Consider the following 57,671-nt stretch of genomic DNA (forward strand, 5'->3'; position numbering starts at 1 on the left):
GATAGCCAGTTCATTCAGGCTGCTTTTCCAGTTGTTCATGCGTGGAGTGGTCCAGTCGCCATACACTCTTCGTATGGTTACCTTGCCATATTTGGAAGCTTCTGCCAGTACCAGCGAAAGTAATTTAGCCGAAGCATTATCGCCATCAATCAATAAAGCAATCTTATGCGTTCTTGTATCCATTCAATAACTTATAAGCACTAAAGTTACCTCAATTAATATTAGACTCCTGAAATTGGAAGAATGAAAATCATTGGTCAGGCTAAATCTATTTTAGCCGTTACAGCCTCATTCCGAAGATAATACACCATCGGACAGGGCAGCAAATCAGCGGGTTGTCCCACACGCCAAAATAGGAAGTAAAACTGCCTCCAAGTTTATTTATCTCCCCGTTGCTTTCATCCTAACTTTGATCTTCTATACCTTTATCTATTACGTTTAAACAGATCTAACCGAAACACCGCTCTATGGAAAATGTGTATATCGAATACATCTATCTTATATTAATTATCCTTGGTTTGGTAATGCTGGCACAGCGGCTAAAAGTGTCGTATCCCATTGTGCTGGTGCTGGGTGGACTTGTCCTTAGTTTTACCGATGGCTTTTCCTCTATTACCATTAATCCGGGTATGATTTTCTTCATTTTCCTTCCGCCCCTGTTATATGAGGCAGCCTGGCAAACTTCGTGGAAAGAGTTTTGGCGATGGCGCCGCGTAATTACCAGCTTTGCTTTTCCTATTGTGATTGTTACTTCCTTTGTTGTAGCACTTATTTCACAGGCGTTCATTCCCGGGTTTACCCTGGCACTTGGTTTTTTATTGGGTGGCATTATCTCTCCGCCCGATGCTATTTCAGCTACTTCCATTATGCGAAGCGTAAAAGCGCCCAAATCGCTGGTAAGCATTGTGGAAGGCGAGAGTTTGATGAATGATGCATCCAGCCTTATTGTATTCCGGTTTGCGCTAATAGCTATTACAACAGGACAATTTGTTTTTCAGGAAGCTGTCGCCAATTTTTTCGTAGTCATTATTATGGGTATTGCGGTTGGGCTTGCTGTAGCGTTTGGATTTTACAATATCCATCGCCGGCTGCCAACAACACCCAGTATAGATATTGTGCTAAGCTTTGTAACACCTTATTGCATGTATTATTTTGCAGAGCGGTTTCATTTTTCGGGCGTATTGGCAGTAGTAAGCGGTGGACTTTTTCTTTCTATCCGGCGGGAAAAGATGCTCAGCCATCTGAGCCGTGTACAAAGTACAAATGTGTGGTCAACAGTAGGTTTTGTGCTGAATGGTCTTATTTTCCTGTTAATAGGGCTGCAATTGCCCGGTATTGTTAAGCAATTGGGAGGCCTTAGTTTAAGCACAGCTATCGGGTATGGGCTGCTTATTTCCGGTGTGCTTATTGTTACCCGGCTGTTATGTACGTTTGGAGCGGTACTGTTCACCCGGTTCATGAGTCATTTTATTACAGTTGCCGATCGCAATCCTGGCTGGAAGGCCCCGATCTTGTTTGGCTGGGCGGGCATGAGAGGCGTTGTTTCTCTGGCTGCTGCACTCTCTATCCCTGTTTATATTGATAACGATCAGACCGTGCTTTTTCCGCAGCGCAATCTTATACTTTTTATTACATTTATCGTCATCCTCGTTACGCTGGTTTTTCAGGGATTGACTTTACCCTGGTTAATCAGAAAGCTAAAAATGGAAGACCGGTTTAGCCCCATATCACCAGAGAAGCAGGAGATGATTATTCAGAAAAAGATAGCCCACCAATCACTGCTCTTTCTTGAAGAACGGTACAAAGAGGAAGTAATGACGAATGAACATGTAGGCAATCTTAAGGCAAGGTTGAGCAGCAGCCTGTCGTATTTTACCAGCAGTTTTGAAAATGAGCCTGCCTATGATGATAGTAACCCAATGAAGCGATATCAGCACATATCATTGGAGATGCTGGATAAGCAGCGGGAACTCCTGCACCAAATGAACCATCGATCAGAGTTTGATGAAGAGATCATAAGAAAGCATCTTTCGCTGCTGGACCTGGAAGAGACGAAGTTGCGGGAGAAGCTGCCCCAAGATGCGCATGTGAAATAATCTTGTTTATGCACAAACCGCGTGTATTTCAATAGCCAGTATTTCGCCTGCCATTCTTATGTTTAATCCTGTATTATTTATTGCTATCCGGCATAAATAATGGTGTAAAATCCATTGATGAAGCAAAAAACAGGTTTCGACTGGCATACTTAAACATATATAAGTGTAAATCTGACAATTAATTTTGCGTTACTCTTTAATCTATTTTTTCAGCATTTTATTGCAAGCAGCCAGTAGGACACCTTTTTATCTGCTCTTTCAGCTAATCTTCTAAAAGCTGCAATACTTAACTATACAAATTGCAACTTTTAATAAGTACAAAGCATGGAATAAAAGATAAATGCCGTTCTTTAGTTGCAACAGACAACTTATGGGTAAAACAGGTTAAAATACGTTTATGTGATATAGCGTTTTTTGTATCTCTTTACAAGCGCGGTTTTTATCGATTAAATTAACTTCTTTCTACATTGAACAGGATCTGAAATATGAAACTACTATCATTTTTATTTTTGACGGGCTGTTGTGCCATGCAATTCACGGGCTATTCGCAATCGTACCTGCCCGAAAAAAACAATGCTAAAATGAAGGTGAAGCCTGCCATTGGGCTACAAGCGTATGCCTTCAACTTGAAAGATGTACAACTGCTGGATGGCAGTCCCTTTAAAAAAGCAATGGATGCTGATGCAGGTTATATGCTGGCATTGCAACCTGACAGGCTGCTCAACCGTTTTTATAAAAATGCTGCATTGCCACCTAAAGACAGCGCTTATGGCGGCTGGGAAAGCGAAGGATTATCTGGTCACACACTGGGACATTACCTTTCTGCCTGCGCTATGATGTATGCCTCCACCGGCAACAAAGCGTTTAAAGACCGAGTAGATTATATTGTAGGTGAATTAGCCAAATGCCAGGCTGCCCGCAAAACAGGTTATGTAGGGGCTATCCCCAACGAAGATTCGCTTTGGTACAAAGTACAGCATGGCATTATAAAGTCGGGTGGCTTTGATTTAAATGGTGCCTGGAGTCCCTGGTACACCGTGCACAAAGTAATGGCAGGACTGGTAGATGCTTACCTGTATTGCGATAATAGTGAAGCATTAACCGTAGTAAAAAAAATGGCGGACTGGACCGGCGATATTGTTAATCCTTTAACTGATGAACAACGCCAAAAAATGCTGAAATGTGAATATGGCGGCATGAATGATGTGCTGGCAAATATCTACAGCATTACCGACGATAAAAAGTATCTGGATTTATCTTATAAATTTTACGACGACTTTGTAATGCAGCCACTTGCCGAAGGAAAAGAAGATCCGCTGGCAGGCAAGCATTCCAACACCAATATTCCCAAACTCATTGGCAGTGCAAGGCAATATGAACTGACATCCAACAAAAGTGATGCAACCATTGCCTCCAGAGGCTGGAATATTTTGGTAAACGATCACACGTATGTAAATGGTGGCAATGGTAATTATGAATATTTGGGCGCACCTGATAAACTGAACGATGCTTTAAGCGACAACACTACCGAAAGTTGCTGCGCATACAATATGCTGAAGCTGACTGGGCACCTCTTTAGCTGGCAGCCCAACAGCAATCTCGCTGATTATTACGAGCGGGCATTGTATAATGATATTTTGGCTTCTCAAAACCCCAACACTGCCATGATGCTCTATTTTGAGCCGCTGCGCATGGGTGGTAAAAAAGATTTTAGTGATTCCTTCAATACCTTCACCTGTTGCGTAGGCAGCGGTATGGAAAACCACTCCAAATACACCGAAGATATTTACTTTGAAGGGGCCGATGGTAGTTTGTATGTAAACCTTTTTATTCCTTCTAAATTAAACTGGAAAGACAAAAAAGCAACTATTACACAACAAACGGCTTATCCTGAAAGCGGCACTACCACTCTAACAATAAACACCACTTCACCTGCTACTTTTGCTATAAAAATACGCCAGCCCTGGTGGGCAACAAAAGGCGCAACTGTAAAAGTAAATGGCAAGGATATCAATGTGCAAAAAGATGCGGAAGGCTATCTTGTTGTCAGCCGCAAATGGAGTAACAACAATAAGATAGAAGTCAATTTTCCCATGAGTTTATATAGTGAGCGCATGCCTGATAACAAAGACCGTGTAGCACTGCTGTATGGACCTTTGGTATTGGCTGGCAACCTGGGCGATACGATGCCCGATCCTATCTATGGCACGCCCGTATTGCTTACTGATAACCGCAATGTAAACGACTGGGCAGTGCAGGATAATACGCAACCCTTAGTATTTCACATGCAAGGCGTGGGTAAACCTTTTGATGTAAGCCTCTCTCCTTTTTATAAAAACCTCCATAATTATTACAGTGTGTATTGGGACTTTTTTACTAATGCAGACTGGAACGCGCGCCAGGCAGAATATGAAGCAGAAAAGAAACGGCAGAAAGAGATAGACGAACAAACCATTGATGTAATGCGCTTAGGACAAATGCAGCCTGAGCGCGACCACAACCTGCAATCCAGCGAGCAGTCGTATGCAAGCGACGCATTTGGCAGAACAGGCAGGGAAGCACGTAATAATGGGTTCTTTTCTTTTGATATGAAAGTAGTGCCTAACCAGCCCACCGCTCTGCTCTGCACCTATATTGGCGACGATAAAAACAGAATGTTTATTATACTGGTAGATGGGGTAAAAATTGCTTCTGTAGAACTGAAAGGTAGCACACCGGGCAAGTTCTTTGATGAGGAATATCCTATACCTGCGGAACTGATAAAGGATAAAGATAAAATAGTAGTGCGCGTGCAGGCTACGAATGGTAAAACTGCTGGTAGAATGTTTGGATGTAGAACAATTAGAAAATAGATTAAAGTTGCTATTCTTAAAATTATGATTCACACTAAACCGCTACCAGGTTGAGGAATTCATGAGTCATTATTAGTCTATTGATAAAAGCACCGGATTTTTAAAGCTTTGTTATCACAGTCCTAACCAGGTGGCGCCGTCAACCTGATAGCAGTTTGGTATCATTCAATATAACCTAAACAGGAATGTTTTTAGAAGTAGTTTTAATAAAGTCACGGTTTAAGCTTTACTATAAACTATAATCCACTTCATTATTTGCCAACACAGTTCGTTTGCGTTTTTTCTTAATGCGGTTCAGCCACATAATAGTACCGGTTACCGGAAAGCTGCAACCGAATACACATACAACAAAAGCAATAATTTTAGAGGGCGTACCCCATATACTACCGGTATGCACGGGCTTAAAAGTGGAGCGAACCCTTGAACCGAGACTTCTTTCGTTATAGGACAGTTTGCCTAATATAGTTGCATTATATTGATCAACATAAACCGCATCGGAAGCGCTTTCGTGTATGGCATTATTTGATACGGAAGATACAACAACCGCTCCGGTGGAATCTTTTGGCAAACTGATATTGTATGAAACCGCCTGAGGATAAACCGTTTTTGCAGCAGCCAGTGCTTTATCCAAAGAAACGGTCTTTGCGTCTTTATCATAAACCGATTTTGGTGGCGCTGGCGGCTGTAGCGGCGAATTAGTTACCTGGTAAATGCCCTTATTAAACCACTCAAACGACCATGCCAAACCGGTAAAAGCAAGTATGAAAAGGATAATAGCACTGTAAAAGCCAAGTACAATATGCAGATCGTGGTTGAAGCGCTTCCAACCGGCATTGCTTTTTATTTTTAACCGCTGCACCAGTATTTTTTGTGTTTTGGGCCACCATAATATAATGCCGGTAATAAGTATAAAAAGAAAGATAAGCGTGGCGATGCCTACAATATATTTTCCAACGCCATCTGAACTGCCCAGCAACCAGCGATGCAGCGCAAATACCTGGTAAAAAAATGTTTCCCGGTAGCTATACACATCCAAAACTTCACCGGTATATGGATTCATAAAAACCGTAACATTCTGGCGGGGATCGCCTTTCGCTTCTCCCTTCATACTCACACTCACTTCTGTCGAACGGGTTTTATCCGCATATAATTTTAAACTACTAATTTTACTTTCGGGAAAGTTTTGGTTAACATTCGTTGTTAATTGCTCCAGCGACAATGGCTGTTCTACCGGCGCTACATAATACCGGTTCTTATTCAGCGCCATTTGTATATCTTTTTCAAAAACAAGTATGGCGCCGGTGAGGCAGCAGGTAAATATTACCAATCCCGCGGCAAGGCTTAAGTAAAGATGAATCCGTCGGAAGAATATTTTCATGTAATCAGATTATTCGGAATGATGAAACTAAAGAGGTACAGAGACACAGCAGGCACGGGTTAACACAATATATTTCTGTCAACCTCGCGCCTCCTGTGTCTCTGTTAGTTCAACAATTCAATTAAAATTTATAAGAAACCATTGCAACAAACTGGCGCGGCGGAATAGGATTGATGCTGTAATTTTCGTGCACATAATAATTAAGCGTATTGGTTACGTTGGAAACCTTAGCCAATAAAGCAATGTTTTTGAAGGAATAGCCTGCGGTAATATCCACTGTTGTGTAACCTTTCACCGCAATCAGGCGGGAAGCAGTTGGCTCGCTGGGGTCCAGCACCTTCTTATTATTCCATCCGCCAAAACGGTCGCCAATATAAAATGCAGCCGCACCAATTTTAAATCCTTTCAACCCTGTATTTTGAAATGTATAAAAAATACTGGCATTCGCAGTATGCGCCGGATTATTCACCAGCCGTTCGCCTTCCACATAATTACCATCTGCATCGGGCGTTTTGGTGTAGCGCATATAGTTATAGCTATAACCTGCCATAACGGAAAGTCCGTTTACCGGCTGCCCGGCAATATCTACTTCCACCCCATCGCTGGTGGTTTCACCGGCAAGCATTTTTAAGTTGGGATCACTATTAGGCGTTCCATCAGCTTTAAACTCGGCAATCTGCGCCAGGTTATTGTTTTTAATACGATACAGCGTAACGTTGGCAGAAAGATTTCCATTGAAGAAGTCATTTTTTACACCTATTTCATACTGGTCTATAATAGAGGGCGTTAAAGAATTACCATAAATATCGCTGCCGCTGTTGGTTTGGAATGAATTAGAATAGCTTGCGAACACCGAAGTCGTGGTAAGCGGCTTATATACCAAACCGAAGCGTGGAGAAAAAGCCTGGTCGCTTTTTGCATTGCCCTTGGTTTGTTTGTTGGTTAAAAGGTCGGTGGAATCTATTCCCAAAGTTTGTACATACGACCAGCGTACACCTGCCAGCACATTAAATTTAGGCGAGATTTTTACCAGATCCTGCACATACGCCCCAAAACGGTTTACAGGCGCTTCCCTTTTTCTTATTCTGTCTGCATCGGGAATATCGGTGCGTTGCACATATTTACCCGGTTCAAGAATATTAATTTTATCATAGCTTTTAGCAGGTAATCCGGCTACCTCTGCAAAATTAAAATCATAATTACCAATAATATCCCTGTCGGCATCGGCACCGGTTAATAATGTATGTTGCAGCTTGCCTGTTTTGAACTGACCGATGAAATTCACCTGAGTGGCATAATAATCTTCTTTGGTATCTATTCTGCCCAAAGGTCTAACCCACTCACCATCGGCATCAGCCTGAATTCTTTCGGTAGAAAAATAATCGCGGCTGTACCGCTGATACGATATTGCAGCTTCCATCCGCCAATTATCGCTGAATAAATGTTTCAAAGATGCAGTACCCGTAGCTTGCTGTGTGTGGCTATAAGACCAGGCTGTACCCATAAAACGGGAACGTGGTACATGGGGTATCAGCGTATCATCCAGTGAGCCGATGCCAAAATCGGGTGTAAAATCGTGCTTCAGATAATCGCCTTCTACCAACAACTCGGTGCGTTTGCCCAGTTTAAATAATAAAGACGGATTTACATAGTAACGCTCCGAATGAATTACATCGCGATAACTATCGGCCGATTCAAAAGTACCGTTGATGCGATAAGCAATGGCTGAACTGGCAGGACCATACACATCAAAAGAAGGTTTATACAAATCGTAGCTGCCTGCCTGCATCGCTACTTCGCCACCAAATTTGAATTTAGGTTGTTTCGTTACCATGTTCACGATACCTCCCGGCGCTACTTGTCCGTATAAAATGGCGGCGCTGCCTTTTAATACTTCCACTTTCTCCAACCCGCTTACTTCGGGCATTACACCCGAGTTAACACGAAAACCGTTTTTAAACATATTGGTACTGGAAAAACCATATCCGCGGGCAGCAAAACTTTCCTGTACGGCGCCACGGGTGCTGGTTACATATACGCCATTGACGTTTTTAATAATGTCGCCCATGCGCAGTGCCTGCTGGTCGCGAATAACACCCTGACCAATAACGCTAAAGCTTTGAGGCAAGTCTTTAGCGGCGACCGGTATTTTACCAATTTCGGTTATCTTTTCATTCTGGCTTTTCCGGGCAGTTACAATCACATCAGATAGTTTTTTGATATCTTCCGTTAATGTAAGATTTGCTAACGTAGGATCATCAACTTGTACAGTAACAGGCTTTTGCTGCATTTGCAACCCAATCATGGATACTTCCAATATATAATTGCCTGGCCTTACATTTTTCAAAATAAAATGCCCATTTACATCGGTTAAGGTGGCTTTACTGGTACCTTGTAAAATGACCGTTACATCTGCAGCCGGTTGATTATCAGCCGTGCGAACATATCCTTCTACACTTCCTGATGGCGCTTCGGGAGTAGTAGTTTCTAGTTTATTTACAAATTGCTGTTGATTATTATTTACCCCTTGTTGTTGCGCATAAGCAGCGATAAAAGTTCCTGAAAAAAAGACTAATGCTAAAAGTTTCTTCACCTGTTCTGATTTTGGGTGCAAAATCATTGAAAAACAGGTGAATTATATGCCGCTTTGGGAAAAACAGTTTACGCAAGCGGGAAAAATGAGTCCGGATCAGGCTTTTCTTCAACAAAGAAATACCTATTTTGAAAAATATTAAAACATTATCTATTCATATTTTATCCCCTCAAGGCTTCTATTTCATCTGCTGTTTTTACAAGATGCTTACCCAGCTTTTTACTGCCGTTTGGTGTAATTAAAAAATTATCTTCTATACGAATACCACCAAAGTGGCGATAATTTTCCAGTTCATTATAATTAATAAAATTACTCAGCCTGTTTTCAGTTTGCCAGCGATCAATTAATTCAGGAATGAAATAAATACCGGGCTCAACAGTTAATACAAAACCCGCTTTCAATTCCTTGCCTAAACGCAAGGACTTCCAGCCAAATTCTGCACTCTTTTTTAAGGTATCGGTATAGCCAACATACTGCTCACCCAGGTCTTCCATATCGTGTACATCCAGTCCCATCATGTGCCCTAATCCACACTGGAAAAATAACGTATGCGCACCGGCGGCTACCGCTTCTATAGCATCACCTTTCACCAGGTTAATCGCTTTCAAACCTTCCATTAGTTTAATACAAGCCTGCGTATGCACTTCTTTAAAAGGAATGCCGGGCTGCAGCAAGCCTATCGCGTGGTTCAACGCATTCAATACGATATTGTACACTTCTTTTTGCTTTGAATTAAATGCTTTACCAACAGGAAACGTGCGTGTTAAATCACCTGCATAATGCATACTATTTTCTGCACCGGCATCCATCAGAATCATCTGCCCTTCTTCTATTTTATTACCATGATAATGATTGTGCAAAGTTTGACCATTAATGGTAAGAATGGTTGGATAGGAAAGCCTGCCGTTTGCTGCCAGTGCCACTTCTTCCACTTTAGCAGCTACCTCATATTCCATCATGCCGGGCTTTGCATATTGCATGGCGGTAAGGTGCATATCAGCGCTGATAGAAACGGCTTCTTCCATTACTGCTATTTCTTCCGGTGCTTTAATTTCTCTTTGTGAAATAATTGCTTTAATCAGGGGCAAGGATACTTCCTGCTGTAAAGCTGCAAATGGAATTTGCAGCCATTCAGTTAGTTTTATCTTGTTTTCAGGACGATAAGGGGGAAGAAAATGAATGACTTGTCCTTTACTTTTTGCGGATGCTAATGTACTCTCTAACTGCATATAAGGACGAGTGCTCTCGACACCAACTAAGGAAGCTAAATCCTGCAAAGAAGGCAATGGCCCGGTCCAGATAATATCATCCATACTGGGCTTTCTGCCAAAGAGTATTTCGTCATTATTATCTACATTAATGATAGCTGCCAGCCCAGGCATATCCAGTCCAAAGTAATATAAGAATGTACTGTCTTGTCTGAAAGGATAACAATTATCTGCATAGTTCATGCTGCTGTCTTCATTGCCTAACAGCAGTATCAATCCGTTATCTATATTTTCTTTGAGTTCCTTTCTACGGTTGATATATACTTCTTTATCAAACAGGTTATAGTTCATCATAGCAAGAACAAAGTTGCATAATAATTTTATTGCTTACCTGTTGGCACACGTATAACGTTGATGGAGTAAGGCTCTAATGTAAGGGATAAATGATTGTTATTCGCTGAAAGAGTTGTACTTACCGGCACGTACTGCATTGGATGTTCAAAAGAATTTTCAGCAGTTAAAGTACGTGCAGATAAGGTTATCAAATTAGCCTTTAGCGATGTTGCCACTGCATGTTGCAAATCAATATCTACCGGTACTTCATTGCCATAAGCATTTACAACTTTTACAATTATATCACCGTTGGCGTTGTCTTTTCCTGCAATTGCAAACAGTTTATCCGGCTCGGTGTAAGTCATTAATAATTTGCTATCCAGATAACATTTTACTGTATCTATTCCAACTTCCAACGCGATATCGTACCAGCGGTTGGCAACAATGGTATCGGGCAAATCAACGGCGGAAGAAATATTACTTACATCATATCCATTGCTTACTTTTTCGAACACCCCAATTTTATTTATCCATGCACCAATATGAGCGCGATAAAACGTGTTGCTGTCCTTTACTGCAAACGGAATTATAAAAGCGTTATAACCTTCTAATTTCTTCCCTTTCAGCTTCAATGTATAAGTATCAAAGCTTTTATCTTTCAGCATGGCAAATTGTTGTGCACCTGCTGCTGTTTGCGCCAATGCACTGTCCTTTACGCCCCATGTACCACGAAGTAAAGCCCAATTACTTATATCATTAATGAAATCGCTTTTATAAACTGTTTTGCCGTTTCGTATCACTTCAATGTCTTTGTAGGCCGTTTTTGTATCCCAGGTTGCCAAACCAATGCCACCGCTGAATGCAGGTTTTTTAACAGCAGGTTGCGTTATTTCAACATCGGTTGCTACATTCACATCCGCCCTGTTTTCACTCAGCATTTTAATGGCATAATAAGAAATGCGGGCAAAGCTGTTAGCGTTATCGAAGTTGATTAAATTTACCGGCCAGTCCACATCATTTGTATCCACTAATAACGGGGCGTAGCTGCTCATCTTTACCAGGTCTCCATTCTTTTCCATACTCATAATGTACACCGCATCACTTAAGGAAGCTTCCATATTACCGGCGCCTACACCTGCATTGGTAGCGTATTCGCCCACGTATAAATCCCAGTTGCCACGCTTGTATTTGTCAAAATGATCAAAGTGCGTCATTGCCCAACCTGCCGCTTTGTAAGCATGTTCATCAGCATAATCCACATGTTTCATCCCCTTTAATGTGTATTCATTCACATCGCCAATGCCCATACTGGCAATCGTTTCTAAGTGCGGATATTTTGACTTAATAGCATCATAGAAAACATTGTACCGTTCTGCATATCGCGGACCAACCTGCTCGTTACCTATCTCTACATACTTTAACGGAAAAGGCTTTGGATGCCCTGCGGCTGCACGTACTTTACCCCACTTGCTGGTAACTGGTCCAATAGCATACTCAATAGCATCCAATGCACTTTGAATATAAGGTTGCAAACTATCGTCCGGCGCGAAAGTGCCGCTGCGAAAATCGCACGATACACCGGCGTTAAATACATACAGCGCAGCCGCGCCAATATCTTCGCAATACTGTAAATATTCGTGGTAGCCAAAACCGTTGCTTGTCCAATAACCCCAGGGGCTGTAAGTGCCGGTACGCTGCTCTACCGGGCCAATGGTTTGCTTCCAATCCGGCGCACTTTGTATAGTGATGCCTTCTACAAAACAGCCACCCGGCCAGCGTATAAAAGCGGGTTTTAAATCGGCAATGTATTGCGCTAAATCCTGCCGTAAACCATTGGGACGGTTCTTAAATGTCTTGGATGGAAACAATGAAACATGATCCAGCCACACCGTACCGGGTGCATTAAAAAGGAGTACAAATGTTGCCTTTTTATCACCTTTGTTTGCTTTTAAGGTGGCACTGTATCTTTTCCAATTTGTATTATTTGCCGATGTAAAAGTATGAGAGGCTAAAGTACTCCCGTCTTCACTTTGCAGCATCGCGGTTATACTGCCATTGTATTCATTACTTCGTACATAAAAATTCAGTTTATAGCTATCTCCGGCAACTACATTAATTCCCCAAAAACCTTCATTAATAATGGATGCTGTATTGTTGTTATCTGCATTGGAAATATCCACTTGTAGCGAATGCGGCGTTGCATTATTTAAGGGATTGATAGCTGTACGTGAAACCTGCAAAGCCGCACTGCCGGCCGCTTTATAACTCCATGCCGGATAATCACTTTTTATTGGCCACTCCATTTTCCAGTCGCTCACTCCGTTGTTGGGCATAGAAAAATGGGGTGTTCGCGGTGGCACAATAAACCCATCGGTTAGCGTCATTCCTGGTGGAATATTGGCTTCTTCAAAACCCCTGTTTTGTATCAGTTCTGCATACAAGCCACCTTCGCCTCCATGGCTGATTTCTTCAAAAAACACTCCATGCAAAGTGGGCGAAACAGGATTGCCCGGTTTGCTGGCATCAATAGTTATGGTTGCTTTTTGCTGCGCAAAAAGAGAAGAAGTAGTAACCAATAAAAGTCCTGCAAAAAGAGGTTGTATGATGCTTTTCAAGTTCATCGTTTTAATAAAACTATTACGGTGATGAGAAGCTGATTAAATTAAAATAATGCATTAAAACCACGAACCAGCCTGTAGGCAGACAGGGACGCGAAGATGTAAAGAAATACTTACGCAATGCTATAAAAGCATACTTTGTGCTACTTCATCATTTGTGTCCTAGCGGCTCAAACACTTCACAGGAGAATGCTTACTTCACTATCCATTCGTGTATGCCGGAGGCATCATTCTTTGGCAACTGCACCACCAGGCGTAAAGCAGTAGTCGTTACCGGCTCAAACTGAACGCTATCGTATTTATCTTTTGCAATCTCGTAATCCGTTGTATTTTTTACAGGCACCCATTCATCGCCTTTTTTATACAACAATTGCCATGATGCAGGCAAATCGCAACCGCCCCAGGGTTTATCATCATACCAATACACTTTACTTTCCGAAATAGTATAGGCTTTATCAAAATCATACTGCACCCATTCGGTAGTATCTTTTGCGGGCCACCAATGTAAATAATTAGTGCTTTGATCTTTGCTGTCTGCCGGCTCAAACTGATCGTTTACTGCTTTTGTCATTAGCTTGCCACGCGCAGAAGAAGTTACCTTAGCTTTAGATGCGATTGTAGGCTGAGGCTTAGGGCGGGCAGCATCGGCAGTATAAGGTATCCATACTTCCATTTCGCCGCTGCCACGGTTGTTCCAGCTATAATAGGGGATAGCGGTAATGGTATGCTTAGCAGTGAGTGCATTATCACTTTTGGGCTCTCTGGTAGCAATATATCCCTGAGTGGTAAGCGTTGTTATACCGTTCAGCATATCCGGTTTATATACTGCATTAATAACTGCATTGGTATCAATTACAATACTTTGCACCGTGCTGTCCTGCTGGTCGGCACCTTCCAAACAATACACGATAGGACCACGTTGTAAAGCAAACCTGCCTTTGTCTGCCTTCACAGAATCAATAGTCGTTACCTTTTCCACTTCCATCGGAAAATCAATGGTTATTTTATCTCCCTTTTTCCAGGTGCGGTCAATAACAGCATAGCCTTTATCGGTTATATAATCTATTTTTTTACCATTTACATACACGGGTACAGCCGGCTTGGTTGTACTGATGAAGGAATATAAATCGCTGGGTATAGGCTTATCTACCGCCCAGCCGGGAATGCGGATATGCAAGGCAAAAGCGGCGCTCTTAACAGGATCAACAGTAATACTTACTTTACCCTGCCAGGGATAATCTGTTTGCTGCGTAAGCTTTACTTCGGTAGCAGGCAACTTGATAGTTGCGTTGTTGCTCACAAATAAATTAACGAATACATCATCCTCATCCTGTGCATAAATATAGCCGGGCATAGAAGGTAAAAAGCGTGTCATATTGGTAATGCAACAGGCGCAGCTAAACCAGGCACTACGCTGGTGCTGCCCTACGGAAGCTAAAGGATTAGGGTAGAAAAAACGATTGCCACTTAATGATATGCCACTTAGCAAACCGTTGTACAGCGTGCGTTCCAGTACATCCATGTATTTAGCATCACCATGCAATAAAAACATGCGCAGATTCCAATACACATTAGCAATAGACGCGCAGGTTTCGGCATATGCACTCATGTTGGGCAAATCATAATCGGGACCAAAAGCCTCGCCATTGCCGGTTGCGCCAATACCACCAGTGATGTATAATTTCTTATCTGCTACATTGTTCCAAATAGTATCAATAGCATGGAGATAACTTTTATCACCGGTGAGTGCAGCCACATCTGCCATGCCGGTGTACATATAAGTGGCACGCACGGCATGACCTTCGGCTTCTGTTTGGTCAACTACTTTTTTATCTGCCTGGTTGTACACATCACCGCCGGGTCCACGCACATCTAAGAAGAATTTTGCTAAATCAAGGTATTCTTTTTTGCCGGTCACACGGTACATTTTTACCAAGCCTAATTCCACGATCTGATGTCCTGGATAGATATGCAGTTTATCAGGACCGAACGTTTTAACCAGCAGATCTGCATTTTTAATAGCAATGTTTAAGAATGCTTTTTTTCCGGTTGCTGCATAATGCGCTACCGCTGCTTCGTACAGGTGTCCGCAATTATATAATTCATGGCTCAGTTCTTCGTCTTTTTCCCAACGCCTGGTACCAATCCATTCGTGCGGATGTGCCAGATGTGCCGTACGAAAAGTGTAGAGATAACCATCGGGTTCCTGTGCATCGCCAATGATCTGTATCAGCGTATCCATTTCTCGGTCCAGCTTTGCATCATACTTTTCCTGCAGGCTGTAAGAAGCGCCTTCCAACAGTTTATACAAATCGGTATCATCAAAGGGAAAATCGGTAAGCTTGGTAGCTTTCTTCTTACCAGCAGCTACCAAAAAGTTGTTGATCCTGCCTTCTTCACGGCACTTTTGTAAGATGTAGGGAATGGTTACTTTGGCATTGGTATCTAAACGCGGACGCCAAAAATTATCTGTCAAATGCACCTGCGTAAAAGCTACCGGCTGTATAGGATAATCTCCTGTTAGCTGCTGTGCCATCAGTAAGCCGGAAGTACTCAACATAAGGCTCGATAAACCACTGATGACTGCTGCTTTATAACCTCTTTTCTGCATGATTGTTATTTGTATGTCTTATTCTGATATATACCTTGTGATAAAATATGCCGAATATATTAAAAGGATCTGTTGTAAAATCCCTAATAAATGTTATTTATACGCTTATTATTCTTCGTTATTAATAATCCATCGTTATTCAGCTATACATTTTGTTGTATTTATTGCTTTGATAATGTTTTCAAATGTATGGTGAGGTGTTAGCGTATCCCTTTGGTCAACTGTATAACGCATATAATCCCGGGCATTAATCTTAGGCTAAAATAATGCTCTCTTAGTATCATTGTACACTTAAAAACAATACCTGTTTATTATTCCTAACAAAGCAATCTACAACACCTGAAAGCCATAAGCATACGGATCATCGTCCGGATCTATGGAAATGGTGTTGTAACCATAAATACGTGCCCAGCCTTCAATACCCGGGCGAATAGCCGGTTTTCCGCCAACAGTTAACTCTTCTTCAATCGTTCCAATAAACTTGGAGCCAATGATGCTTTCATGTATAAATTTATCACCTTTCTTCAGCTTGCCCTTCGCATACCATTGCGCCATACGCGCCGATGTACCGGTGCCGCAAGGTGAACGATCTATTGCTTTATCGCCATAAAATACTGCATTACGTGCCGTAGATGTTTTATCTATTACTTCACCGGTCCAGAGTATGTGCGAACAGCCATTAATAGTTGCATCATCGGGATGCACAAAAGTTTGCCCTTCATTAATGCGCCGGCGTAGCGCACGGCTCCAGTTAATCAGCTTATCGGCACTATAAAACTGCAAACCTTTAAAATTTTCCTGTACATCTACAATCGCATAAAAATTTCCACCATAGCTCACATCTACATGCAGCATACCCAATTCAGGACATTCTACTTCAATGTTTTCTGCTGCTAAGAAAGAGGGCACATTGGTGAGCTTTACCGATTTTACTTTATCTCCTTCCTGCTTATAATTAATCAGCACCAAACCGGCAGGTGCTTCCATACGCACTATGCCGGGTGTTTTAGGCTCAATCAATCCTTCTTCAATGGCGATGGTAATCGTGCCGATGGTACCATGTCCGCACATGGGCAGGCAGCCACTTGTTTCTATGAACAAGACCGCTACATCGTTCTCCGGATTGTGCGGTGGATACAAAATACTACCGCTCATCATATCGTGGCCACGTGGCTCAAACATTAATCCTTTGCGTATCCAGTCGTATTCTTTTAAAAAATGTTGTCGTTTTTCACTCATGGTATTGCCTTGCAGCACAGGACCACCTCCGGCCACCAGTCGCACCGGATTACCACAAGTATGTGCATCAACGCAAAAAAAATTCTTCTTCATCAATCGTTGTTTGCGCGGAGTAAGATGGTTACAGAAACTGAAAGTAAAAAACTAAAATGGCTATTACACATCCGTATGCAATTTCATAAGTTAATTTTATTTTTAGCAGTGGAATGTCTATGGTGTTGTAAGGACAACTTCTCACAGTAAATTTATATTTGTCACTTTTTGCTTGATCAAAAAGTAACCAAAAAATCAACGACGGCATAATCGCTCCGCGCATATGCCCAGGCCTGCACCGCCACTTAGCCTAAGACCGATTATAGCCATTATGTGAACGTTTTGGATGACAATAATTTAACGTTTATCGGTAGTAGCGAGGTAAGGACCGCCATGCACCATACTGACACAAACTTCCACGCCGGTGGGTGACTATTTAATAAAATTCTGCCTGCTAATGTGTGCTGCACTTCTATCACATCAGCGTACTCCTCTATATCTTTGTTTGTAGCAATGATAGTAGAAGTAAGACACCTTAAATAGCAAAAGCTTTTTCTTCCAACGTATGATATTCGGGTAAAGCGGGGCGCACTGCCAAAGCATCGTTGATGAGCTTTAATATCTGTTCCCTTTCTTTACCCACCAGGGTAAGCCGTGGTGCACGAACATATTCTGTTCCAATACCAGCCTGTGTTTCAGCCAGCTTTATATATTGCACCAGCTTTGCATGAATATCAAGCTCGAGCAGCGGCATAAACCAACGGTATACTGTAACGGCTTCCTCTATTTTGCCTCCTTTTACCAGTTTATAAATGGCTACTGTTTCGGCAGGAAAAGCACAAACGAGACCGGCTACCCAACCCTGAGCACCTAATAATAATTCTTCTAATGCTAATGTATCTACACCGCACAATAGTTTGAAACGGTCACCAAAGCGATTAATCATACGGGTTACGTTGGTTACGTCGCGGGTAGATTCTTTCACCGCCTGAATGGTGGGTACATCCACCAGCTCATCGAACATTGCAAGCGTGATTTCTGTTTTATAATCAACCGGATTGTTATATAAAATAATGGGCAGATCGGTAGCTGATGCCACAGCTTTAAAGTATTCCACTGTTTCGCGGTGATCGCTTTTATAACGCATAGGCGGCAACAGCATCAAACCTCTGGTACCCCATTCTTTAGCCAGCTTTGCCTGGGTTACTGCCTCGCGGGTAGAGCCCTCTGCAATATTCATTACAACAGGCACCGCGCCTGCTACTTTTTCAACACAAAATTTTACCAGTATTTCTTTTTCTTCCAATGTTAATACACTGCTTTCGCCAAGCGTGCCACCTAAAATAATGCCATCCACCCCGGCTTCTAACTGTGCACTAAGGTTGTTTTCAAATGCAGGCAGATCAAGCTGATCGTTGCTGTCAAATTTTGTTGTGAGTGCGGGAAAGACACCTTTCCAATCTATAGCCATGTTACTAATTTTCTTCAAAGCTATCTGTAGTATAAGCACGTGAATTAATGATTTTTAATAAATCATCACCCGATATTAACCATTCGCAACAGCGTGTGTGATACCATATAAAGGTTGGCGTCACAGATGTTACTAATCATTTGATTTTGATAAATTATTACCGGATTTTAACCCGATTCATTAATAATTTGCTCAAATGCGGATAATATCTGTATATTTAGCATGCTAAAATAAAGGTAAAAAATACACTTATTAACAATATGGCTATGAAAATCCTTCAGTTCACATTGCCGGTACCTGATAATAAAACGATTATCACCAAAGAAGAATCGCTGCCACATTTTTATCCGCATTTGCACCGGCATCATGAAGTGCAGTTAACGTGGATAATAAAAGGAGAAGGAACCCTGGTAACGGATAATAACATGCATAGCTTCCAGAGCAATGAAATTTACTGGATTGGCGCCAATCAGCCGCATGTATTTAAAAGTGATCCTACCTACTTTGAAAATGGTGCTAAAAAGACACATACCATAGATATATTTTTTAGCATCGACTCTCAATTAAGCTCCTTCTTTTCTATACCTGAAGTAAAAAATTTGAAGAACTTTGTTCAGCAACATCATTCGGGTTTTCGTGTACCTCCAAAAGCAGTAAAGGGAATAGCCGAAAAAATGTTGAAAATCCGCAACAGCAGTGGGGTTGAGCAATTTTTTCAATTCATTGATTTATTAAAACAACTTTCTTCTTTCAATAATCTGGAGCCGCTTTCTGCAAAAACAGAAAGTGTATCGTACAGCGACAATGAAGGCATCCGCATTGCTACTATTTACAACTATGTGATGCAGAACTATAATCAGCCTATTACACTGGAAGAAGTATCAAAGCTGGCGTATATGACACCGCAGGCTTTTTGCCGTTACTTTAAAAAACACACGCATCATACATTGGTGTCTTTTGTAAATCAGGTACGCATTAATGAAGCATGTAAAAAACTGGTAGATAAAAAATACGACAGCATCGCTTCGGTAGCATACAACACCGGCTTCAACAGTATTACCAACTTCAACAGAGTTTTTAAAAGTGTAGTAAAAAAATCACCGAAAGAATATGTAGACAGTTATTTCCACAATGTTAACCAGCCGGCTAATGTGGCTTAATATATTCAATATACCGTCAATTACGATATTTAGAATAAACAACCTCCTTTTGAATAGCGGGATTGCTATGATATACCATAGCTATCCGGATCATTGATTATAGTTCTTATTAACTTTTTCTCTTGAAAGAAAAAGTGACAAGCAATAGATGTAACAACAAATAAAACTTTAGCCCTGTAATTCACACCCAACCCCAATAGTAATGAAATAAATTTATGTAATCATAAATAAAGAACCCCTTTAAATTGTTTGGAAGGGGTTCTTTATTTATTTAAAACCAAACTTTTAATCTATAACTTTTATTGTGCATCCCACCACACCCTATCAGTAAGCTTTGCAGATTGCTGTGATTGTGCATTCGTAATTATTTCACTTTGCGGATACAACAACCGGCGTGGAATAGCTGACAGCGCGCCTTCTACCGGCGTTAATACAGGATAGCCGGTACGACGCCAATCGTTATACGTTTCAAAATTGAAAAGATTAGCAACTGCTTTTTCTTCCATAATCAACTGCAATGCGTTTTCGGCTGTTAACATCCTGCTGTTTACATAAGCAATAGCTGCGGCTGAAGTTGTATCAATTCCCAGTTTAGCCATGTTGGAGTTGATGCCATTTACATAAACGGGCTGTGCAGCGGTTACGCCCTGGGTGCGATAGAGCGCTTCTGCTCTTATAAATGATGCTTCGGAATAAGTAAATATATAGTTGGAAGAGGCTGCACCGCCATAAAAATCATTTGGATAAGAATAACCTTCCAGTTCCGCCGTGGGGGTCCCTATTTTTCTTCCGGTATATACCCCTGTATTTACTGCAGGCTTGGCTATATAAGGAAGCCGCGGATCGTTTCTCGCTTTTAAGGTATCAATTAAGGTTGCGTTGAGCACATAGGTGGTCACCGGCGAAAAGGTGAGATTCCAGATATTTTCGCTTCCGGTATTACCTTCATACGTAAACTTCAAATCATCGCTATTTTCCGTCATGCCATTTTGCAAGGCCACTAAAGCACTATCCGACTGCACCGTAGCTGAGTAGCCCGGCGCTTTGGTAAGATGAATAAAATACCTTGCTTTTAACGACCATGCAGCTTTACGCCATTCAGCCATATCGCCATTATAAAAATAATCATCTGTACCCGGCGTAATACTGCTGTTCTTATCAATATCAGCAATGGCATTGCTTAGCAGGGTTTGTACTGTTTTGTATATCTCTTCCTGGCTGTCGTATGCTACTAAAAAATTAGTTCTGTCAAACGCTTTTGAATAGGGAATATCGCCCCAGAAATCGGTAGCTGTACCCAATGTGTAAGCTGTTAAAATCTTAGCAATAGCCGCGTAATTCCAGCTCTCTTTGCTTTCTGCCTTTTCGTTTAAAATCTTTAAATTATTAAGGCAAACAACATAAAAGTTATACCAGTCACCATCGTAATCTACATTGAAAGACTGGTAATTCCACAAGCCGGGGTTGGGCTGATTAGGTGCTATATTTTGCACAAAATTTTGTACGATAATACTTGCATTACCCCCCTGCACATTATCCGAAATATTCTGCTCGATAGGCGACAACAGCAACGCTTCCTGCACATCAGTAGGGTTGTTCGGATCTTTATTTACATCCAGAAACTTCTGGCATCCGGTGGTGCATAAACCGGCAATGATGAATATAATAAAAATGGATTGTTTCATTGAATTTGAGATGTTTGGCATGAATTAAAAACTGAGTTTCAGCGATACAAAAAAGGAACGTGCAGTGGGTGTAGAGAAAGCATAGATGCCCTGTGCCGCATTACCGCTGCCATAAGAACTTACTTCGGGATCGGCACCTGTAAAATGCGGGCTGTATATCCACAGGTTTCTGCCAGACAAAGTAATAGAAGCAGCTTTAAACGGGGTCTTGTTTAATGCGGAAGGTTTCACATTATAAGACAGGTTAACATTGCGCAGTTTGATGTATGTTCCATCCTGAATAATAGATTCGTACTGCCTGCTTTGCCAATACGCTTGTGCGTCTACCGCCACCGTGTTTTGCTTATTATCTACTTCGCTGATGCCCGGCACTACTATAGGTTCGCGGTTTTCTGTTTGCTTGGAAGAGCCATAGAAAAGACCATAGCTATCCACGCCATTTTCAATATCGCCACCTTGTTTCATATCAAAAAAGAACGAAAGGGTAAACTGCTTATAACGCAGTGTGTTCTCTAAACCTGCCAGCCAATCCGGGGTAGCATTGCCTACAATTCCCTGATCGCCAACCACCGGCAAGCCATTGGCGTCAATCAATAATTGTCCGTCTGCTGTGCGCTGGTATCTGGTACCATAGAAAACATTGTATGGCTGTCCTACTATTATTCTTCCAAGCTGTGTTATGCCGGGATATAAGGCAAGCACTTTATTATTGATTTTAGTAAAATTGAACGTCAGGTTCCAGCTAAAATCTTTTGCTCTTACCGGCTCTGCACTTAGCAATACCTCTACACCTTTGTTTTCAATACTGGCAGTATTTACGGTGGTACCGCTAAAGCCGGTTGCATTGGAAATGCTCACACCCGGAATAATGCCATTGTGCGATTTACGGTAAAAATAGGAGCCTTCAAAAGAGATTCTGTCTTTGAAGAGACGCAGTTCCAGTCCGGCTTCATATTCATCTAAGCGTTCATTTTTCAAATCCAGATTGCCTAATGTTGAACTCAGTAAAAAGCCCGGCTGCCCCTGAAAAGGATATAAGAAATAGCCCGCATTGGTATTCCTGCCTGCCTGCACATAGGGCGTATTTAATGCATACGGACCAACAGCGTCATTACCTACGGTTGCAGCCGAAAATCTTATTTTGCCAAAGCTCAATGTGTGGCCAATGCTACCTTTCAGCAATTCGGAAAAGATAAAGCTGGCAGCGGCTGAACCATACGGATAAAAATTATTCTCTTTTGATAGAACAGAGCTACCATCATACCTGCCGGTTAATGATAAATTCAACAGGCGGTTATAATCAATATTTGCCTGCGCATAAAAGCCAACTTTTCTTTGCAAAGAATGATACTCGGAAGAAGTAATAGTACCACCGGCTGAGGTGTTGTAAAACTCATCAATAGTGAGTCCGTTGCCGGTAAGATTGATGCCCTGGTAATACGTAGAAAGAATATTATTTCCCAACAACAGGTTGACGTTAAAACGACCAAAAGTTTGTTGTGCATTAATAATTACATCGTTGTTGAACTGCCGGAAGGTTGTATTATTATCCACTACCTTTCCATTTAAGCCAATAGCCGGTTGCGGATTTTCGTAATATTTATTTTGTTCTGTGTACATATCAGCACCTAACCTTTCGGTAATAGTGAGCCATTTTGCAGGGGTAATATTTACGGTAAAAACAGGCAAAAACCGGTTTACCACGCCTGTATTTTTCATGTTATCCAATGTCCACAAAGGCGCATTTCTTGAATAACGGTATAGCCGCATGTTGCCATTGGAATCCAGCACCGGATAAGGATTCCAGGATACCGGTTGTCCAAACAAGACAAACAGTGGTCCGTTGCTGGCACCTTCGGGCAAACGGCCTTGTTTGGAATTGCTGTAGCCAAGCTGGAAAGTTGTGTTTACAATCTTACCCATTTTGGTGTTGTATTTTGCAAAAAAGGAATGACGGATAAAATCGTTGCCCGGCATTATGCTTTTCTGATCGTAATAAGAATAGCTTACAAAGTAGCTTGAATTGTTACTGCCGCCAGCCACGGAAATAGTAGAATTGCTGGTAACGCCTGTACGGAAAAAATCATATGGATTGTATTTTTTGGCAGGCTGTCCGTTTATCTTCAATGTATCCATGCGCGGTCCCCACGAAGCGCTTGCTTTCTGATCTTCACCATTAATATAAACGCCTCTATCGCCTTGCGCATATGTAGTTTGACGCTCGGGAAGCAACGGCTTTTCAAAAGATAAATCCGAAGAAACAGTGAACACCGGTTTCTTATCAAGCGCACCGCTTTTAGTAGTAATCAACACCACACCGCGCGCGCCCGAAGAACCATACAAAGCGGTAGCTGCTGCACCTTTCAGCACGTTAATACTTTCAATGGTAGAAGGATCAATATCAATTACCCTATTAACACCAGAGCCGGCCGCATTGCCACCTCCAGTGCCGGTTTCATCGTTATTGATAGGCACCCCATCCACTACAAACAACGCCTGATTATCTCCCGTTGCCGAACTATTGCCACGTATCACTATACGCGACGAAGCACCTGCTGTTCCGGATGAACTCGTGATTTGCACACCCGCCACTTTACCGGCCATAGCATTTACGAGGTTAGGCTCGCGGGTTTTGGTAATTTCTTCGCCACTCAACTGTTGTGTACTGTAGGTAAGATTTCTTTTCTCGCGCCGTACACCCAATGCGGTTACGACTACTTCATTCAGAGAAGCGGTTGAAGCACTTAAGGTAATAACGATGTTTGTTTGGCTTCCAACAAACACCTCTTTATCGGCATAACCAACACTAGAAACAATAATAGTGCTGTTGCTGCGAACTGGCAACGTAAAGGTGCCGTTTGCATCGGTAATAGTCGATGCATTAGCACTCTTGTCTTTTATTGTAACTCCCGACAAGGGATTTCCGAGCGAGTCAACCACTTTACCTTGTAATTGCTGCTGTGCCAAAACAGGTAAAGAAAAAAAGATGAACAGGCATATAGCCAGGAAATAGCGTGTTGCAACAGATTTTGGTGGATACAACATAGATATATTTTAAATTATAAAGGGACTAATAATCCTTAACGAAGCTATCTTTTGTCGTAAAGGATCAGTTAAAGCATATTGATGAATACTTTACAGATATTAGCAGAGGTTTAGCGGGTACAGGCCTAAATCGGCCAATTTATACTTATTACAACAACCCTATGGGTAAGCAAAAGTGATAACGACGCAAAAAAATGTTCAGAAGTCTCTCCCATAGCTTATACTGTGCGCCACAGTAAAGCCCCCAAAAGTGGCGGAAGAGCTTATGTAAAGTCCAGTATCCTTTATGTTAGGTCCGGGGTTGATTTGTACTATATATAATTCAGGCAAATGAGAAAGGGAATAAACAGAATCATTAAAGCATAGCAAGAATGTACGCGTATATGCAGATCTACATATAACCACTTTATCCAAACCGTTCTACTTCAAAAGCTTTCAGATCCACACTTGGCTTTTGTTCATTCACCAACTCACTCACCAGCTTGCCGGTGCCGGCACCAAGACTTAAGCCCAGCATAGCATGCCCCGTGGCAACCGTTACATTTTTATACTTTTTAATGCGCCCGATGTAAGGCACTCCATCCGCCGATGTGGGACGGAAGCCATACCAGATTTTATCATGAGGTGGCATTTCAATCTTGAACTCCGGCAGAAAATCTCTAACAGCTTTCACAATACCTTCCACGCGGTGATAACGCGGTGGTGTTTTGGTACTCACTACTTCCATTGTACCGCCATAGCGCATCTTATTTCGATCCATAGGCGCAATAGCTACTCTGCCTTCGGTAAGTATAGCCGGCCGGTTTAATGTATAAGGAGAATTCTCTAACGTGAAGGAGTAGCCACGCCCCGGGATCATCGGAATTCTGGTATCGAGCAATGCAGCTATTTCGCGGCTCCACGAACCGGTGGCGATAACTATTTCGTCTCCTTCATACACGCCATTATCAGTAAATACTTTTGTTACTTTTCCGTTCTTTCGCTCAAAGCCGGTTACTTCTGCTTTTATCATTTGCACACCTTTTTGTTGCAGCACTTTTTTTAGCGAAGCCATGAGCTTATCGGGGTACAAATGCGAATCGCATTTAAAATAAATAGCGCCTTTCGCATTGATAGTGGTTTGTGGTTCTAACGCTTGCAACCCTTTTGCATCTACCAGTTCTACATCCAGTCCAAGCTTTTTGCCGGCTTCTACGGTTTGTGCAGCATGGTGACCAACTTTTTCCGTCTGGAAAATTTCCAGCATTCCCTTGCGCTCAAAAGAGAAATCGAAGCAGGGCAATTTTGCCCATTCGCTGTATTCCTGTTGGCTAAAAACAGCAATGTCTTTCAACGGAACCGCTGCCGCTTCTACATTTTCCTTCGTTGCACTGCGCATAAACTTCAATCCCCAGTCTATCAGGGATATATTGAGTGAAGGCTGTACATAAAAAGGGCTTTTACTATTGAACATCCATTTTAATCCCTGCCAGATAATACCTGGTGCAGCTAAGGGTATAAAATGACTGGGACACACATAGCCCAGGTTGCCATAAGAGCAGTTATCAGTAAACCCTGCTTTATCCAGCACTGTTACTGTATGCCCGGATTGTTGCAGATAATATGCACTGCTTAAACCAATGACACCGCCACCAATTACAATTACATTTTTCATCTTTTATTTTACTTAGCTGTTTGCTTTTATCCTTAACTTATTTAATATAAGTAAGTGGACTCAATTAGTATGAGTTGACAGCTATAACCCAAGGCTTCAGCATTGGGAATAGAAGTGAATGGCCTACAGGCAGCCGCTTGCTTAAGTCCTTGCTTAGGCTAAAGCCAATTTACCTTTTCTATTCACCCCAAGGCTAAAGCCTTGGGTTAATGTAAACTATTGTGTCCAGCTACTTACTTTATAATCTCTAAAACTTATAAAATTTCCAGTTGGTTGTAAAGTCTTTTGAAGGTGGTTTGTTTTCCAGTATGGCTCCTTCCATTTCTATCGGCATCATGTTTTGCTGAATAAAGCTGTCGTGAAATTGCTTATACGTCATCTTACCACTATCCACCAGTTCTCTTTTTAAAGCCATGATCTGCAAGCCGCCAATCATATAAGCAATCTGATATAGAGGATCATAGCCGCCTACAAAGGAGCGGCGCACTTCGCCTTCTGCATTGGCACGCTCGTGCCCTACCCTGTCTACCAAAAAATCTATACATTGTTGCGGCGTCCATTTGCCGGTATGATAGTTTAGAGAGAAAATAATCCTTGCACAACGGTGCATGCGCCAGAACAACATGCCAATGCGGTCTTCCGGCGTTTGCGCAAACCCCTGGTCCCAGAGCAGCATTTCCCAATAGAGCGACCAGCCTTCTATCCAAAACGGCGTTTCAAAATGACGATAAGTTTTATACCGGTTGGTTGAAAACTCCTGTAAAGCATGTCCGGCCAGCAATTCATGATGCACGGTAGCTCTTGAGAAATGCGGATTATTACCACGCATACTCATCAGCTTATCGTCCTGAGTCATAGTATTGGTAGGGTAAGAAATACTAAACTCTTCCCCGCCGGTAAAAAACGGATTTACCAATTGTTGCTCCGGCGTCATCATGCGCATGCGCCAGGTTTCTTCGGCTAATGGCGGCAATGTGATCAGGTCGTGTTGCTTTATAAAATCAACCGATTCATCATATAGTTTAAGCATTGCCGTGGGTTGCTCTCCGGGCAGTACATACGCTGTTTTCACCTTTTCCAAAGCTGCTTTCCAGTTGTCGCCAAAGCCCATTTCCCGGCTTGCTTTCAGCATTTCCTTATCGCACCAGGCAAACTCTTTATTGGCAATTGCCACCAGCTCTTCGGGTGTGTAGGGAATCATCTCATATTTAAGCCGGCGCTCTATTTCTGCCGTACCAATGGGATTGCCAACAATGCCGCTGCCATCCTCTTTTTGCGGCGTAATGCTCTTTTCTTTTGTTTTAATAGAATCGGCATACACCACCAGCATGCTATCTAATGTATGGTATGGCTGAGGCACCCACCAGGTAAATAAAGGATCGTAGCCATTATAAAAATCAAAGGTGCTTTTCAGTGCAGCCCGCAAACCGCCTATCGTGCTTTCGGCGCGTTTGCCCAGTTCAAAAGAAATGGACGTTTCTTTATTAAACTGCTGCTGCAGTGCTTTTACCTTTTTACTGATATCGTTCAACTGATTGGCTATTTGTTGCGCATCCTGCACAGCACCACGGCGGCGCCTTTTTTCTATAGTATAAATCGTATCGGCAAAAGGCACCCATTGCCTGATAGCATTGTATTCTTTTTCTTCTTTTTGCAGGTTATACTCCTCTTCGTGCAGGTCGCGATTGAACAGTACATAATCTACCTTAGTACCGGTATTCAGTTGATCAAAGTCCAGTTCACCCAGTTTGCTGATATATTCATTGACTGTTGAGAGCAGGCGTGCTCTCCGTTCGGGCGAATTTTGAATTGTATAAAAGCGCGACACGTTGCCATAATCTGCGCGGTATTGCACCATGATATTGTTGACCTCACTGGTTTGCTCGTATAAAGGAGCAACTTTTTCGGGCTGTGCTTCTGCCTGGATTAAGCACGTAAACAGAAAAAAACATATTAATAAGATGGTTCTCTGAAAAGCTGTTGTTATTGGCATCATGAAGTGAGTAGTTAAAATAGTTTTCTGAGAAAGTTACCGGTAATTTTATTGATCTGCCTGTTTTGAAAGCTCATCCATGTTGCGTTGCGGCGGTTCCACATGCAATAGGTAGCGCACAAAAAAGTCACGTCTTTTTACTTTGCCATACGTGCCGCCACTGGTATGATCGGAGCCAGGAATTGGAAGAAAATCGAAAGTCTTGTTAGCCTTAATCAGTGCATCGGCAACACGGTAGGTAGATTCAGGCGGAACGTTGTTATCCGCTTCGCCAACCATAAGTAACAAATTACCACAAAGCTTACCGGCATTGGTAACATTGCTTTGCTCGTCGTACCAGGGACCTACCGGATAGGCCATCCATTGTTCATTCCACCATTGTTTATCTATGCGGTTATCATGGCAGCCACAGGAAGCAACGCCGGCTTTATACCACTCAGGATGAAAGAGCAGCCCGCCCAAAGCATTTTGTCCGCCGGCAGATGTTCCATATAGCCCTACCCGCGAAGTATCTACATAAGGGTATTTTGCAGCTAACGCTTTCATCCATAAAATACGATCCGGGAAGCCGGCATCTGCCAGGTTTTTCCAGCACACATCATGAAAAGCTTTACTGCGGTTGGCAGTGCCCATACCATCTATCTGCACTACAATAAACCCAAGATCGGCAAGGCTTTGCATTTCGGTGTAATAAGGCATAAAACTTTTGGGCACAAAAGCATCCTGCGGACCGGCATAAATATTTTCTACAACAGGATAGCGCCTGGTGCTGTCAAATTCGGCAGGCAAACAAACAATACCATAAATATTGGTAACCCCATCTCTGCCTTTGGCTACAAATGGTTGTGGCAAACGCTTTACGATGGAGAGAAAAGTACTGATGTCTGCATGTTCTATATCGCTTATTTTTTTGCCGGTTGCAGTAGCATGCAGTTCAGTAACAGGCGCCGTATTCACTTCTGAATAAGTGTCTACATAATATTTTTTATCCGGTGAATAAGTGATATGGTGATTGGCATGTGCCGGTGTTAAACTAACTAAATTTTTACCATCGAAACCAATGCGGTAGTAGTGTACATAATACGGATCTTCGCCTTCATTTATACCATTGGCCGAAAACCAGATCTCCCGCTTTTTCTCATCTACACTATCAATGTCTTTTACTACATAATTACCCTTAGTAATCTCGTTCTTTATGGTGCCTGTTTGTGCATCCATGAGATAAATGTGCCGCCAGTTATCTTTCTCTGAAGTCCATAAAATTTCAGCAGTTTGTGGCATATAATAAGTATAAATCCTGTTTGTATAGATGAATGTTTTGGCTTGCTCATCCAATATGGTTCTTGTATTACCATTAGTTACATCTACCTCTATAATGCGAAAACGCTGATGCCCGCGATCTACTTTTTCATAATAAAAATGCGAGTTGTCTTTTGTCCAGTGCAGCAGCGGTGCATCAAAGAAATCAATAACGGGCGTGTTTACTTTTACAGGAACTGTTTGCTGTACCGGAAATATGTACATTTCATAGGTAGTGAACGGATCGCCGGGTTGCTTGTACGGATGCGACCGTAGCTGGCCACGCGTGGTACCGGGAACAGATGACAGCACATAATATACCGCAGAATCTTCTACCGGCGTAATACGATAGCCTATCACCCATTTGCTATCGGGGCTCCAGGCAAGGGAGCCATAAGGATGGGCATTACTGCCGTCTTTTGTATATTGAACGGCATCTCCACCCGCAACCGGTCTGATAAATACATTATTGTCTTTGATGTAAGCGATATATTGCTTATTAGGTGATACACTATCCGTCTCAAAGCTTTCCCAGCGGCTGGGTGGCTCGTTAAACTGGTGATTGTCTTTCTCAATGTTGGGCAATGAATCAATCGTTTTCAGCACATTGCTTTTTGAATTGTATTCGTAGTATTTATTATTATAAGCAAATGTTAGCCGGGTAGCTTCTTTATTGAATGTAAGGTTACCAAGTAATAAATGATTTTCCTTTACCGTTTGGTTGCTTATTTTACTTAAAGCATCGGCTAGTGCAGTTTCATTAAACGCTTTATGTTTACTACCGGTTGCCGCATTTACCAACAGATATTCCGTTGTACTGTCGTGCAAAATATTGCGGTACCAGAAAGCATTGCCACCCGGCAGCCAATGCGCATCTACACCGGCTTTGTAAACAGTGTTTTTAACGGCACTGTCTTTTGCTGCCACCGCTCTATAACGTGCTATTACCTCTTTGTGTGAAGGATTGTATGGTAGTAAAGGTTGTGTTTGAGCAGTAACAAGAAATGTATTTCCGATAGTTACCAATAAGACTAATAAACCTGTTCTGAACAGTACTAACATGAATGATAAATATGTTTAAAAACGTGGATGAAAGTAAATCAGAACTAAAAGTAACTGTTAGCGGTTATTAACTGGTTCTTTCCAATAATTAATTGTTTCTGAAGGAAATATTAGCAACTTGTATAGAAAGATTACAGAAAGAGTGTTTTGCTTAAGTACATAGCTATTTAATTATGTTTAGGATGGAACAACGATGTTTTAGATGCTGTTGAGTTTGTAGGTATTTTGAGTATGATTTTTACAATAGTTTTCACTCTTCCTTTTTTCTCCTGAAAGAAAAAAGGAACAAAAAAGTTATAAATGGATTGATGTTTTTCAACGGTATTCATGAGAACGCTTCGCTTAGTTCAAGGACAACCCGATCCGCTCCGCGCGTTTGTCCGGCCAGCGCCACCACTTAGCCTAAGATGGATTCGTGTGGTTGAGTGAATGATTTGGTTGATAAGAAATTTTTGGGCAGCAGTGCGGGGAAAGCAGGTGATGATTGAAAATGGATTAAACAAACTAAAATTTCGCTCTGTTTAAAATTGCCCGTTATAAACATAACAGGCCTTGATTGCTTCCAATAAATATTTGTATTATGTTTCACCACGGCTCACACCTACATTTTTTATTTACTTCACTACAACCTTATCGTGGTAGGTTGCAATCCTGGTGAGATGATTACAACTTCCACATTTTTTGCATTATTGTTTACCTGTATATATGCTATCAGTCTGCCGCGTAATGCCTTTCTTTTATTCGCCTTATAATCTTCGTGACTGGTGTGGCTTCCGCTTTCCAAACCAAGTAAAACTGCATCTCCTTTAAGCATAACTGTTATTTCATCATCAGCATTATACACGGTATTCCCATCTTTATCTGTTACGCTGATAATGATTTGTGCAAGGTTGGTTCTGCCAACTGAATCTTTTTCTGCAACCGCTTTTATGGCATAAGCCGTACCTGTTGTTTGTAAAGAATGGGTTACAGCCTGCGCACCATTGTTATAACCAATTACTTTTACTTCGCCGGGCTCATAATCCACATCCCAGTAAATAATACGATTGGGAAAATCAGCCATCTTTTTTTTACCCAACGATTTGCCATTCACAAACAGCTCTGCTTGGGTGCAGTTGGTAAAACAATTTAGGCGAAGTTTATCGCCTTTATTCCAGTTCCAGGTTGGCTCCGCTTTTAAATGCCGCCAGATGCTTTTATCGTCATTGCCCTGCACGTGGGTTGTACCGATATAAATCATCGGCTTATTACTCCATAAGCTTTGCCTGAAATAATATTCAGGTTTGGGAAAACCACCAAGATCTATCAGCCCGGCACCGTTGCTGCGCGATGGCCAGCGGCCTGCTTCGCCCATATAATCAATACCAGTCCATAAGTATTGTGCAGAAATAAATCGATTGGAATCTACTGCATTCCACGCTTTTAGCTGCATACCATTTTCGCTGCCATAGATAATGCGATTTGGATATAGCTTGTGATCTTCTGCATAGCGATATTCCTGATAGTTATATCCTACCCAATCCAGATTGTCGGGGTAAGAAGTAGTGTTCGACATCACCACACCAGCCAGCGCAGCCGTTACTGGCCTGGTGGTATCATACATTTTTACTACATCAGCCAACTGCTTAGAAAGCACGCCCAAACGGCTTGCCGGCGGATGATCCAGCAAATAACCTTTGCCATAGATCTGCGGGTTATTGCCGGTGTTTAAAACCTCACTGGTATAAGGGTCGTTTGGATAATCTATTTCGTTGCCAATGCTCCATGCAATGATGCTCGGATGATTATAATTGCGCAGTATCATATCGCGCACATCAATGTTCGCCCATTCTTTAAAGTATTCATGATAGCCATCTTTACCTGGCGTGCCCACATTCCAGCCTTTTATCCATTTATTCTTACCAATTTCCCATTCATCAAACGCTTCATCCAGCACCAGAAATCCCATTTCATCACATAGCTTATACATATAATCGGCATGTGGATTATGAGACATACGAATGGAATTGCAACCTACTTCTTTAAGGGTTTGGAGCCTTCTGCGCCACACGGCTTCCGGCACCGCAACACCCAATGCACCTGCATCATCGTGAATGCAAACACCTTTTAATTTCAGGTTCTGATTATTTAAAAAGAAGCCACTATCGGCATCTATACGAATACTCCGGATGCCGGTTTGCTCCGCATAAGTATCTACTGTTTTTCCATTGGATAGGAGCGAAACGGAAAGTTGATATAATGCTGGATTATCTACCGACCACAGTTGGGGATTATTAATGTAAAAAGACACATTAGCCACTCCGCTATCAGCCGCATTTAAGTTTACTTGCTTACTTTCCTTTGCTACAACATTTCCATGGTTATCTTTCAAACTGCATAGCACAGTAACAGTAGCATTTTTATTACCTGCATTCATCACCATTACTTTGGTGTTGGCAAACGCTCCTGTCGGGGATATATTTGAAGTAGAGAATTGCACGCCCCATTTAGCTATGTGTACCGGCTCTTTTACTATCAAATATACATTGCGGTAAATACCCGAGCCGGTGTACCAGCGTGAATCGGCGAACTCGCTGTGATCAACCTTTACGGTAAGCACGTTTTTACCATTGGCGTTCAGATATTTGGTAAGCTCATATTCAAATGGGATAAAACCATTGGGACGGTTGCCGAGGTAATGACCATTCAGCCATACCGTACTGTTTTTATATACACCGTCAAAATAGATAAACACATTTTTAGATTGCCACTCTTTGGGCGCCGTAAATGTCTTTTTATACCAGCCAATCCCACCCGGCAAATAGGCGGTCGCGCTTGCCCATTCTTCACTAAAAGGTCCTTCAATACTCCAGTCGTGCGGCAGGTTTACACTACGCCAGGTTATTGTATCCGATGGATTATTTTCTCCGTTTGCTATATCCCCTTTATGAAATTGCCAGTTCTTATTAAACAGTTGCTGCGCCTGCAATGTGCACTGCAAAAAAATAAGAAGAGCTAAAACAATTAAGCTTTTCATACAAATCTTATTGGTGTGTCTCATATCTATATTTATCGTTAGTGCTTATAAGCTTGGTTTGCTCCGCTATACTTAATTACACTGTTATATTAGTTTTTCCATGTATGAACGGGTGTAAACATTCAAATTGCTGTAAGTATAGCTTATTACAGTAAGTCTTTATTTGTCACTTTTTGCTTGATCAAAAAGTGACCAAAAAATCAAAGACAACCCGATCCGCTCCGTGCGTTTGTCCAGCCAACGCCTCCACTTACTCTATAATGAATTATAGCTTTTAGGAGAAATGGTTCGGCAGACAAATACTGGACGAGCACTTGTAATATTTTTTCCAATCAAAATTGAAACTAACTTACGTAACAATGTACTTAACCTGCCAATTAATTAACAGTACAATACATCATTCACTGTTATCTTACGCAAAAGATTGCTTTATCTGTTGCACAAGTTTTTAGGTTAATAAAGCACACAGCGAACATACAATCAGCCTCACATTTTTATATTTTTTACTGCATGGTTACAGTTATAACACTTTGCGCCGGAAGTTGTAATTGTGTTGCAACAGTTGCATGTTTCCCAAGATTTTCACTACTGTCAGTTTTATACAACACCATGCGCCTATGTTGATGAGAAACATCAGCATCATCAAAAGAAACAGTTTGTGCTGTATTGCCGGCATTTACCAATACCCATACTAATTGTTTTTTATCCTTACTGATAAAGCCGGATACATATACCTCTTTTACAGGCGTAAAATCGGCCGCTATTCTTTTCATACCGGGACGGATAAAACGACTGTAATTACCCATCGCCCACAGCATTTTACTATCAGAAAAATTGCCACCGGTTTTACTTTTATCAATATAAATTAAACCATCTTTATAATCATACGCAGAGATAGCTGTCCACCATTGCCATGCCGATGCATTGGCAGCAACCAGGTCTTCATATATTACCTTTGCTACATACAAAGCGGCATTCATCCCGAGGTCTTTTTTATTACCATTTATCTCTCCGGCATTATCTCCTAAAATGCAGTATTCCGACTGCCAGAAGTCCAGCTTTTTTATTTGTGCAACGCTGTCTTTTACCTGCATTCTCAATGCTATTGCTTCGGCAAAAGGAGAAGTTGTAAAATAGCTGTGCGAGGCAATGGTGCGACTTACATTTGGCAGGTTTCCAATATAAGCTGGGGCTATCGGATTGAAGAAATCATGCACCTGGTTGTCTTTATCTTTTTTATCATCAGCCGGCAATAAATACTTCAACTGTCCTGATTCGGTTATCAGCAATTTTGTGTTGAGTTTATGCTGCTGAAATGCCTTGCTGAATGCTTTTACTACATTGCTGATTTCTACATTGGTATAAGGGCAACCTTCCTGCCCACCATCGCTCCAATCCCACTGCGGCTCATTAACCGGACTAATATAATTGAATGTAATGCCGGTTGATTTTTTTACCGCCTGTATTGCTTTTACTGTATAATCTGCAAAGGCTTTGTAATGAATGCTATCTATGTTACAATTGCCTTTATCAGCAAATGCTTTTCCATTCTTTGTAAGCTGCACGGGCGGGCTGTTGAAGAAACCCAGAAACTGTTGCACGCCTCTTTGTTTGGCGGCTTGCAAAAACCAGTTTTGCGCCTCCACTTTTTTATGCGCTATGCTGTTTTTATCTGTGGTTAAAGCAGCTCGCCGCCATTCATCTCTGATACTGCTGCTATCGCCCTGCGCTGCGCTGCCAGCACCCAGATTAAATCGCCATAAGCTTAGGCCAATGCCTTTTGGATTGCCGTTGGAAAGTGTATCCATACTGAAAAGCCAGTCAGCCATTTTGCACTTTTTTTCATCGGGCCAGCTGCCCACAAACTGGCATGCCCATGCATCGGACGCACCAAAGTTTTTGATGGTTTGATAGGTATTTTTTTCATTGAAATGAATAACAATCGTAGGCGGCTGCTGCGCCTTTGACAGTACTATATAAAAAAGAAAGAAAGCCGTTGTATAAAAACGATAATGTAGTATTTGTAACCTCATGATAACGCTTCGGTGATAATTACGATAAGAGTTATGGGCAATGCTGAAAATTCAAATAAAATCATCTATAGCTACTTATCTCCGGCAGATGCTGGAAAAATGCATTAAGATGTATTATAGTTTGAACATCAAAACACCTATGAATAATTTAGAGCTTTTTGTATTGTACAATATCGTAATACAAAGGGCAACCCTGTCTGGATGATTGTAGTGTTGCCCTTTGTGTGATTGGTTTTATAGTTTACTATTAATAACCCGGATTTTGCTGCAACTGATTGTTGCTGGCTTGTATCTCTGCCCTTGGAATGGGCAACCAATAATTCTTTTCGGAGAACTGGCGGCCATCCAGCGCTATCATTTTTGTATATTTATAGGTATTCCCGGTTTTGGTAACAGTGATGCCATAAGCCGGAACATTTTCCGTAACATCGGCTATCTTCCAGCGGCGCACGTCATAAAAGCGGTGTTCTTCAAAAGCCAGTTCTATTCTCCTTTCCTTTCTTATCGCTTCGCGCATGGCTGCCTGCGACATACCGTTTGGCAACGGTGGCATACCTACAGACGATCTGGCGCGTATGCTGTTGATGGCTGCATAAACCGTAGCATCCGGACCAACGGCTTCGTTCTGTGCTTCGGCATAGTTGAGCAGCACTTCAGCATAACGAATGTAAATCCAGGGCTGGTTGCCGGCTACCGACCAGGGATTATCAATCGGGTAATTGTCGTTCATAAACTTCTTCAGATAATAACCGGTTTTGGAAGTGTTCCAGTTAGAAGGTCCGTCCTTACTGTCTTTACCCAAAGGCAAATAACTCTCAACCGTGCTGGAACGGTAAGGCGCTTCGTTGTACAATATGGTGGCGTAAAAGCGCGGATCACGGTTTAAGTAAGGCTGCGCACTGTCGTATCCCGAAGTGGGATCCTCAATAGATTTACCATTGTCCATTTCGTAATCATCTACCAGGTTTTGTAAAGGCACATTACCGCCCCAGCCGTCATAACCATTAGGTGCGTTTGCAATTTCGAGGCACACATGGCGCGCATTGATAGTATAAAGCCTTTCAAAAATAATTTCGGGGTTATCCTGGTTGAGGAACAACTGGTCGTAACCGCCCTGGTATAAACTGTATTTACCTAAATCCATCACCGCTTTAGCAGCCGCCGCCGCATCGCTCCACGAGCCAACATTGTATAGAGGACTTGCGGCATACAACAGCAATCTTGCTTTTAAAGCCATAGCCGCGCCTTTGGTAGCCCTGCCCAATGCCCAGTCTGAACCGTTATCCAACGGCAGTTTCTGCGCCGCATCATCCAATTGAGATACGGCGTAATCAATACAATCCTTCAGGCTTGATCTGGTAAAGAGCGCAGGGTCGGTAAGATCATCGGCAATTTCTGTAACCCGGTCGCCTACTAATACCACGCCACCGTAGTTACGGATCAAATCCTGATAGCGGAAAGCACGGATAAATTCCAGTTCGCCAATCAGGCGGTTGCGGCGCTCATCACTCATGGCTACCTGTTGTATGTTTTGCAAAGCCCAGTTACATTCGCGAATGCTGCGGTAGCTTCTGCCCCAAAAAGTTCCGGCAATACCGGTGTTTTCGGGCGCTAACTGCCCACGTTGTATGAGCCACGTATTGTCATCATTGTTATAAATAGATTCATCGGTAACAGAACTCCACATCGCATACTCAAAGCCTCTTCCAAAGCCCGGCGGCGAACCTTCACCTTCTTTTTCCGTGAGTCTCACGCCCATATAGCGATTGATGACATAATCCTGAAACAAGGAGGAATCAGCGAGAATAGAAGCATCCGAAAGCCTGTCGGTTGGTGTGATATCAAGATAATCTTTTTTACAGGCAGTCATTAGCAAGCAAGTTGCTGCTGCTGTAAGTATAGATAAACGAGTTTGAATTTTCATAATAAAAACATTAGAATTTTACGTTTGCGCCTACATTAATAATACGTTGCTGTGGATAGAACTGGCCACTGCCGCTATTGCCCTCCGGATCGTAATCTTTCACTTTACTAATGGTAAACAGGTTGAAGGCACTTGCATATACCCGGATGCCGGATATGCGTATTCTATTTAATATATTAGCTGGAATATTATACCCTAATTCTACATTTTTCAACCGCACAAAAGCTGCATTGTTGAGCCAGAAAGTGTTGCTGTACAAACCGCCACTTATAGCGCTGGAAGCACGGTCGGTTACTCTTGGATACATACCATCTGGATTGCCGGGACTCCAGCGGTTATCTGCCCAACTGCTATAAAAATTACCTATGCTGCCGGCTTCGGGCAATACATACTGGCTTACTTCTGACTGACCGGCAAATACAGCAGACAAATCGAAATTATTGTAAGCAGCATACAGGTTTAAGCCATAGGTGATCTGTGGAATATTGCCATATTTGGTTCTTACCTGATCATCGGCAGTTATCTCACCATCTTTATTATAGTCTTCATAAATCAAATCGCCTACCTGCGCGCCGGGAACGTGCGGCGTTTTGTTCAATTCATCTTCCGACCGGAAAATACCAATGGCATTATACAACAAATACGTATTCAGCGGGCGACCAGTCTGGCGCTGGTGATCCAATGCGCCCGGCGCCTCGTCTATAAAAATGATTTTGCTTTTTGCATAGGTAAAGTTTCCGGAAACACCCCATGAAAATGTATTACCGTTATGGTTGTATCCTAAAGTGCCTTCAAAACCATCGCTGTTTACTTTACCAATATTTTCAGATGGCACCAGCGGAGCGGAGCCATAAGGATTTACAATGCCAGAGGTAGCAGGCAAAGAAGCATTGCGGTTAATGAGGATATCGGATCTTTTTTGCTGGAAATAAATGGCTTCCAGTGTAAAATTCTTTAAGAAAACAGCATTTAAACCTATATCCAGTTTTTTAGCGGTTTCCCAGGTAATATTGGGATTGGCTAACTTTATTAAATCTATACCCGGAACAATGTTATTGCCGCTTCCATTATCCAGCACATAATAGTTGTTGAAAGAATAGTTTTGATAATACTGGAATAATTCTACGTTATCGTTACCCAACGTTCCGTAAGAAGCCCTTATTTTCAGATCGTTGAAGAAATTGCTGTTAAACCAAGACTCTTTTGAAATGCGGTAACCCGCAGAAACAGAAGGGAAATAGCCCCATTGGTTGCCCGGTGCAAAAGTGGAAGAACCATCTGCCCGCAACTGACCTTCCAGCAGGTATTTTTCGGCATAGTTATAAGCAATTCTACTGATGACACTTTTACGGGTAAAATTGCGGCTGCTACCTAAATTTGTTTGATCGGTAGCGGCCGTTCCACCCTGAGACAGTTCCGGCGTTTGTACTGATGGGAAGTTCAGCCTTGTAGCCCCCAACGTATCTCCATGTGATTTACTCTGCTCGTAACCAACAAATGCATCTATGTGGTGCTTGCCAAAACTACGCACATAATTCAGTTTGATGTTGGATGTAATCTGTGTTCCGTTTATCTGCCTTTCTGTTAAAGATGCAGCACCCGCCGAACCACCTGTTACCACCTTACCATACGTATCGGTGGCAGGATCGTATTTGTACAAATTGTAAGGCGTGTAAAAAGCTTTAGAAAAATTGCTCAGCTTATCCACCGAGAAAAATCCATCTACAGAAAGCCCATCAACTCCCGGTATGGCATAGCTACCCCTCAGAATACCATTAAAAACCTGTGTAGGATTTTTGTTAGTGCCGGGGATATCCGTTACCATAATTGCAGGGTTATTATTTTCTATACCTGTTGTTGGTAAACCATTCGGATAAAAAGGTGCAATAATGGGCTTTGCCCTGTAAATAGAGCGGAAAATATCTCCGGCTCCCGAAGCCGGAAACTGCCGGTCTTCTTCCCTGCCCGAAAGCATAAGACTTACTTTGAGACGTTGTGTGATGTTGGCATCTATATTTGAACGGAAGTTGTACTGATGGTATTTGGTAATTCCGTTTTTATATAGCCCATCCTGATAGATAGTGCCCAAAGACACATAATACTTCACATTCTCCGTACCGCCGGAAACACTTAGACTATGCTGGTTTTGCAGCGCCACTTTCTTCAACGTTGCTTTTTCCCAGTCTGTATTCGGGTAATTCAACGGATCGGAACCGTTCTTAAATTTTTCAATCTGCTCTTCGCTGTATGCCTGGTTCATGCCATTGGTAGGGCTGGCATAATAATCAATTTCATTCATGATTTGGCCGTAGGTAGCAGCATCCGCCATTTTGGGAAGGCGCGTTGGAGAAGTAAAACCCTGGTTGAAGGTATAATTGATGACAGGTTTACCCGTACGGCCGCGCTTGGTAGTTACCAAAATCACTCCATTGGCAGCCCGGTTGCCATACACCGCCGCCGAAGCATCTTTCAATACCGAAATACTTTCCACATCATTAGGGTCAATGCGCTGCAAACCCCCAATCTGGCCAGGCACGCCATCTACCACCACCAATACATCGTTGTTGCCGGTGGTTGCCAATCCACGTATGGTAATATTAGAGCCATCATATCCCGGCTCCCCGCTGCGGTTATTGACAATAATACCCGAAAAGCGTCCCGCCAGGGAGTTGGACAAATTCGGCTGCGGACTTTTCACCAGGTCTGCCCCTTTTACTACCGAAATAGAACCGGTTAAAGTGGCTTTCTTTTGTGTGCCATAACCCACCACTACCACGTCATTCATCTGATTGACAGCAGCACTCAGGTTTACGTTAATGGTTGTTTGGTTACCAACCGTAACTTCCTGGTCGGTATAGCCCACGTAGCTAAACACCAGTGTAGCAGCAGGCGGTACTTTAATAGTATAATTGCCATTTGCATCGGTGCTGGTGCCGGTGGTGGTATTTTTTACCGTTACAGAAACGCCGCTGAGTGCACTGTCGCCCGATGTAACCTTGCCGGTTACCGTTTGCTGGGCATGCACCGAAAACGAACAAACAAGGAAGAAAATAAACAGACAGGCAAACCATTTACCTGCCTTACCTAAGGCAAACTGCGCAGGTATAGCAGCCGTTTTTGTGCCGGCTTGTGGCGAACAATTCATTTTGCAGAAAGTTTTTTGATGAGTAATAAAAGGAGAATCCGGATAGAACCTGGTCATAGGCAAACAATTTTTACTTCTTAAAAAAACATTAAGATGAGCACAAATGTAGAGGGGTTAAAACTGGCAGGTCAGGGGTGGATTAATCAAAAAAGGGGGACATTTTCTGATTTTTACCCTAAAAAGAGTGAAAAAAGGGGAGGTAATCGTAAAATGAAAGCTGTTGGGAGTAGAATGAAAGGATTTCGTACATTATTAAATAAGCAACCTTAATTTTTTAGCAGGTGTTAGTTAAGTTGTCAGCAGCCGTCATTGCAAGCGTAGCGAAGCAATCTGGGCGTTGTAGTGAAATCACAACTAGATCTTCAGTATTGATTTATAATTAGTAATAACCTTTATTATCCGGACTAAGCCATTAGTAATAATTTACAGCTATCCACAGATTGCTTCGCTGCGCACGCAATAACACGTTTCTTACACTTCTGCTTCTCTACACCTTTTACTTGAGCATTTTGCCCTCTACATGGAGGTTGTTGTGAAAAGGCTTGCGGTATTTTTTTATGTACTCAGAAGGATTAACGCCAAATAATTTTACAAACTGGCTACGGAAATATTTAATATCATTAAAACCTACCATCGCTGCCGTTTCATTTACATTATTTTCGGTATTGATGAAAACTTCCGCTGCTTTTCTTAAGCGGATAAAGCGGATAAAGGCATTTACCGACTGTCCCGAAACAGCTTTAATTTTTTTATACAGATTGGAATGGCTCATACCAATTTCGGTAGCGAGCGTTTTAATAGAAAACTGGTCGTCTGTCAGGTGGTTTTCAATAATGCGCATACACGCCTGCAGAAACTCTTTGTACTCATCTGAGATTTTGAAGGTAGCAGAGCCAAAAGTGATTTCGTTGTAAAAATAGCTTTGCAGAATATTGCGCCGCTTTAAAATAGATTTGACACGTGCTGCCAGGATATCTTTATCAAAAGGTTTTTTGATGTAATCATCCGCGCCACTTTCCATGCCTTGCAACTGCATTTCGTCGGAGGTGGTGCCGGTTAAGAGAATAATGGGAATATGACTGACCTTTTTGTCTTCCTTCAGAGTACGGCAAAGGTCCAGGCCATTCAGCCCCTTCATTACAATATCACTGATAATTAAATCCGGCAGGTGTTTTTGTGCCAGTTTGATGCCGTCCTCGGCGCAGTTAGCTTCATAAATTTTATAATCAGGTGCAAAAATGCTCACGAGGTAGTTCCGGATTTCATTATCGTCATCAATTATCAGCAATGTTTGCTTATCTGAAGCGAGTTCCTGCGGCAGGTCTGGCTTTGCAGGCATTGATTCCGTTTCTGCCATTTCCTCGCTCAGCTCGCTTAAAATGGCAGAAACGGGAGTGATTTGCAACTGCTCTTCTTCAGCTATAATATTTGTATTTGCTTCAATTTCGGCAGGAGCATTGATTAATGCACTTTCATCTGTTCTCTTAGCATCTGATGCAGCAACCTGCTTGCTTTCATTATTTGAAGGAGCGGCGGTTTCTGTAACAATTTTATTCAACACAATAGTAAATGTGGTGCCTTTACCTTCCAGGCTTTTATAGGTCACCGTTCCTTCATGCGCCTCAACAAATTTCTTCACCAGGTACAATCCAATTCCAAAACCCGATTTGCTGCTGGCATTTTTTATCTGGTAAAATTGTTCAAACAGCTTTTTGCCTTCTGTTTCGGAAATACCTGTACCTGTATCACTGATGCTTACCCGGACTTGCTCCTCTTTTTCTTCTATTATAAAAATGATTTCACCACCATCCGGCGTATATTTAAAAGCGTTGGAAAGAACATTAAACAAAGCAATCTCCAGTTTTTCCCGGTCGGCATGGAGCATCAGCTTTTTAGTATTGCTTTGTAATTCATATTTTATTTTACGTATCCGCGCCTGTTCTGTAAAGCAGGAAAACACATCGTTGCACAAGCTGTAAAAATTCAGTTTTACTATATGCAGCTTTTCAGTTTCAGCATCCGCTTTTTTAAATAAAAGCAACTGATCTACCAGCCGCAACAGCCGCTGTGCATTGCGATATACTACCTTAAGCTCCGCATTTCCTGTGCGGGTTTCCGGTTTGTTCAGCAGGTCTTTTATTGGGTTGATGATAAGCGATAAGGGCGTGCGAAACTCGTGTGATATATTAGTAAAAAAGGCAATTTTCTTTTCATTCAGTTCTTTTTCTTTCTGTGTTTCTAAATGGGCAAGCTGTATTTCGTAATGCAGTTTTGCCTGCCTGCTTTTGTATAAAGCATATAAATAAATAGCCGCCATGCACAGCAAAACATACAAACTATAAGCCCACCACGTACGATACCACGGCGGTAACACAGTGATATATAACAGTTGCTGGGGATTACTCCATATTCCATCAGCATAACTCACTTTTACTTTAAAAATGTAATCGCCCTCGCGCAGCCGCGAGTAAGTGGCAGTGCGTGTATTTTTTACATAGTTCCAGTTTTTGTCCCAGCCCTGTAGGTAATAAGCATAATTAATATTAGCAGCATCAGCATAATCAAGGCCAAGGTAGTCAAACGACAAAGCAGCTTCGTCGTAAGGAATGATTACTTTTTTAATTACATCCTGATCTTTTTCTTTTATATACGAGAGATTATTTTGAACCGGAGCACTATTAACTTTTAGCGTAGATAAGAATAACGGCGGTTCTCTTTTTTCCTCAGCAATCTTTTGGGGATAAAAGACATTAAAGCCTTTAATACCACCAAAAAGCAATTCTCCGCTGTTAAGCGCCAGCGCGCCGTTGAAGCTAAACTGGTTACTTTGCAAACCATCCGACTGCGAAAAGTTCCGGAATGTTTTCTTCGCAGGATCAAACCTCGACAAGCCATTGTAAGTGCTCAGCCATAGATTTCCTTTGCCATCTTCCAAAATGCGCAACACCGTATTGTGAGGCAAACCATCTGTAGTTGTAAATCTTTCGAAAGTACCATTTTGCCTATTGAAGCGTAATAACCCGCCTTCCTGCGTACCGATCCAGAAGTTTTTCTTTTTGTCTTCGTACATACTGCGAACCGCGTAGCCGATGCTGTAAACCTGGTGTTTTTTATTAACAGTATCTATCTTATACAATGAAGTATAATCGCCACCCCAGATGTTTCCATCTGCATCTTCGGTCAGGCATTGCAATTCTGCAAGCCGGTTGTCAAACATGTCGAACGTGTTTGCATGCTGGTTGAACAGATATAAACCACCGTTGCGCACAGCACATGCCCAAAGCCTTTTGTGGCTATCCTTAAGCAACGTCCATACATTATTATTAATGGTTTTGGTAACCGGATTGAAACAGGTGTAATGCTGAAATAAGCCGGTGTTTGTATTGTAATAATTAATACCGCCAAACCATGTGGACAACCAAACGCCGCGGCTATCATCATTGATAATATTGGTTATGAAGTTGCTGCTAACAGTATTAGGATTGTTACTATCATGAACAAAATTTTTAAAAGTATTATCTACACGGTTCCAATACCGCAGCCCTGCACCATCCGTACCAATCCATACATTATGTTTTTCATCTTCACAAAAAGAAAGAATAAAATTTTCTACTGCGCTGGTATTATCAACAGGCTGGTAAATGACTTTTTCGAATTTATTTTGCTGGGGTTCAATTACATTCACACCGCCACGCAACGTGCCAATCCATTTACGCTCTTCTTTATCTTCATAAATGGCATATACGGCGTTGCTGTTAATAAGCGATTTGTTTTTAGCATTGGTGGTAGATAATGGTACTGCGTTGTTTTGTCCTGCAGGCAACAACCATACACCTCCGCCGTCGGTAGCTATCCATAAAGTACCCTTTTTATCTTCGCAAAGATTTACCACAGGACCTTTATAAGGAACCAGGCTTGCAGACAACGTATTGATTGCATTGTCTAATTGATATAGACCGGAATTGTCACCTATCCACAATTTTCCATTACTACTTACACTTATACAATTCGCTTGCTTAAGTAAATTATTTTTCAGGTGTAAGGTTTGCTTTTGGGCATCATACACAAACAAGCCTTCATTTTGCACCAGCACATAGGTGCTATTTGTAGTAGTATCGTATTTTATGGCAGTTACATAATAATTAGCTAACCGTTTATTATTTAGCAGTATTTGTTTACCATTGGTAGTGGAGTTGTCAAAACAAAACAAGCCGTTGTGTTGTGTACCCACCAGCATGGCATTGTTTCGTACAAGCTGTACACTCATTACATTATCTGCTATTCTTTGCCTGGTAATACCATTTGAAAAAGTGTAAGATGGGGTAGAAAAACGTGCAGTGATGGGGTTATAAATATTAATTTCCTTTTGCCCGCCTACCCATATATTATGGCTGGCATCTTCGCCTATGCAATTAATGTTATTGGAAGCGATGGAAGTACTATCGTCAATTATATTGCGAAAAACTTTGAACTCATAGCCATCAAAGCGGTTCAAACCATCGTAGGTACCGAACCACATAAAGCCATTATGATCCTGAAAGATGGTAATTACTGTATTGTTGGATAAGCCATTCTCTATACCCAAATACTTAACTTCTATATCCTGGCTTTGAAGCTGACAAAGATTTAACAGCAATAACAACAAAATAGCTATGCCCCTTACCGCAAAACGAAAGCAATTCACCTCTCAAATATAATAACACTTACAAAAAAACAGTAGATGTGCCGATATTAAAAGTATGGATAGCGCTGTTCAAAAATAAAAACACGCATTTGTCGTGATAAGATTGATTGCGGATCGTACATATCACTAACTAAAAAGATACTCTGAATAGTAAGGATAGATGTCCGTCGGCGATCACTACTACATAGCGGCTCACTACCCAATTGTGTGCTATTAAACGACACTCATCACCGGATAACATAACAATTCAGGCAATAATGCATTTAGTTACAAATAACTAACATCATTTACTACTGCTTTATTATCCTTGCAGCCCAGTCGCCACCTGGTGCCAGATGAATGGTTTTCTTTTCTCCTGAAGCCATAGTGATGATTTCTTTTTTATAATCCGTCGCTTCCCTGTCTGCATTTACACCATCTTTAAATACAACGGCTGTGTAGTTGCCTGCTGGTAAAAAAGAAAAATCGAGTGTAATATCCTGTGCATTCCAGTTGTTCATGGCACCAACAAACCACGTGTCACCTTTTCTCCTTGCCACCGCTACGTACTCGCTTACCTTGCTGTCCAGCGGCACTGTTTCATCCCATACAGTAGGAATCTGGGTGATAAAATCGGTACATTCCTGCTCCTTCCTATATGTAGTTGGATTATCAGACAGCATTTGCAGCGGCGCATAAAACACTATGTATTCTGCCAACTGCTGGCAGCGCGTACCCTGGCTCATGGGGTTGCCATTAATTGGGCGAAAATTGGTTTTATTCGCATTACGCATGGCACCGGGTGTATAATCCATAGGTCCAGCCAACATACGTATAAAAGGAATGCTGGTGATATAGCGCGGCGCATCATCATTTGCCCATTTAAAATTCTCCAATCCGCGCACGCCCTCAAAGCCCACCACGTTGGGATAGGTGCGGTTCAATCCTGTTGGCTTAAAAATACCATGATAATCCACCATTAACTTATAGTCTGCCGCTTTCTTTGCAATGGCATAGGTAGAAGCCACTGCAATTGCATCATCGCGGTCAAAGAAATCTATCTTAAAGCCTTTGATGCCCATTTGTGCATAATGTGGAAAAGCGGTATCCATCTGGTGCGAAACGGCATACCAGGTAGCCCAGAGTATGACATCCACATTCTTTTGTTTTCCATAATCAATAATTGCCTGAAGATCCAGATCGGATTTTACTTGTAAAAGATCCAGATCATTCGACCATCCTTCATCCATAACGATGTAGGGGATTTTATTTTCCGCAGCAAAATCAATATAATACTTGTATGTATTAAGGTTAATACCCGCTTTAAAATCCACACCGGTAATGTTCCAGTTATTCCACCAATCCCAGGCTACTTGTCCCGGCTTTACCCACGAATAATCGGTTAGTCTTGGTGGTGATGCCAGCTTCTGCACAATATCATTATTCAACAAATCTTTATCCTCATCTGCAATAGCAATTATGCGCCAGGGAAAGTTGCGTGTACCGGTAGTTGTGGCAATATAATCGGCTCTCTCCGTTGGAATATAATTGATGCCTACAATATGCGCATTCGTAGGATAAGGCGCATATACACCTTTCAACCCCTTGCCGGTTTCATTCAAATTCAAATACATGCCGGGATAATCTTCCAGGTCGCCTTCGAGAATAGCAACCTTTTTACCACCACCAACATCAACCAGCAAAGGCAAAAAAGCCAGCGAATCTTCAGGGAATTGGGAAAGATGTATTTCGTGATACAAAGCCTCAAAAGAAGAGTTGAAATTTTTACCATCGCGATAGTCCCATTGAATAGGAATAAACGCATTATAATCCTCTGTAAAATTGAAAGTCGCTTCTTCGTTTTGCACAATGATGCTGTCTTTCTTTTTTGTAAAAAAACGATATGCCACAGCATCATTATACACACGAAAGATAATGCCGTAACCGCCTTTACATTGTAAAGTAAGCTGATTGTATTCATCCGGTATGGTGGCTTTGACATAATTAATGGCATTGATAGTATTATTTACTTTTTCTGTTTTGGAAGAAGTAATAACAGCTTTATCTCCCAGCACTTCGTTTTGCAGTTGCAATGACAATGCAGATGGCGCAATGATTTGCTGCCCCTGATGGTCAACAGCCCATGTTGTTTTATCGCCTACCGTTACATGCAATGTTGTATTTCCATCCAGAGATTGTACATCATATGTTTTTGTCTTCTGTGCCGGCAAGGTGGTTATGAATAATAATGCTGCAATGAAGAATGATAAGTGTTTCATTATGCAATGGTGAAGTTTTAAACAATCGATCCTATGTAATTTTCTTTATCTAAATTTAAACACGCGGTTAATCGCAGTAAATGCAATATTATTATGCGTTGGTATCCACCCCGGTTCTTATTTATTTGCACCGTTTTCATTCCAATGATCAATACGACTCATACAATTCATTAATGCCCTCAACACGTGATACGTGCCTTTCCAGATGTGTGCTTTTAATGCTGTTTTACGTTCCGGCTCATTGTCCAAACCTTCTTCGTACCAGTCGCCATGTTCATGATCTATCAGGTATTTTTGTACATAATCCCATTCTTTATAAAAGTGTTGCAGATAGTGCATCGGATCGTCGGGATATTGCTGTGCCATCATGAGCAATGTATTTAACGCTTCTGCCTGTGCCCACCAGTTTTTGCTTTTATTAATGATGGTAATACCGGACTTATCTTTATAATAATACCCTTCATCGTAAAAGCCACCCAATGTACTGTCCCAGCCATTGCGCAGCGCATGATCTACCATCTTCTTTCCTATCGCTAATGTTTTAGTATCGTGCTCATTACCCAATGCTTCGGTAGCCTCCTGCATGAGGTAAGCGGTCTCCACATCATGTCCAAAAGAAACATGATCAAGGTAACGCAATTTAAGTATTGCCTCTTTAGAGGAATCGCGGGAGGAGACCGGCTGCCAGTCTGTTGTAAAAAACAATTGAAGATAGCCTTTGGGTGTTACAATGGTGTCTCTTATCAGCAACCACATTTCCTGCAATCTTTCTCTTACCAGTGGATCTGGCCATACTTTATACAATTCTGTTAAGGCTTCCAGAATATGAATAGAACTGTTCTGGTCTTTATAGCCCAAATCGGAAGTGCTCTTTACATCTGCGGTTCTTATCACTGGCGATCCATCCCTTTGCAGGTGCTGAAAATAACCTTTATACTTCGGGTCATGGCTATGCTTTTCCAGCCACATAAAAGCAGTTTTTGCAAGGCTCAATGCAGCCGTATCGTGCGAACATTCGTAGTATGCACTTAAGCCATAAATAGCAAATGCATTACCATACGCTTCTTTAATAGTACTCTTAGGGGTGCCATCTCTTGTAACTAAATTGTAAAAGCCGCCATATTGTTTATCCCACATTTTATCTCTTAAAAAAAGAAAACCCTGGCGCGACATAGCAATATAGGATGTATCGTGATAAAACATAGCAGCCTTGGCAGTTGACCAGGTATGCCTTGCCTGTGTTACAATCATTTTGTCCTGGTCACCAACAGGCTTAAAGTCGTAGGAAAAAGTGCTTAAATAACCACCATATACTGTATCAATATCACGGGGATAATATTTATCAATCAAGCCTTGCTTTGCAGCATAGCGCATTTGCTGCGCAATAGAATCCAGTGTATTGGCCTGCTGCGAAAAAACATGACTTGAAATGCAAATGGAGAGTAATAAAGCAGCAATTTTTACGAATGTTTTATTGAACATTTATGTATGTATTTAATAATGTTTTTCAAGAAAAGATTTGATTAATTCTATTGGCATATTCTGCACTGCCTATCCCGAACATGAGGAAAGCCGTTGCTAAGGTACTCATAAGTATAAGTTTCCATCAGTGAATTTGCACAATGGCTTACTCCCCATTTTTATTTACGCTTAGAAACAAACAGAATCACCTACAATGCTAATCATTATACGCGACGTGCAGTATTAATGCATTATCCCTTTTTACACATCGCTATCGGCAACAATTACAGATAACCTGCTACATTCTTATTGAATAATAGAATAAATGTACAGGCTTGTATTATAAATAAAAAGCAAGGCTTTGTTTTATTACAAAGCCTTGCTTTAGCATATCAGACTACTAATAAATTCCTATTAATAACCCGGATTCTGAGTTAAGTTGGGATTGAGACCGATTGCCTCTTGTGGAATAGGTAATAACTCACGTCCGGGCGGCAGCGCATTATTGAATATACCGTGCGGCTGACCATCGTGTGTTGGTCCGGGAGCCGGATTAGGTATCGGATTAATGCTGCCAGCAACGGTTCCGTAGGCATCATGAATAAATTCTGCCGCTACATCTGCACCAGCTCTGCGCAGGTTATAAAAGAGCGAATATTCGCCGGTCAGTTCATGCCGGTATTCGCTCAATACCATTTGCAGCGGATCGGTGATAGGTTGAGCCGGTGAGCCATCGTAGCGGGCGCCATCCTGCATTACTTCAGGTGCTGTGCCACCCCAGGCTCTGTCTCTTACCATTTTTATATCGGCCATAGCGCCTGCAATATCGCCGGTGCGCACTTTACACTCTGCCCTGTCTAACAAGATTTCTGCATAACGCAACATGATTTGGTTTTGGGAACCAAAAATGACCTGGTTACCCGAGTTGCCGGTGAGGGTTGGATCTCTCCATTTTTTAGAACAATAGTATCCCGAGCGTTTTTGATCGGACAAGCCATACCAGGGGCGCTCAACTGTACCGCAGGTATTGATGATTTTGCCATCGGAGCCAATGTAGCGCTGATCACCGGCTGCGAACCCTGATTGCACCAACGGATAACCTCTAATACCACCACGGGCAACAATACCCGGACTTATTAATGAATCGCCAGGCCCTACAATAGTAGCCAGCTTGCGTTTATCGCCCGGCTGGTAAGAAAGCCATAATGCCGGATTGCCATAATCGTAACCAAAATTAGATACTTCTTCGGGCCAGCTAAAATCATCTATCCACGCTACTTCTCCACCTGCCTGCCAGCCGCCATCCCAGCTTTGGGAGCCGCTCACATCAAACTGAATTTCAAACAGCGATTCATCGCTGTTCTGGTGGTCAAACTCATGCACATCTACAAAGTTTGAAAGCAGGTGATATTTTCCATCCAATTCATTGAAATTTTCCATGGCACCGGCATAATCCTTTAGCCACATGCGGGCAGCGCCCTCATAACCCAATGCAGCACCTTTGGTAGCCCGGCCTAAATTTTCGGCACCCATATCCTCTTTCCACGGCAACAGGCTGGCAGCCTGCTGCATATCCGATACTACCTGCATGAATACAGAGTCCTGTGAAGATCTTGGTGTTAACCCGTTGGTTACCGAATTTAATTCCAACGGCACGCCGCCAAAAGAACCTGCAAGGTAATAATACGTCATGCCGCGCAAAAAATATGCTTCACCAGTTAAACGCTGTGCCAGTTCGGGTGTAACGATACCTTTTTCTTTTGCAGTTTCAATAATGCCGAATGCGGAATTTGCCCTGGCAATTCCTATGTAAGCATTGTTCCAGAAAGAAGGCAGTGCATAGAAATCTGCCGGGATAGCATAGTAGTTCCAGATGATATCATTGCCATAGTTAAACCAGTCATGCGTCATAAAGTTGGCATAATACCATATTGATTTTTTCAGCAGGTCACTATTCTGGTAAGTATCATAAATAGCGTTTACCAGTGCTACTACATCAGACGACTTCTGAAAAGTAGCATCTTCTGTAGATTGAAAGCTATTAGTTTGCGTTAAAAAGCTCTTTTTGCACGCCAATGGCGTCAGCGCTAACGCGCCCAGCGCTATAATAGTAATATATTTTATCTTAAGTTTCATAGCTTACATGTTTTCAGTTGTTCACTTAAAAGGTTACATTCAAACCTATCGTAAAATACCTTGATGAAGGATAGGTGCCGTTGTCTATACCATTTTGTGTTGCATTGCCACCCTGGATGCCAATTTCCGGATCAAGTCCGCTGTATTTGGTAATCGTAAACAGGTTTTGGGTAGAAACATATACCCTCAGTTTACTCATGTAAAAACGTTTCGCTACATCAACCGGTAAAGTATATCCGATGGTAAGATTTTTCAGTTTCAGGAAGCTGCCATCTTCTACCCACGCACTGGATGGAACATTGCTGCCCTGTGCATCATCGTTATAGGTAACTCTTGAGTAAACATTGGAAGGATTAGAAGGTGTCCAATGGTTTACATAATATTCGTAGCTTACATTTTCAACGCCTACAAAGCTGCGGTTTTGAAAACTTTGTAGAGAGCTCTTTTGGTAATTAAGGATTTTGTTGCCGTAAGTACCATAAAAATACAGGTTAAAGTCCCATGCTTTGTAAGAGGCGTCTAAGTTAAGACCGCCAAAAAACTTTGGCAGCGGGCTGCCCAAACCTACTCTGTCATCTGCATTTACCTGACCATCGCCGGTTACATCTGCAAAATAACGGTCGCCGGGTTGGGTAACAGGCTTCCAGTAATATCCTTGCGGCGCTTTAGCATTCAACTCATCAATCTGCGCCTGCGTTTGGAAAACCCCCAGCGATTTATATCCATAAAATTCGCCTACAGTTCCATTAATATAGCTTCGCGAAAATTCGGTCCAGCCATTGCCTGCAATAGTAAGTCCACCAAAGTTTTGCACAAAGTCTGTTCCGGAAGTAACACTCGTTAAGGTGTTTTGAATGGTGGTAAGCGTTAATAAGGCACCGTAGCTAAAATCTCCTGCATTGTGGTTGTAACTGGCTGCAAATTCAAAGCCTTTGTTAATCATGCTACCCACATTGCGTGTCAGGTAATTGTAACCGGTTTGCGCAGGTGCTCTGAGGTTCAACAAAAAGCCCTTTGATTTTCGCTTAAACCAGTCCATTGTAAAGGTGAGGCTGCCACCCAACAATGTAACATCCATACCAATGTCTGTTTGATAGTCGGTTTCCCATTTCAGGTCTGGATTAGCAGGTTGTGTTTGTGCAATACCGCGCTGGTACAATTTTTCGAAAGGATAACCCAGGTTGCCACTGTTGCTGGCAGGCAATCCGGTAGAAAAAAGTGCCTGGTATTGGAATGGCGATATGGTAGCCTGGTTACCCACTTCTCCATAACTGCCTCTGAATTTTAAATCTGTTAACCACTTAACATCTCTAAAAAAAGATTCTTCTTTTGCTCTCCAGGCAATAGCGCCCGAAGGGAATACACCATATTGGTGACCGGTATCAAATTTAGAAGAACCGTCTCTTCGTACCGTACCAGTAAGAATGTAGCGATCAGCAAACTTATAAGTTAACCTGCCGAATTGAGATGCCAAAGTAGTAATAACTTGTCCGTTTCCATATTGATCCAATTGCAGGTTGGTAACCTGCGCCAGATCCCTGATTACACTATTGGGCGGAATACCTTGCCCCCCCATGGATGTATAGGTATTTTTCTGTGCAGAAATACCACCTACAAAATTGATGGTATGCTGGCCAAACGTTTTATCGTACGATACCGTATTCTCCCACAACCACTCAAAAGTTTGATTGAGATGCTGGCTGTATAGCGGATTGGTTGTTGGCCCACCCAGGTTATATTGGTCGTTTAAACGGTTATCTTCCGGTTGAAAAAAGGAGCCGGAGTAATTGCTGAAATTTACACCACCATTGGTTTTAATTCTAAGCCCGTCAACGATCATTACTTCCAGTGAAGAATTAGCCAACAGGAAATTGGTAATATTTTTATATTGATTGGTTTCAATACTGTATAGTGGATTACCATATTTAGCTACGTAGGTACTTTTAGGATTATAAAATCCATAATTGCCATTGGCATCCTTTATCTGGCTGGTCAGTTTATTGCCACTGTCCAATGTTGGGGGTAACTGAGTGAGTTGTACCAGCGATCCGGTGCCAAAAGGATTATTAGCATCCTGGTAAGCATATTTAGCATTGGTGGAAGATTTCAGCCATTTGAACGGTGTATAATCCAGATTAAGGCTTAGTGTATATCTTTTAAAATACGAACCTTCTACAATTCCTTTCTGGTTGTAATAGCCAAGTGAAGAAGCTGCCTGTACTTTGTCGCTGCCGCCGCGTATGCCAATACTATAATTTTGGGTTAAGCCGGTGCGGTACAGCGCATCCTGCCAATCTACATTGGTGAGTGCAGAGGGCGTACGCCATATTGGTAATTCCTGAAAATTGTGCAGCGAATCAGCATCCGCTACTTCATTAGCCAGGGTAGCCCATTGCTCTGCATTTAATACTTTATATTTCTTGGGTGTGCTTTGGAAAGCTTCATACGCATCTACAGCAACCTGTACGCCACCGGCTTTGCCTCTTTTGGTAGTAATAATAACCACCCCGTTTGCTGCACGGATACCGTAAATAGCCGTAGCTGATGCATCCTTTAATATGTCTATGGTAGCAATATCGTTGGGGTTAAGGTTGTTAATGCCGCCGGTAACAGGATAACCATCCACTACATACAACGGTGAATTACCGCCACCCGCCAGGCTGCCAATACCCCTTATTAATACGGAAATGTTTCCACCAGGAGCAGCATCATTATTTACAATCTGCACCCCTGCTGCACGCCCTTGCAAAGCCTGATCTACCGAAGTAACCGGCACTTTTTCAATTTGCGCAGCCGATACGCTGGCAACAGAACCTGTTAAATCCCTTCGTCTTTGTGTACCATATCCTACCACTACCACCTGCTGCAGCGATTGTACATCGGCTGCCAATTGTACGTTAATGGTACTCCTGTTGTTTACCGGCACTTCCTGGGTAGTGTAACCTACGCCGCTAAACACCAATACGCCATTTGCCGCTACATTGATGGCAAAGTTGCCATTGTTGTCGGTTACAGTGCCCGTTTTGGTTCCTTTTACCTGCACGCTTATACCTGCCAGTGCGCTATCAGGAGCAACCATACTGGTTACTCTACCCGTTACACGCTGGGTTTGCGCCAGCAAACCGGTGCATGTAACAATTGTAAGCAACAGCATCAGTAAAAGCCGCCGGTTCCTGTTGCTTTCATAAAACAGTTGTTTTTTCTTCATGTCTCTGGTTTAAAAGTTTTTGGATGGTTAGTTTGAAGCAGCAAAAGAAAAGCTGTTTTTTATTAGGCAATCATGCGCTTTCTTGTGCTGCATTATTCAACATTCATTTGTATGAATATCCGTTTTCAGATTGCTTGAATACCGTGCTATTCCTGAATAATAAGGAAGTGAAAAGTTTTATGTGTGGCATTCCATTTATCATTTATCCAATATTCCCATCGTCAGCAATCATCAATCAATGTATTTAATATTTATTGCTTATTCCGGTTGTGTGCAATCCGGTCATTCATTTGTAATGTTGTTGAGAAGCATGTCAGTAATTCCTTTTTTATTTTATTCATAAACAATACATCTTTAGCAGCCTTCGTCTGGCAATACAATTTTAGTAAATTTATACCACCTTACTTAGAGGTAAGTAAACCTTTATTTACGCAAATGTTGCCGGTAGCAACTGCATAATTACTACAATTTTGAAGTAAGTGATAATAATAACGAAATAAGTATTATTGTATGTTAAAAAAGTATTGGCGTGCTTTTACAGTTTATTCAATTGCCTCGGGATGCAGGCAACCTATTCTACATTATATAGTTTTTTTTCAAACATGCACTTATCAATATCTATATTGATAATGTAGATAATTGGTAATCAAGCCTGTATTACCGTTGGCTCCTTTTATCATTTTTATCCCTGGTTGTTGTAGCTGTTTTGCAGCTATATGCTTCATCATTCTTGTTTTTGATACAAGCGCCAGTTCACCAGAAGGAGTTACGCTGACAAGTTGCTATTGTTGATGCCTTCGCATTTGCCCGTATGCTTCAAAACCTGAAGCGATGAAAGTCATATATAAGCAAATAAAAAATGAGTGAGTAACTCCTTGCTTACCGAACAGGAGCATAAACTGCTGTAACACAAGATGTACAACCTTTGCTTAAACTACTGAAATATGGAATAACCATGTATATTTTATACAAAAATCTGATTACATTTATGTAGTCATAATTACATAACCCTTCTTTATGCCAAAATATAGCGGAACCATTTTTATTAATTACAGAAAGGACGACAGCAATTGGAATGCCTTGGCCTTGTATAATGAGTTGCAGAAATATTTTGAGGAAGAGCGGCTTTTTAAAGATTTTAATGCCATACAGCCTGGTGATGATTTTGTGTTATCCATCCAAAGGGCATTGAGTAAATGCGATGTACTGCTGGTAGTAATGGGCAGGCATTGGCTGGATGCAAGGAACAGTAATAACGTACGTCGCCTGGATGATCCTGATGATTTTGTAAGGATAGAAATAGCTACTGCACTGGAAAGAGGCATACAGGTAATACCGGTGTTGTTTGATAATACCCCCATACCAACGCCACAGCAATTACCCGATAATTTGAAGCCCCTGAGCAGAAGGCAGGCTATAGAAATAAATCCAAACGGGTTTGAGGATGATGTAAAAAGGCTGGCAGTTGCCATAAAAAAAGTATTGTGCGAAGAGGAGACAATACCTCCTACACCCAAAAGCTTCAAAGCCACTGAAACAAGAGGAACAAACAATCCGCCGCTCGCAAAACCCGATAATAATTTGGTTTGGGCAATCATCACAACACTGCTATGCTGCCTGCCTCTGGGAATTGTTTCAATTTTGCATGCCAGCAAGGTAGATAGCTTATACCATAGCGGTCAATATGACCTGGCAAAAAACGAATCTGCCAAAGCTAAACAATGGGCCATTTATGCGGTTATTGCCGGCGTTGTTGTATACGTTTTATATTTTATACTTATTGTATTAGGCAGTACATTTAACTCCGGTTATTAAAAGCCAATGAAACTGCTGAATCATCATTTAGCTGTAGCCGCATGCATAGCAATATGCAGTGTGGCCATGTATGTACTTTACTTTTTCAATCCGCTCCGCTATGCTTTTTATCCGCCTTGTTTGTTTAAAAAAATAACTACTTTAGATTGCCCTGGTTGCGGAAGTGCGAGAGCGCTCCATTCGGTATTGCACGGTAATATTTTAAAAGCCGCAGACTATAATTTACTGGTGGTATTATTTATGCCGGTTGTAATATGCGGACTGCTATATTTTTGTACAGGCAGAGGAGAAAGGCTGTGGCGTGCATTGAATAAACCATTGTTATATTTCCTTATTATTTGTACGTTTTTCATCCTCCGGAATATCAACATTTATCCCTTTACTTTTTTAAGTGCCGGTAAGTAAAATTGTGCTGCTGCTATTGCAACTTTAAGGCACAAAGCAGAAAGCAATCCACTAATAACAGTAAAATCATTATACTGCTTCAGTATTGATGGATTAATAAATGAAAAGCTTTATTTTAAAGTTCAACATCAGCGCTCTATATTGGTTTAAGGCATAGCACAAACTGTCTTTACTGCACTTGCAATCGCATCTTTATTTCTAATCCATTTTTTATCCCGTGTTTAATCTTACCTGTTAAATATGCAATACTTTTTACATTTGCCATTATGGACGCAGGCGAACAAGCACCGTACGAAGACCAGCCCGAAGAACTATACGAGCGGCGCACCTTTACGATAGACAGCGGACAAGAACCTATGCGCATAGACAAATGGCTACAACAGCGCATAGAGGGCGCTACGCGCAACAAACTACAGCAAAGCATTGAAGCAGGTTTTGTAACCGTGAATGGATTTGGGGTAAAGAATAATTATAAAATAAAACCGGGCGACCACATTGTTGTACTCAGCTTTACAAACCCCGAACATACGGAAGTAAAGCCGGAGCCCTTGCCATTGGATATTGTGTATGAAGATGCTGCTGTAATGGTAATAAACAAACCGCCTAATATGGTGGTGCACCCTGGCATTGGTAATTATACCGGCACGCTGCTGAATGGTGTTGCATATCATTTATTGGAGCAAAATCCCGGCATTACAGAAGAAGAGCTGCCACGCTATGGGCTGGTGCATCGCATAGATAAAAACACCACCGGCTTATTGGTATTGGCAAAAACTGCCGAAGCGGCTGCTCATCTTGCAAAGCAATTTTTTAACCACACAGTAGAGCGAAAATATATTGCATTGGTATGGGGCGATATGGAGCAAAATGAAGGTACCATTGTAGCGCATGTAGGCAGGCATCAGCGGTTTAGAAAAATGTTTGATGCCTATCCCGAAGGTGAACATGGCAAACATGCCATCACGCATTATAAAGTAATAGAACGTTTTAATTACGTTACACTGGTAGAATGCAGGCTGGAAACCGGCCGCACCCACCAGATTCGCGTGCACATGAAGTACATTGGACACACATTGTTTAACGATTGGGAATATGGTGGGGATAAAATACTGAAAGGTACCATTTATACTAAATACCGGCAGTTTGTAGAGAATTGTTTTGCCCTTTGTCCACGCGTTGCCTTACATGCCGAAATATTGGGCTTTCAACATCCGGTAACGAAGGAAAGCATGTTTTTTCAGGTGCCGCTGCCCGAT

The 57,671-nt window shown here is 41.9% G+C and carries 29 protein-coding genes (1 of these 29 running past the window's edge); 7 read left to right on the plus strand and 22 right to left on the minus strand.

Annotated elements, in window-relative coordinates; genetic code table 11:
• Positions 1-183, minus strand: a 183-nt coding sequence (locus FC093_RS20295) for an NYN domain-containing protein (RefSeq protein ID WP_137260670.1), incomplete at its 3' end; no start/stop codon positions are given.
• Positions 184-467: 284 nt separating this feature from the next.
• On the opposite strand from FC093_RS20295, the gene FC093_RS20300 reads away from it, so the two are divergent.
• The gene (locus tag FC093_RS20300) at positions 468-2,096 is read left to right on the plus strand and encodes a Na+/H+ antiporter (RefSeq protein ID WP_137263648.1); all 1,629 of its coding nucleotides are present in this window, start codon (positions 468-470) and stop codon (positions 2,094-2,096) included.
• Positions 2,097-2,581: 485 nt separating this feature from the next.
• Entirely contained in the window at positions 2,582-4,948 is a 2,367-nt protein-coding gene (locus FC093_RS20305) for a glycoside hydrolase family 127 protein (RefSeq protein ID WP_206106641.1), read from the plus strand.
• Between the two features lie 229 nt (positions 4,949-5,177).
• On the opposite strand, the gene FC093_RS20310 is transcribed toward FC093_RS20305, so the two are convergent.
• The 7 genes from FC093_RS20310 to FC093_RS20340 all read right to left on the minus strand — a co-directional run bounded on the left by FC093_RS20310 (position 5,178) and on the right by FC093_RS20340 (position 18,432).
• Positions 5,178-6,326: a PepSY-associated TM helix domain-containing protein gene (locus tag FC093_RS20310; protein WP_137263649.1), complete on the minus strand. Its 1,149-nt coding sequence runs from the start codon at positions 6,324-6,326 to the stop codon at positions 5,178-5,180.
• A gap of 121 nt (positions 6,327-6,447) precedes the next feature.
• Positions 6,448-8,919: a TonB-dependent receptor gene (locus FC093_RS20315; protein WP_240743385.1), complete on the minus strand. Its 2,472-nt coding sequence runs from the start codon at positions 8,917-8,919 to the stop codon at positions 6,448-6,450.
• A 161-nt stretch (positions 8,920-9,080) separates the two neighbouring features.
• Positions 9,081-10,481, minus strand: coding sequence for an aminopeptidase P family protein (locus tag FC093_RS20320; protein ID WP_240743386.1), 1,401 nt, complete (start codon positions 10,479-10,481; stop codon positions 9,081-9,083).
• A 26-nt stretch (positions 10,482-10,507) separates the two neighbouring features.
• The gene (locus FC093_RS20325; protein ID WP_170971167.1) at positions 10,508-13,075 is read right to left on the minus strand and encodes an alpha-L-arabinofuranosidase C-terminal domain-containing protein; all 2,568 of its coding nucleotides are present in this window, start codon (positions 13,073-13,075) and stop codon (positions 10,508-10,510) included.
• Between the two features lie 196 nt (positions 13,076-13,271).
• On the minus strand, positions 13,272-15,689 hold the full coding sequence (locus FC093_RS20330; RefSeq protein WP_170971168.1) for a glycoside hydrolase family 127 protein: 2,418 nt from the start codon (positions 15,687-15,689) through the stop codon (positions 13,272-13,274).
• A gap of 330 nt (positions 15,690-16,019) precedes the next feature.
• Entirely contained in the window at positions 16,020-17,021 is a 1,002-nt protein-coding gene (locus FC093_RS20335) for a 4-hydroxyproline epimerase (protein ID WP_137263652.1), read from the minus strand.
• Positions 17,022-17,496: 475 nt separating this feature from the next.
• The gene (locus FC093_RS20340) at positions 17,497-18,432 is read right to left on the minus strand and encodes a dihydrodipicolinate synthase family protein (RefSeq protein ID WP_170971169.1); all 936 of its coding nucleotides are present in this window, start codon (positions 18,430-18,432) and stop codon (positions 17,497-17,499) included.
• Between the two features lie 266 nt (positions 18,433-18,698).
• Between FC093_RS20340 and FC093_RS20345 the strand changes: the two genes are divergently transcribed.
• On the plus strand, positions 18,699-19,592 hold the full coding sequence (locus FC093_RS20345) for an AraC family transcriptional regulator (protein WP_137263653.1): 894 nt from the start codon (positions 18,699-18,701) through the stop codon (positions 19,590-19,592).
• A gap of 299 nt (positions 19,593-19,891) precedes the next feature.
• Here FC093_RS20345 and FC093_RS20350 read toward each other — a convergent pair whose 3' ends face one another.
• The 9 genes from FC093_RS20350 to FC093_RS20390 form a co-directional block, all read right to left on the minus strand.
• Positions 19,892-21,277 carry a SusD/RagB family nutrient-binding outer membrane lipoprotein gene (locus FC093_RS20350; RefSeq protein WP_137263654.1) on the minus strand — a complete coding sequence of 462 codons (1,386 nt, stop codon included), beginning with the start codon at positions 21,275-21,277 and terminating at the stop codon, positions 19,892-19,894.
• A 24-nt stretch (positions 21,278-21,301) separates the two neighbouring features.
• Positions 21,302-24,322: a SusC/RagA family TonB-linked outer membrane protein gene (locus FC093_RS20355; protein ID WP_137263655.1), complete on the minus strand. Its 3,021-nt coding sequence runs from the start codon at positions 24,320-24,322 to the stop codon at positions 21,302-21,304.
• A gap of 406 nt (positions 24,323-24,728) precedes the next feature.
• Positions 24,729-25,976 (minus strand): NAD(P)/FAD-dependent oxidoreductase, encoded by a 1,248-nt coding sequence (locus tag FC093_RS20360; RefSeq protein ID WP_137263656.1) that lies wholly within the window; start codon positions 25,974-25,976, stop codon positions 24,729-24,731.
• 247 nt (positions 25,977-26,223) lie between these two features.
• Complete coding sequence (locus FC093_RS20365; RefSeq protein WP_240743387.1) at positions 26,224-27,972, minus strand: DUF885 family protein; 1,749 nt, start codon at positions 27,970-27,972, stop codon at positions 26,224-26,226.
• Between the two features lie 45 nt (positions 27,973-28,017).
• Positions 28,018-30,330, minus strand: coding sequence for a S9 family peptidase (locus tag FC093_RS20370; RefSeq protein WP_137263657.1), 2,313 nt, complete (start codon positions 30,328-30,330; stop codon positions 28,018-28,020).
• 622 nt (positions 30,331-30,952) lie between these two features.
• Positions 30,953-33,346: a sugar-binding domain-containing protein gene (locus tag FC093_RS20375; protein ID WP_137263658.1), complete on the minus strand. Its 2,394-nt coding sequence runs from the start codon at positions 33,344-33,346 to the stop codon at positions 30,953-30,955.
• A 503-nt stretch (positions 33,347-33,849) separates the two neighbouring features.
• The gene (locus FC093_RS20380) at positions 33,850-35,379 is read right to left on the minus strand and encodes a glycoside hydrolase (protein ID WP_137263659.1); all 1,530 of its coding nucleotides are present in this window, start codon (positions 35,377-35,379) and stop codon (positions 33,850-33,852) included.
• A 247-nt stretch (positions 35,380-35,626) separates the two neighbouring features.
• On the minus strand, positions 35,627-37,303 hold the full coding sequence (locus FC093_RS20385; protein WP_137263660.1) for a RagB/SusD family nutrient uptake outer membrane protein: 1,677 nt from the start codon (positions 37,301-37,303) through the stop codon (positions 35,627-35,629).
• 10 nt (positions 37,304-37,313) lie between these two features.
• Positions 37,314-40,448 (minus strand): SusC/RagA family TonB-linked outer membrane protein, encoded by a 3,135-nt coding sequence (locus FC093_RS20390; protein WP_137263661.1) that lies wholly within the window; start codon positions 40,446-40,448, stop codon positions 37,314-37,316.
• Positions 40,449-40,541: 93 nt separating this feature from the next.
• Here FC093_RS20390 and FC093_RS23855 point away from each other — a divergent pair, with 93 nt between their 5' ends.
• The gene (locus tag FC093_RS23855) at positions 40,542-40,718 is read left to right on the plus strand and encodes a hypothetical protein (protein WP_170971170.1); all 177 of its coding nucleotides are present in this window, start codon (positions 40,542-40,544) and stop codon (positions 40,716-40,718) included.
• A 226-nt stretch (positions 40,719-40,944) separates the two neighbouring features.
• Here FC093_RS23855 and FC093_RS20395 read toward each other — a convergent pair whose 3' ends face one another.
• From FC093_RS20395 to FC093_RS20415, 5 genes are all read right to left on the minus strand, one after another.
• Positions 40,945-45,132 carry a two-component regulator propeller domain-containing protein gene (locus FC093_RS20395; RefSeq protein WP_240743388.1) on the minus strand — a complete coding sequence of 1,396 codons (4,188 nt, stop codon included), beginning with the start codon at positions 45,130-45,132 and terminating at the stop codon, positions 40,945-40,947.
• Between the two features lie 290 nt (positions 45,133-45,422).
• On the minus strand, positions 45,423-47,390 hold the full coding sequence (locus FC093_RS20400; protein WP_137263662.1) for a glycoside hydrolase family 97 protein: 1,968 nt from the start codon (positions 47,388-47,390) through the stop codon (positions 45,423-45,425).
• A 117-nt stretch (positions 47,391-47,507) separates the two neighbouring features.
• The gene (locus FC093_RS20405; protein WP_137263663.1) at positions 47,508-48,872 is read right to left on the minus strand and encodes an AGE family epimerase/isomerase; all 1,365 of its coding nucleotides are present in this window, start codon (positions 48,870-48,872) and stop codon (positions 47,508-47,510) included.
• A gap of 393 nt (positions 48,873-49,265) precedes the next feature.
• Complete coding sequence (locus FC093_RS20410) at positions 49,266-50,987, minus strand: RagB/SusD family nutrient uptake outer membrane protein (protein ID WP_137263664.1); 1,722 nt, start codon at positions 50,985-50,987, stop codon at positions 49,266-49,268.
• 25 nt (positions 50,988-51,012) lie between these two features.
• Positions 51,013-54,195 (minus strand): SusC/RagA family TonB-linked outer membrane protein, encoded by a 3,183-nt coding sequence (locus FC093_RS20415; protein ID WP_137263665.1) that lies wholly within the window; start codon positions 54,193-54,195, stop codon positions 51,013-51,015.
• Between the two features lie 1,017 nt (positions 54,196-55,212).
• Between FC093_RS20415 and FC093_RS20420 the strand changes: the two genes are divergently transcribed.
• From FC093_RS20420 to FC093_RS20430, 3 genes are all read left to right on the plus strand, one after another.
• On the plus strand, positions 55,213-56,010 hold the full coding sequence (locus FC093_RS20420; RefSeq protein ID WP_137263666.1) for a CD225/dispanin family protein: 798 nt from the start codon (positions 55,213-55,215) through the stop codon (positions 56,008-56,010).
• Positions 56,011-56,076: 66 nt separating this feature from the next.
• Positions 56,077-56,415 (plus strand): DUF2752 domain-containing protein, encoded by a 339-nt coding sequence (locus FC093_RS24700; RefSeq protein WP_170971171.1) that lies wholly within the window; start codon positions 56,077-56,079, stop codon positions 56,413-56,415.
• Between the two features lie 266 nt (positions 56,416-56,681).
• Positions 56,682-57,671 carry the 5' portion of an RluA family pseudouridine synthase gene (locus tag FC093_RS20430; RefSeq protein WP_137263668.1) on the plus strand. Its footprint extends 54 nt past the window's final position, so the window shows 990 of its 1,044 coding nt (coding positions 1-990); it begins with the start codon at positions 56,682-56,684; the stop codon falls past the right edge of the window.

It is taken from the genome of Ilyomonas limi, from assembly GCF_005233845.1.
Classification (GTDB): domain Bacteria; phylum Bacteroidota; class Bacteroidia; order Chitinophagales; family Chitinophagaceae; genus Ilyomonas; species Ilyomonas limi.

Coding starts and splice junctions, on each gene's coding strand:
- FC093_RS20300 (WP_137263648.1), top strand. CDS start 468: ATGGAAAATGTGTATATCGAATACATCTATCTTATATTAATTATCCTT.
- FC093_RS20305 (WP_206106641.1), top strand. CDS start 2,582: ATGAAACTACTATCATTTTTATTTTTGACGGGCTGTTGTGCCATGCAA.
- FC093_RS20310 (WP_137263649.1), bottom strand. CDS start 6,326: ATGAAAATATTCTTCCGACGGATTCATCTTTACTTAAGCCTTGCCGCG.
- FC093_RS20320 (WP_240743386.1), bottom strand. CDS start 10,481: ATGATGAACTATAACCTGTTTGATAAAGAAGTATATATCAACCGTAGA.
- FC093_RS20330 (WP_170971168.1), bottom strand. CDS start 15,689: ATGCAGAAAAGAGGTTATAAAGCAGCAGTCATCAGTGGTTTATCGAGC.
- FC093_RS20335 (WP_137263652.1), bottom strand. CDS start 17,021: ATGAAGAAGAATTTTTTTTGCGTTGATGCACATACTTGTGGTAATCCG.
- FC093_RS20340 (WP_170971169.1), bottom strand. CDS start 18,432: ATGGCTATAGATTGGAAAGGTGTCTTTCCCGCACTCACAACAAAATTT.
- FC093_RS20345 (WP_137263653.1), top strand. CDS start 18,699: ATGAAAATCCTTCAGTTCACATTGCCGGTACCTGATAATAAAACGATT.
- FC093_RS20350 (WP_137263654.1), bottom strand. CDS start 21,277: ATGAAACAATCCATTTTTATTATATTCATCATTGCCGGTTTATGCACC.
- FC093_RS20355 (WP_137263655.1), bottom strand. CDS start 24,322: ATGTTGTATCCACCAAAATCTGTTGCAACACGCTATTTCCTGGCTATA.
- FC093_RS20360 (WP_137263656.1), bottom strand. CDS start 25,976: ATGAAAAATGTAATTGTAATTGGTGGCGGTGTCATTGGTTTAAGCAGT.
- FC093_RS20365 (WP_240743387.1), bottom strand. CDS start 27,972: ATGATGCCAATAACAACAGCTTTTCAGAGAACCATCTTATTAATATGT.
- FC093_RS20370 (WP_137263657.1), bottom strand. CDS start 30,330: ATGTTAGTACTGTTCAGAACAGGTTTATTAGTCTTATTGGTAACTATC.
- FC093_RS20375 (WP_137263658.1), bottom strand. CDS start 33,346: ATGAAAAGCTTAATTGTTTTAGCTCTTCTTATTTTTTTGCAGTGCACA.
- FC093_RS20380 (WP_137263659.1), bottom strand. CDS start 35,379: ATGAGGTTACAAATACTACATTATCGTTTTTATACAACGGCTTTCTTT.
- FC093_RS20385 (WP_137263660.1), bottom strand. CDS start 37,303: ATGAAAATTCAAACTCGTTTATCTATACTTACAGCAGCAGCAACTTGC.
- FC093_RS20390 (WP_137263661.1), bottom strand. CDS start 40,448: ATGAATTGTTCGCCACAAGCCGGCACAAAAACGGCTGCTATACCTGCG.
- FC093_RS23855 (WP_170971170.1), top strand. CDS start 40,542: ATGAGCACAAATGTAGAGGGGTTAAAACTGGCAGGTCAGGGGTGGATT.
- FC093_RS20400 (WP_137263662.1), bottom strand. CDS start 47,390: ATGAAACACTTATCATTCTTCATTGCAGCATTATTATTCATAACCACC.
- FC093_RS20405 (WP_137263663.1), bottom strand. CDS start 48,872: ATGTTCAATAAAACATTCGTAAAAATTGCTGCTTTATTACTCTCCATT.
- FC093_RS20410 (WP_137263664.1), bottom strand. CDS start 50,987: ATGAAACTTAAGATAAAATATATTACTATTATAGCGCTGGGCGCGTTA.
- FC093_RS20415 (WP_137263665.1), bottom strand. CDS start 54,195: ATGAAGAAAAAACAACTGTTTTATGAAAGCAACAGGAACCGGCGGCTT.
- FC093_RS20420 (WP_137263666.1), top strand. CDS start 55,213: ATGCCAAAATATAGCGGAACCATTTTTATTAATTACAGAAAGGACGAC.
- FC093_RS24700 (WP_170971171.1), top strand. CDS start 56,077: ATGTATGTACTTTACTTTTTCAATCCGCTCCGCTATGCTTTTTATCCG.